45 protein-coding genes, 3 tRNA genes and 1 pseudogene (1 of these 49 running past the window's edge) are annotated in these 45,683 nt (G+C 47.1%); 9 read left to right on the top strand and 40 right to left on the bottom strand.

Annotated features, from left to right (window positions below; all coding sequences use genetic code 11):
• Positions 1-1,155 carry the 3' end of an insulinase family protein gene (locus H9I36_RS08155; RefSeq protein WP_187384859.1) on the top strand. The gene continues 1,710 nt to the left of window position 1, outside the view, so the window shows 1,155 of its 2,865 coding nt (coding positions 1,711-2,865); the start codon falls outside the window, past its left edge; its stop codon occupies positions 1,153-1,155.
• A 383-nt stretch (positions 1,156-1,538) separates the two neighbouring features.
• Complete coding sequence (locus tag H9I36_RS08160) at positions 1,539-2,798, top strand: OmpP1/FadL family transporter (protein ID WP_187384860.1); 1,260 nt, start codon at positions 1,539-1,541, stop codon at positions 2,796-2,798.
• A 249-nt stretch (positions 2,799-3,047) separates the two neighbouring features.
• On the opposite strand, the gene H9I36_RS08165 is transcribed toward H9I36_RS08160, so the two are convergent.
• From H9I36_RS08165 to H9I36_RS08190, 6 genes are all read right to left on the bottom strand, one after another.
• The gene (locus tag H9I36_RS08165; RefSeq protein WP_187384861.1) at positions 3,048-4,277 is read right to left on the bottom strand and encodes a M20 family metallo-hydrolase; all 1,230 of its coding nucleotides are present in this window, start codon (positions 4,275-4,277) and stop codon (positions 3,048-3,050) included.
• A 23-nt stretch (positions 4,278-4,300) separates the two neighbouring features.
• Positions 4,301-5,278, bottom strand: coding sequence for a UDP-glucose 4-epimerase GalE (gene galE, locus H9I36_RS08170; RefSeq protein WP_187384862.1), 978 nt, complete (start codon positions 5,276-5,278; stop codon positions 4,301-4,303).
• A gap of 137 nt (positions 5,279-5,415) precedes the next feature.
• Complete coding sequence (gene fabZ / locus H9I36_RS08175) at positions 5,416-5,853, bottom strand: 3-hydroxyacyl-ACP dehydratase FabZ (RefSeq protein WP_187384863.1); 438 nt, start codon at positions 5,851-5,853, stop codon at positions 5,416-5,418.
• A gap of 122 nt (positions 5,854-5,975) precedes the next feature.
• The gene (gene fabF, locus H9I36_RS08180) at positions 5,976-7,226 is read right to left on the bottom strand and encodes a beta-ketoacyl-ACP synthase II (protein WP_187384864.1); all 1,251 of its coding nucleotides are present in this window, start codon (positions 7,224-7,226) and stop codon (positions 5,976-5,978) included.
• A 54-nt stretch (positions 7,227-7,280) separates the two neighbouring features.
• Complete coding sequence (fabG, locus tag H9I36_RS08185) at positions 7,281-8,024, bottom strand: 3-oxoacyl-[acyl-carrier-protein] reductase (protein ID WP_187384865.1); 744 nt, start codon at positions 8,022-8,024, stop codon at positions 7,281-7,283.
• Entirely contained in the window at positions 8,024-8,980 is a 957-nt protein-coding gene (locus H9I36_RS08190; protein ID WP_187384866.1) for an ACP S-malonyltransferase, read from the bottom strand. The genes fabG and H9I36_RS08190 overlap by 1 nt, the downstream gene beginning before the upstream one ends.
• A gap of 212 nt (positions 8,981-9,192) precedes the next feature.
• On the opposite strand from H9I36_RS08190, the gene H9I36_RS08195 reads away from it, so the two are divergent.
• A complete protein-coding gene (locus tag H9I36_RS08195; RefSeq protein ID WP_187384867.1) occupies positions 9,193-10,086 on the top strand; it encodes a DMT family transporter in 894 nt (297 codons plus the stop codon).
• Here H9I36_RS08195 and H9I36_RS08200 read toward each other — a convergent pair.
• On the bottom strand, positions 10,083-10,982 hold the full coding sequence (locus H9I36_RS08200) for a DUF6675 family protein (RefSeq protein WP_187384868.1): 900 nt from the start codon (positions 10,980-10,982) through the stop codon (positions 10,083-10,085). The two genes, H9I36_RS08195 and H9I36_RS08200, sit on opposite strands and share 4 nt — an antisense overlap.
• Before the next feature lie 9 nt (positions 10,983-10,991).
• Complete coding sequence (locus H9I36_RS08205) at positions 10,992-12,260, bottom strand: argininosuccinate synthase (protein ID WP_187384869.1); 1,269 nt, start codon at positions 12,258-12,260, stop codon at positions 10,992-10,994.
• 191 nt (positions 12,261-12,451) lie between these two features.
• On the opposite strand from H9I36_RS08205, the gene murE reads away from it, so the two are divergent.
• Positions 12,452-14,206 carry a UDP-N-acetylmuramyl-tripeptide synthetase gene (gene murE, locus H9I36_RS08210; RefSeq protein WP_187384870.1) on the top strand — a complete coding sequence of 585 codons (1,755 nt, stop codon included), beginning with the start codon at positions 12,452-12,454 and terminating at the stop codon, positions 14,204-14,206.
• Positions 14,207-14,269: 63 nt separating this feature from the next.
• Here murE and H9I36_RS08215 read toward each other — a convergent pair whose 3' ends face one another.
• Together H9I36_RS08215 and H9I36_RS08220 are read right to left on the bottom strand one after the other, a co-directional pair.
• Positions 14,270-16,003, bottom strand: a complete 1,734-nt coding sequence (locus H9I36_RS08215) for an ABC transporter ATP-binding protein (RefSeq protein ID WP_187384871.1) — start codon at positions 16,001-16,003, stop codon at positions 14,270-14,272.
• 12 nt (positions 16,004-16,015) lie between these two features.
• Positions 16,016-17,773, bottom strand: coding sequence for an ABC transporter ATP-binding protein (locus H9I36_RS08220; protein WP_187384872.1), 1,758 nt, complete (start codon positions 17,771-17,773; stop codon positions 16,016-16,018).
• Positions 17,774-18,045: 272 nt separating this feature from the next.
• Here H9I36_RS08220 and H9I36_RS08225 point away from each other — a divergent pair, with 272 nt between their 5' ends.
• Positions 18,046-19,341, top strand: coding sequence for a formylglycine-generating enzyme family protein (locus H9I36_RS08225; RefSeq protein ID WP_187384873.1), 1,296 nt, complete (start codon positions 18,046-18,048; stop codon positions 19,339-19,341).
• A 54-nt stretch (positions 19,342-19,395) separates the two neighbouring features.
• Positions 19,396-20,511 carry a D-alanine--D-alanine ligase family protein gene (locus H9I36_RS08230; protein WP_187384874.1) on the top strand — a complete coding sequence of 372 codons (1,116 nt, stop codon included), beginning with the start codon at positions 19,396-19,398 and terminating at the stop codon, positions 20,509-20,511.
• Positions 20,512-20,520: 9 nt separating this feature from the next.
• Here H9I36_RS08230 and H9I36_RS08235 read toward each other — a convergent pair whose 3' ends face one another.
• The 18 genes and pseudogenes from H9I36_RS08235 to rpsP form a co-directional block, all read right to left on the bottom strand.
• Positions 20,521-21,582 (bottom strand): Gfo/Idh/MocA family protein, encoded by a 1,062-nt coding sequence (locus H9I36_RS08235; RefSeq protein WP_255422707.1) that lies wholly within the window; start codon positions 21,580-21,582, stop codon positions 20,521-20,523.
• On the bottom strand, positions 21,572-22,432 hold the full coding sequence (ispH, locus tag H9I36_RS08240) for a 4-hydroxy-3-methylbut-2-enyl diphosphate reductase (protein WP_187384876.1): 861 nt from the start codon (positions 22,430-22,432) through the stop codon (positions 21,572-21,574). The genes H9I36_RS08235 and ispH overlap by 11 nt, the downstream gene beginning before the upstream one ends.
• A 201-nt stretch (positions 22,433-22,633) precedes the next feature.
• Positions 22,634-23,878: a protein translocase subunit SecF gene (gene secF, locus H9I36_RS08245; protein ID WP_187384877.1), complete on the bottom strand. Its 1,245-nt coding sequence runs from the start codon at positions 23,876-23,878 to the stop codon at positions 22,634-22,636.
• A complete protein-coding gene (gene secD, locus H9I36_RS08250; RefSeq protein ID WP_187384878.1) occupies positions 23,878-25,620 on the bottom strand; it encodes a protein translocase subunit SecD in 1,743 nt (580 codons plus the stop codon). The genes secF and secD overlap by 1 nt, the downstream gene beginning before the upstream one ends.
• 15 nt (positions 25,621-25,635) lie before the next feature.
• Positions 25,636-26,043: a preprotein translocase subunit YajC gene (yajC, locus tag H9I36_RS08255; protein WP_187384879.1), complete on the bottom strand. Its 408-nt coding sequence runs from the start codon at positions 26,041-26,043 to the stop codon at positions 25,636-25,638.
• A 126-nt stretch (positions 26,044-26,169) separates the two neighbouring features.
• A complete protein-coding gene (locus H9I36_RS08260; RefSeq protein ID WP_370586961.1) occupies positions 26,170-27,075 on the bottom strand; it encodes a TatD family hydrolase in 906 nt (301 codons plus the stop codon).
• Positions 27,044-27,129, bottom strand: a tRNA-Leu gene (locus H9I36_RS08265). The genes H9I36_RS08260 and H9I36_RS08265 overlap by 32 nt, the downstream gene beginning before the upstream one ends.
• A 120-nt stretch (positions 27,130-27,249) precedes the next feature.
• The gene (locus H9I36_RS08270; protein ID WP_187384881.1) at positions 27,250-27,741 is read right to left on the bottom strand and encodes a hypothetical protein; all 492 of its coding nucleotides are present in this window, start codon (positions 27,739-27,741) and stop codon (positions 27,250-27,252) included.
• Positions 27,742-27,752: 11 nt separating this feature from the next.
• A complete protein-coding gene (locus tag H9I36_RS08275) occupies positions 27,753-27,944 on the bottom strand; it encodes a hypothetical protein (RefSeq protein WP_187384882.1) in 192 nt (63 codons plus the stop codon).
• Positions 27,941-28,309 carry a YraN family protein gene (locus H9I36_RS08280; RefSeq protein ID WP_187384883.1) on the bottom strand — a complete coding sequence of 123 codons (369 nt, stop codon included), beginning with the start codon at positions 28,307-28,309 and terminating at the stop codon, positions 27,941-27,943. The genes H9I36_RS08275 and H9I36_RS08280 overlap by 4 nt, the downstream gene beginning before the upstream one ends.
• Positions 28,310-28,355: 46 nt before the next feature.
• On the bottom strand, positions 28,356-28,631 hold the full coding sequence (locus tag H9I36_RS08285; protein ID WP_187384884.1) for a phosphohydrolase: 276 nt from the start codon (positions 28,629-28,631) through the stop codon (positions 28,356-28,358).
• Between the two features lie 102 nt (positions 28,632-28,733).
• A complete protein-coding gene (locus H9I36_RS08290) occupies positions 28,734-28,997 on the bottom strand; it encodes an EscU/YscU/HrcU family type III secretion system export apparatus switch protein (protein ID WP_187384885.1) in 264 nt (87 codons plus the stop codon).
• Positions 28,994-30,226 carry a hypothetical protein gene (locus tag H9I36_RS08295; RefSeq protein WP_187384886.1) on the bottom strand — a complete coding sequence of 411 codons (1,233 nt, stop codon included), beginning with the start codon at positions 30,224-30,226 and terminating at the stop codon, positions 28,994-28,996. Before H9I36_RS08295 ends, H9I36_RS08290 begins: the two co-directional genes overlap by 4 nt.
• 237 nt (positions 30,227-30,463) lie before the next feature.
• A pseudogene (rplS, locus tag H9I36_RS08300) lies at positions 30,464-30,802 on the bottom strand (50S ribosomal protein L19); the annotation flags it as partial.
• A 1-nt stretch (position 30,803) separates the two neighbouring features.
• Positions 30,804-31,595, bottom strand: a complete 792-nt coding sequence (gene trmD / locus H9I36_RS08305) for a tRNA (guanosine(37)-N1)-methyltransferase TrmD (protein WP_016521602.1) — start codon at positions 31,593-31,595, stop codon at positions 30,804-30,806.
• 4 nt (positions 31,596-31,599) lie between these two features.
• Positions 31,600-32,184, bottom strand: a complete 585-nt coding sequence (rimM, locus tag H9I36_RS08310) for a ribosome maturation factor RimM (protein ID WP_187384888.1) — start codon at positions 32,182-32,184, stop codon at positions 31,600-31,602.
• Positions 32,185-32,191: 7 nt separating this feature from the next.
• Positions 32,192-32,425 carry a KH domain-containing protein gene (locus H9I36_RS08315; protein WP_016521604.1) on the bottom strand — a complete coding sequence of 78 codons (234 nt, stop codon included), beginning with the start codon at positions 32,423-32,425 and terminating at the stop codon, positions 32,192-32,194.
• An 18-nt stretch (positions 32,426-32,443) separates the two neighbouring features.
• On the bottom strand, positions 32,444-32,692 hold the full coding sequence (gene rpsP, locus H9I36_RS08320) for a 30S ribosomal protein S16 (protein WP_187384889.1): 249 nt from the start codon (positions 32,690-32,692) through the stop codon (positions 32,444-32,446).
• A 461-nt stretch (positions 32,693-33,153) separates the two neighbouring features.
• On the opposite strand from rpsP, the gene H9I36_RS08325 reads away from it, so the two are divergent.
• The 3 genes from H9I36_RS08325 (at position 33,154) to H9I36_RS08335 (ending at position 34,944) form a co-directional block, all read left to right on the top strand.
• Positions 33,154-34,467 carry a solute carrier family 23 protein gene (locus H9I36_RS08325; protein WP_187384890.1) on the top strand — a complete coding sequence of 438 codons (1,314 nt, stop codon included), beginning with the start codon at positions 33,154-33,156 and terminating at the stop codon, positions 34,465-34,467.
• Positions 34,468-34,743: 276 nt separating this feature from the next.
• Positions 34,744-34,817: transfer RNA gene (locus tag H9I36_RS08330), tRNA-Asp, on the top strand.
• 54 nt (positions 34,818-34,871) lie between these two features.
• Positions 34,872-34,944 (top strand) — tRNA-Pro (locus H9I36_RS08335).
• A 157-nt stretch (positions 34,945-35,101) separates the two neighbouring features.
• Here the strand turns inward: H9I36_RS08335 and H9I36_RS08340 are convergent.
• From H9I36_RS08340 to H9I36_RS08395, 12 genes are all read right to left on the bottom strand, one after another.
• Positions 35,102-36,079, bottom strand: a complete 978-nt coding sequence (locus H9I36_RS08340; RefSeq protein WP_187384891.1) for a GDP-L-fucose synthase family protein — start codon at positions 36,077-36,079, stop codon at positions 35,102-35,104.
• A 4-nt stretch (positions 36,080-36,083) separates the two neighbouring features.
• Positions 36,084-36,326, bottom strand: coding sequence for an acyltransferase (locus H9I36_RS08345; protein ID WP_187384892.1), 243 nt, complete (start codon positions 36,324-36,326; stop codon positions 36,084-36,086).
• A 439-nt stretch (positions 36,327-36,765) separates the two neighbouring features.
• A complete protein-coding gene (gene gmd / locus H9I36_RS08350) occupies positions 36,766-37,845 on the bottom strand; it encodes a GDP-mannose 4,6-dehydratase (protein WP_187384893.1) in 1,080 nt (359 codons plus the stop codon).
• Between the two features lie 27 nt (positions 37,846-37,872).
• Entirely contained in the window at positions 37,873-38,646 is a 774-nt protein-coding gene (locus H9I36_RS08355; RefSeq protein ID WP_255422708.1) for a glycosyltransferase, read from the bottom strand.
• A gap of 60 nt (positions 38,647-38,706) precedes the next feature.
• Positions 38,707-39,798, bottom strand: coding sequence for a glycosyltransferase family 4 protein (locus H9I36_RS08360; protein ID WP_187384895.1), 1,092 nt, complete (start codon positions 39,796-39,798; stop codon positions 38,707-38,709).
• A complete protein-coding gene (locus H9I36_RS08365) occupies positions 39,791-40,867 on the bottom strand; it encodes a glycosyltransferase (protein ID WP_187384896.1) in 1,077 nt (358 codons plus the stop codon). The genes H9I36_RS08360 and H9I36_RS08365 overlap by 8 nt, the downstream gene beginning before the upstream one ends.
• A gap of 14 nt (positions 40,868-40,881) precedes the next feature.
• Positions 40,882-42,015 (bottom strand): EpsG family protein, encoded by a 1,134-nt coding sequence (locus H9I36_RS08370; RefSeq protein ID WP_222864669.1) that lies wholly within the window; start codon positions 42,013-42,015, stop codon positions 40,882-40,884.
• A complete protein-coding gene (locus H9I36_RS08375) occupies positions 42,016-43,326 on the bottom strand; it encodes a glycosyltransferase (RefSeq protein ID WP_187384898.1) in 1,311 nt (436 codons plus the stop codon).
• Positions 43,326-43,952, bottom strand: coding sequence for an Nmad2 family putative nucleotide modification protein (locus tag H9I36_RS08380; RefSeq protein ID WP_187384899.1), 627 nt, complete (start codon positions 43,950-43,952; stop codon positions 43,326-43,328). Before H9I36_RS08380 ends, H9I36_RS08375 begins: the two co-directional genes overlap by 1 nt.
• 1 nt (position 43,953) lies before the next feature.
• Entirely contained in the window at positions 43,954-44,424 is a 471-nt protein-coding gene (locus H9I36_RS08385; RefSeq protein ID WP_187384900.1) for a TIR domain-containing protein, read from the bottom strand.
• A 13-nt stretch (positions 44,425-44,437) separates the two neighbouring features.
• Positions 44,438-45,400: a nucleotide kinase domain-containing protein gene (locus tag H9I36_RS08390; protein ID WP_187384901.1), complete on the bottom strand. Its 963-nt coding sequence runs from the start codon at positions 45,398-45,400 to the stop codon at positions 44,438-44,440.
• On the bottom strand, positions 45,393-45,683 hold a 291-nt coding region (locus H9I36_RS08395), incomplete at its 5' end, for a hypothetical protein (protein ID WP_187384902.1). The genes H9I36_RS08390 and H9I36_RS08395, both read right to left, overlap by 8 nt.

Consider the following 45,683-nt stretch of genomic DNA (forward strand, 5'->3'; position numbering starts at 1 on the left):
AAAGAAATCGATACGCAAAGAGCGCTCGGCACGATCGACGGCACGCCTTCCGTCCGAGCGGAAATCGGTTTAACGAGCGGAACGATTTCGGTCGAAAGCTTCGCCGACGATATGAGCGTCATCATGCCGTGCATATCGCGCGCGCTCATTTACGGCGACATACGGCCCGCCCAAGCGGACGGACTTGTGTACAACGCGCGCTCGCAAAAGCGCCTGCGCGACGGAAATACCGCTCATCAATTATACAGCCGCGCCGTCGCCGAACTCTTTCCCGGTACACCGTACGCCGCGGTATTCGACAACAACAGCGACATCCTCGAACGCACGCAGTATGCCGATGTACTCGCCTCTTATCCGTCGCTCCTCGACGCAAGCCGCTACACGATCATCATTGCAGGCCGCTTCGACCCCCTCATCATACGCGATGCGCTCTCATCTTCTCTCGGTATGCTCGCCCCGCAGACGCCGCGCGAAAAAGCGAAGACTGCAGTCTCCACCCCCGTCTTTCCGAGCGACGAAAAAGGGAAGCGGATTTCCGTAGCACTTCGCCATCTTTTTTTGACCGACACGCCGGCAAAAGATGCGGGTCCCCGCCCCGAAACGCTCGTTCCGACAAAGGATTTTTCCGATCCCGTGCAGTATTGGCTTCCGTCTCCGACCGACGCGAGAGAGCGCACCGTATTCAATGCACTCCTTTCGGCGCTTCGAAACCGCCTTCGAAAAAGCGCCGCCTCTCTCTCAGCGGATATCGCCGTGCATACGGACGGAGCGACACATGCGATGCAGGCGGCCGTCATCACTTTTACCCATGCCGGGCGTACCGATGCAATCGATAAATGCTACGCCGAAACAATCGCAGCGTTCGACAGGGAACTCGAAGACGATGCGACCTTTACGCGCGTTAAAGCGGAGATGCAAAACATCCGGGTGCTGGAAGAGCTTTCGCCTACGCAGACAAACCGCGGAACGGCGCTTCTCATGCATGAAGGACTCGAAGCGGCGGAATGCGGAGACGCGCTCACCGACGCGCAAACCTATCTCGCCTCCTACGAAATCATCGACGATCTTTCGCGCGAAGAAGCCTGCGCCGTTTTCAAAGCGTACTTTCCGGCACCCGCGCCGCTCAGGCTTTATTCGAAAGATTCGAAGCGGTAAGCCGATGACTGCGCGTGATTGACACGGCATTTGATTTTGAATACAGTAAATTTATCAATGTTATCTGCTATGGATATCGTACGACAGAACAACGTAAAACCTCATTGTACTATCCCCAAAATTACACTTTTTCCGTCTTTAATATTCTTCACACAACAAGGAGGTACGATAAAAAGCGCCGTCTGAAATATCGCCGTCGCTTTTTATCTCGAGTTTGCTTGGATGTTTGCAGAAGACGTGTATACGTGGCGTTTCGATAAGAATCGCATGAATACGATACGCTTTATTTTGCAAACTCGACTATTGAACGTGTGCGCTCACGCGCACGGCTAAAACTTTTTCGGAAATTGATATTTCCTGCAAAAGTTTTTATGGGAGTTAACATGAAGAGATCGATCATCGTCGCAGCGCTCGTCGCTGCAGTCGTCGGAACCGCGGCTTTTGCCAACGGTGTTGAAAACAAAACGAATATGAATCCCGGATACTTGCGAAATCCGAGCCGCAATGCGGAAACGAAGCGCCCCGAAGCGGTGTTTTACAATATCGCGGGTACGGGCTTTTTGGAAGACGGCCTGTACTTCGATGCAGGCAATCAATTCGTATTTAAAAAATACACGAACTCGTTTCCGAAAAACGCACTTCCTCCTGCTATCGTGGACGAAAAGGATTTCAGTGATACGACGACCGTGTGGCTCTACCCGAACGCCGACATCGTATACAAGCGCGGCCCCTTTGCCGTGTTCGGAAATTTCGGCATCTACGCCGGCGGCGGAAAACTTTCGTACAAAGACGGTACGACCGTAACAGCCGGTGCACTTGCAAGAAATCCCCCTCTTATCGCCGCCGCACAAAATCATTCGGTAGAGCTTTCGTCCATGACCTACGGAGAGCAGGTCGGATTTACGTACTGCCTGAAAAATTTTATCTCTTTTTCCGGCGCGCTGCGCCTGCTCCAGGCGACGCAATCGATGGAGTTAAAGAGCGATAATGCGGTTTTTGTCGGTGTTAACGGCGGAAACAAAGTGAGCTACGATGCAAGCGCGTTCGGCGTCGGCGGCGTGTTCGGCATCGACGTGCGCCCCTTCCCCGCCCTCACGCTTTCGACGCAGTTTCAGCTTCATTCCGATATGAAATATGAAGTAAAGAACGCCAAGGGAAATATAGGAGCCGGACTCGGTATCGCGGACGGTGAAACGTTCCACACCGATTTGCCTGCGGTGCTGAACATGGGAGCGGGCTATCAAGTGCTGAAACCGCTGTACGTATCCGCAAGCTTCAACTACTACTTCAACTCGTTCGCACAGCTCAATTCCGTACTCAGCAAAAAATTCGGCAAATCCGACTACAGCGATTCGTGGGAATTGGCGGCGGGAGCGGACTACGACATCAACGATAAAGTGACGGCGAGTTTGGGATTGTCCTACGGCAACCAGGGGACAAAGAAAACGGTAAACAACGCATTCAGCCCCGTTTTGGACAACATCGCGATCGGTACCGGCGTCGAATATCGGCCTATCGATAACCTCACGCTCACGCTCGGCCTCTTGTACATACAGTATTTTAAGCAGGATTATGGAGCCAGTGAACTCAACAAGCAGATCTTTATGACGAGCATCGGTGCAACCTACCGGCTCCCCATATAAGTTTTTTAATCATCGGTACGCAAAACCGTTGCAAAAGGGGCTGTCCCGAAAGTAATTCGTGCGGAGGGTTTAATACCCCGACGCTTGCGTCGTAACAAAGGGTATTAAAGCCGACTGCAACCACCTTATGAGAACATACAGTGCGAAACGTTGAGCACTGTACCCGACGCTTGCGTCGGGGTTGTTGATTGAAAACTTCACAAAGGACAGCCCCTTATTTTTTATTCACGGATCGCATCTTCGCGCCGTTTAGGCGCCGAACAAAAATGCGAGCGTCTGTGCGTCGGAAACGATATTGTCGAGGATGCAGTATTCGTCGGGTTGATGAGCCATGTCGTCTAGCGTGCTCCATACGGCGGCGTTGTAGCCGAGCTCCCGGAGCGGAGCCGCGACGGTGCCTCCTCCGATGCCGATCGTCCGAGCGGTTTTTCCGTGCACCGCTTTGAGCGCTTCGGAAAGCTTTTGCACGACGGGAGCGTCGACGGGAGTTGCCGGCGATTCGCCTGCCTGCGGCATCGTATATTCGATTTTTACACCGTATTTTTTTTCTATCGCTTTGCAACGCTTATCGACTTCAGCGTACACTTCTTTGAGCGTATAGCACGGGATGATCCTGCAGTCCATGCAGAACACGTCTTCTCCCGGAATGATATTGATGCCGGCTACGTTTTGCATCCTCATCGTCGGCTCGAACGTCGAACAGTCGGGCGTAAAAAGCGGATCGCGCTTGTCGAACACGTCTTTCATATCGTGGAGCGAAAGCGCGAGGGCATCGGAGGCAAGGCAGGCGTTGCATCCGGTGTCGGGACGCGAACCGTGCGTCTGTTTTCCCGTTACGCGGAAGCGGAGCCATAAAATATTTTTTTCGGCAACTTCGATCGTTTCGCCCTTTGCGTCTCCGCCGTCGGGAATGACGATGATGTCTTCTTTACGGAAAAGTTTATGCGCTTTTAATAAATATTTTATGCCGTATTCGCTGCCCACTTCTTCGTCGGCCATAAATAAAAGTTTGACCGTGTGTTCGGGGACAATGCCGCACTTCATATACGCGAGGGCTGCAAAGACGCCGGACGTGAGTCCCTGCTGATTGTCTTCGACGCCGCGCCCGTAGAGCTTGCCGTCTTTTTCGACGACTTTCCACGGATCGGAATGCCACAGCGATTTTTCGCCGACGGGCACGACATCCAAGTGCGCCATAACCCACACCGAAAAATCGTCCGATTTGCCGGGAAGGGTCACGACGGCGTTCGGACGTATGCCGCTTGCAACGCGCGGATCGCTCGCGTCGTAGCGTTCGATATTCGTAAAACCCTGTTCGCGGAGCCACGCGATAAGCGCTTCGCATTTTTCGATTTCACCCTGCCCGCCGTTTTCCGGAGCGAGGGCGGGATGGCTCGTCAAAAGCGTTTCGAGCGCGACGATATCGCGTTTCGAAGATGCGATATAATCGAAGAGTTTTTGTTTCGTATCTTTATCCATTTTTTTCACCTCACAGCGCAATACTATTGTGCATTGTATTTTTGATACGCGTTCCACGTCGTGCGGACGAGCGTATCCGTATCGGAATACTCCGCTTTCCAGCCGAGCTTTTCGTACGCATATTTGCTCGTCGCAACGAGGGACGCGGGATCTCCTGCGCGGCGCGCGACATAGTCGGCGGGGATCGGGCGTCCTGTGATACGCCGCGCGGCGTCGACCATTTCCGTCACCGTCGTGCCTTTTTCGCTTCCGAGATTTACCGAAATGCTTTCGTCGTGCTCTGCTATGTATTCGAGCGCTTTTACGTGTGCGGCGGCCAAATCGCTTACGTGCACGTAATCGCGGATACAGGTTCCGTCGCGCGTATCGTAATCGCTGCCGAATATTTTGAGCTTTTCGCGCATACCGCAGGCGACTTCCATGATCACCGGCAAAAGGTTTGCGGGATTTTGTTCGAGGCCCGAGAGTTCTCCGTCGACGTCGTAGCCTGCGGCGTTAAAATAGCGGAGCGCTGCAAAACGCAAGCCTCGCAGTTTTTCGTACCATGCCATAAACTCTTCGATCGAAAGCTTCGTATAGCCGTAATAATTTTCGGGATGCTTCGGATGGCTTTCGTCAATCGGAAGATACTGCGGCTCTCCGAATACGGCTGCGGACGACGAAAACACCATGCGCTTGCATCCGTGAGAAACGGCGGCGTTCAAGATATTGAGCGTACCGTTGATATTGTTAATAGAATATTTTTCGGGAGCGATCATCGATTCGCCTGCCGCTTTGAAAGCCGCCAAGTGTATAAAGGCGTCAAAGCCTTTTGCAAAGGCCGCGTCCAAATCACCCGGGATCAAAATCGTCCCGTATATGAATCCGTTTTCTTTAAAAAGATTTTGCCGCAGTCCGCTCGAAAGATTGTCGAAAACGGTCACGCGATGATTTTTCTTCATCAATTCTTTAACGACGTGGCTGCCGATATACCCTGCGCCGCCGATTACCAACACGTTCATGTATGCCTCCGCTACGGCGGTAAGTATAGCGCATTTTCAGCGCAGCTGCCATAGTCCATCCGCACGCTGATTGTTCGGCTCGGCGATATGCGATCGATTTATCTGCTTTTTTTATATATCGATAAAAGTTGCTGTAGTTATTGCACGGAGCTTTCGCTTCCGACGAGGCACATCCATTCGGCTTCCGCAGCCAAAACGTCGCCGACATAGGCCTTGCCCGACTGCTTTACCATGTGCGGTGAAACGCGCAGATTCGTGATTTCCATGCGCACCGTATCGCCGGGACGCACTTGATTTCGAAACTTTACTTTATCGACCGTAGCGAGAAAAAACAAACTGCTTTCCTGAAATTTCTTTTGAAAGCTGAGCGCCGCTCCTCCCGCCTGCGCCATCGTTTCAACGAGGATAACGCCGGGCACGACGGGATACTGCGGAAAATGTCCTTTAAAAAAGAAATCGTCGTCGGTAAATTTTCGCGTGCTTACGCTGCCGTTTTCATCGCACGAAAGTATTTCGTCGACAAATAAAAACGGCTTTCGGTGCGGTAAAAGAGAAGCGATATCGTTCGTAACCATAAGTCCCCCCTAATGCGTTTGCAGGCTGAATATCGAGTTTGAAAACATTAATTTTAACGCCGTGCTTTCGGCGTTATTGTTCGTTTTCAAACCCTCCATTCAGTTTTACAAAAAGGAAAATATTAAATTCTTTTCAGTACGATAACGCCGTTGTGTCCGCCGAAACCGAAGGTCGAACTCATGGCGCAGTCGACTTTGCATTCGATGCCTTTGTTCGGCGTATAATTCAAATCGCAGCCGCCTTCGACATCCTGTTCGTCGAGATTGATCGTCGGAGGGATAAAACCTTCTTCGATCGCTTTGATCGCAAACATCGCTTCGATTGCACCTGTAGCTCCGAGGCAGTGTCCGGTCATGCTCTTCGTCGACGATATGTGCAGCTTTTTCGCGTTTTCTTCGCCGAACGCGATCTTCAGCATCTGCGTTTCACAAGGGTCGTTCTTTTTCGTCGCCGTTCCGTGCGCGTTGTAATACTGCACTTCTTCCGGCTTTACGCCCGCGTCTTTAAGCGCTTCCGTCATAGCGGCCGCACCCCAAACGCCGTCGGGGTTCGGAGCGGTCAAGTGATAACCGTCGCTCGTTCCGCCGTAGCCTGCGAGTTCGGCGTATATCTTCGCTCCGCGTTTTTTCGCATGTTCGTATTCTTCGAGCACGAATACCGCGCTGCCTTCACCCATGACAAAGCCTTCGCGCTTTTTGTCGAAGGGGCGGCTCGCCGCTGCGGGATTGTCCGCAAAGGAAGTCGAAAGCGCGTGGAGCACTTCAAAACCCGCGATGCCGAATCCGTTGATCGTACTCTCGGCTCCGCCGGCCAGACAAATATCGCGCCTGCCGCCTCTGATAAAATCGAGTGCATCGCCGAGCGCGTCCGAACCGCTCGCGCATGCGGTCGTCACCGTGTGTGCCGGCCCGTGAATGCCGAAGGCCATGGAAATATTGCCGCATGCTTCGTTCGGAATCAGTTCGGGAATCGTCATAGGCGGCAGACGGTGCTGCGGACTCTGCGAATATTTGATACAGCAATCTTCGTTCACTTCGAAGCCGCCGATACCGACGCCCATAAAGATCGCAGCGTCTTTGATAACATCGCTGTTCGCTTCGATAGACGCATCGTCGAGCGCCATCTTTGCCGCGGCAACCGCATACTGCGAAAAGCGCGCCATCTTGCGCGCCGCTTCGGGATTCATATACTTGGTCGCGTCGAAGTTTTTCACTTCGCCCGCATAGCGCGCTTTAAATGTACTCGCATCGAAATGCGTGATGAGAGCAACTCCGCTTTTACCCGCTTTTGCCGCAGCCCACGTTTCCGCAACCGAATTTCCGATCGGGGTAACAGCTCCCATACCCGTTATAACAACACGCCTCTTTTCCATAACCGCAAACTCCTGTTTATTCCGTTATAAAATTAATAATTAATAATATGAGCTTTATGCGCCCATGCCGCCGTCTACGCCGAGCACTTGGGCCGTAACGTATGCCGACAGATCGCTTGCCAAAAACAGCACCGCGTTCGCAACGTCTTCGGTTTGCCCCGCGCGTTTGAGCGGAATCTGAGCGACCCACGCTTCGCGCGCTTTTTCATTCACCGCCTTTGTCATGTCCGTTTCGATATAGCCGGGCGCTACGGCGTTTACGCGTACGCCGCGGGAACCGACTTCTTTTGCAAGGCTTTTCGTATAGCCGATGAGACCCGCTTTGCTCGCGCTGTAGTTGACCTGCCCCGCCCCGCCGTGTATGCCGACGATACTCGACATATTGATTATCGAACCGGATTTTTTGTGAATCATATCGTTTGAAACGATCTGCGTTGCAACGAATACTGCAGTGAGATTGACGTCGAGAACTTTTTGCCAATCTTCGATTTTCATGCGGAACGAAAGACCGTCCTTCGTGATGCCCGCGTTATTGACGAGCACGTCAAATCCCCCTGAAGCCGAAAGCGCTTCTTTAACGACTTCCGAAAGGCGGGCGGCATCTCCCGCATCGGCAGAGATTTCGTGAAAAGCCGTACCCTGCGATGAGGCGAACCGTTCCAGCTCCGATTTCGCTTCCGACGGATGCGAGCAGAGACCCCACACTTCCGCGCCTTCGCGCAAAAAAGTTTCTACGATCTTTCGACCGATGCCGCGGCTCGATCCGGTGACGAGCGCCTTTTTACCTGTAAGCAGCATCACTCGACTCCGCCGATCGATTCGAACGAATTGACGGGAGTGCTCGGCCGCTTTTCGCCGAAAGGAGAATCGCGCCAAAGCCCGCTCAGCACTTTGCCGACGCCCGGCTCAAGCACGCGCCATTCGTTCGCGGAATCCGCATCCATGACATCGGCGAGCACTTTTTCTTCCAAAGTCCACCGTACCGGATTCGTCAAGTGCAGCACCGCATTTTTTTTCGCATCGCTTCCTTTGACGACTTTTTCTCCGGTTACGTTGCTGAACAAATCGATTTTAGGATCGGCAAAGTTCACATCAGCGATAGCCTTTTCAAATTCGTCGGCGGCTTTTTGCATAAGCGGACAATGGAAGGGACCGGCGACCGAAAGCCTGATCGCACGCCGCGCGCCCGCTTCGGTACACGCTTTTTCGGCTGCGGCAAGACCGTCGGCCGTACCGCTGATAACCGTCTGTTTGACGCTGTTTAAATTTGCAGCGTACACGTCTTTAAGACCTGAACAGATCTCCTGCACCTTTTCAGGCGGCAAACCGATGATCGCGCTCATGCCCGGAGCATGGCCCGCATTTGCGGAAGCGATCTCTTCACACACGCGCTGCATTATATCGCCGCGCTTTTGCACGACACGGATGAGGTCTTCAAACGAAAGAACTCCGGAAATGCCGAGCGCCGGAAATTCGCCGAGGCTGAATCCCATAGCAGCGGACGGCACGATACCCTTCGATTTCAACGCTTCGGAAACCATGAGAGACGCGGACGTGATCGCGAGTTGACTGTTGTCGCTGCGGCTCAATTCCGCCTGATCCGTTTCCCACAAAAGCTTTGCCATATCCCTCCCTGTAATCGATGAAATCGAGTCGAGCAGCGTCCTCGCTTCGGGAAAAGATTCGCACACGTCTTTCATCATGCCGGGTTCCTGTGCGCCCTGACCCGGAAACAAAAAAGCATATTTTTTCATTGGTACCTCATCAAAATCAAAATGACAAAACACGATATTTTGTCATACTCAATACAATTATATAATAGTGAAATTACGGATTTTGTCAAGACGAGGATTGACAAGGCGAAGATTGATATGCACGGACACTGTCGAGGACAGATATCGCCGGGTTTTCAAACTTTACGTGATCAAGCTTTACGAATATCGTCGTTTCGGACTATAATCGATATATGTCCCAAAAATACAGCAAATCTCGCACCGCGCGAGGCGTCTTCTATATCATCTGTTCATCTTTTTGCTTTGCGCTTATGGGAATGCTTGCGCACCTTGCAGGCGACATACCCTTTATGCAAAAAGCGTTTTTCCGCAATGTCATCGCCTTTTCGATCGCATTCGCCGTATTGGCAAAAGAACAGCGTGAAGGAAAACATCCTTTCGCATTGCCGAAAGGAAGCGCTTTGTTTCTCCTCTTGCGCTGCATCGGAGGAACGATCGGCATATTCGGAAACTTCTATGCCCTCGATAAAATCAATATCGCAGACGCATCGATTCTCAACAAGATGTCGCCTTTTTTTACCGTCATCTTCAGCTTTTTCATACTCGGCGAAAAGATCATGCCCGTTCCGCTTGCAGCAATCTGTATTTCAATTGCAGGTGCGGCTCTTGTCATAAAGCCTTCGTTCGACATTGCGGCGATGCTTCCCGCCCTTGCAGGCTTTTTGGGCGGCGTCGGCGCGGGATTTGCATATACGTGCGTGCGCCGTCTAAGAATGATAAACGTAAACGGTAAACTCATCGTCGCAGCTTTTTCGCTTTTTTCATTACTCGCAGCTCTTCCGTTTTTGATCTTTCATTTTTCGCCGATGACTCCCCGTCAGCTCCTTATCATGCTCGGAGCGGGCATCGCGGCGGCAGGCGGACAGTTTTTTATAACGGCGGCTTACGGCGCAGCACCTGCCGCAAAGATCAGCATATTCGATTATTCGCAGATCGTTTTTTCATCGCTTATGGGATTTTTCGCATTCGGCCAAATACCCGACGCTTTAAGCTTTGCTGGTTACACCGTCATCATCGCAATGGCGATCGTCGTGTTCGTGTATAACAGGCGGCACAGCGATTATTAATTATTGATTTGACTGAGAAACCACGCGTAGAGCGCATCGGTGCGGCGTTTAAATGAATCGGCCAAATCCACTTTTATAAAGAGAACGGTTACCGTCTGCTTTTGCCCCGTAACGATTGCAGCGGAAGAAAAGAAAATGCCTTCTTCGAGAGGGTAAAGCGAAATGCACATTTCCATTTCCCGCTCTTTTAAGCACGTCACACCGTGATACTTCATCGGCGTCAAGTTCGTGATTTCGACGAATATTTCGGATGCGGAATCAGTGTACGTGTGGAGATACGTATTTTCGCCGAACGACGTATCTTCCTGAAACACGTAGCGCCGGTCGGAAGGGGGCACTTCGCTTGCTGCGGGATCGGCGAGCGCATTTTCCGTATGCTCGGTATCTGCAATGTAGTACGAGCGCGTAAAAAGCGTTTTCGGCTTATAGCCCGCGCGGCGCGAAATATACGTAATGCCCTTTTGCGCGGAAACGCGCCCGATCGCATTGTAGAGTGCAAGCAGCTTTTCGTCCGCGCTCATATTTTTCCACGCAGCGGGATACGGGATGAGAGCACAGGATACGACAGCAAAGCCCTGTTTGCCTTGCGGAGCCGCCGCCAATTTTTTCGCGACGGCGCTCGCAGAGGGCACGTACTTTGTCAAATCTTCCCCGCTTCCGTTGCCGAAAGAAATCACCTTTCCTCCGACAAGATCGGCCGCCGCTTTTTCGTCGAGGTTCGGAAGGACCGCCGAAAGAGTCTCAATTTTTTTCACAGCGAATTTGTGCTCCGCATCCCCGTATGTCGGGAAAATCACGGTAGACGGATCGGACATCGCTTCATCGCCTGCGTAAGCGGAAATCATGCAGAGCGATGCCGCAGCGGCGAAGATAATTTTTTTGACAATGTGTTTCATTTATATTAATTATTCCGTCGGTCGCTTTTTCAAAGAACGGCTTTTTACGACAGCCTGTCCTTTGCCCGCTTTTTGTTCCATCATCGCGCGCACGGTAAGCGGCAAACCGAAGAGCGTGATAAAGCCGTCCGCGTCGCGGTGATCGTAGAGATCGCCTGTCGTAAAGCTTGCGATGCTTTCGTTGTACAAGCTGTACGGCGAGAACGACCCCGCACCCTGCATCGTGCCCTTGTACAATTTGAGGCGCACCCAGCCGCTCACGGTCTCTTCGACTTTGTCGTTGAACGCCATGATACCGCTCATGAGAGAGGTGAACCACAAACCGTTGTAGATGAGTTCCGCCTGCTTGAGCGCGATCTGCTGCTTGTAGTGATAAGTATCGCGGTCGAGGCATAAGTGTTCAAGCTGTTCATGCGCGTAATACAAAATCGTCCCGCCCGGCGTTTCGTATACGCCCCGGCTTTTCATGCCGACGCAGCGGTTTTCGACGAGGTCGATTAGTCCGATACCGTTTTTCCCGCCGATTTTGTTGAGCGTTTCCATGAGTGAAAGCGCATCCGTCTTTTTTCCGTTGACCGCGACGGGAATACCTTTTTCGAATTCGATCTTTACGTATTCGGCTTTGTCGGGAGCCGCTTCCGGCAGCTTTGTGATTTTGAGCATGTTTTTCCAGTCGGGTTCGTTTTCCGTCTTTTCAAGTTCGAGACCCTCGTGGCTGATATGCCAAATATTTTCGTCGCAGCTGTAGGACGACGATTTTTTTACCGGAACGGGAATGCCTCTTTTTTCAAGGTATTCGATTTCGTCTTCGCGGCTTTGGAGATCCCACTTCGGATCGCGCCACGCGGCGATGACGCGGAGATCCGGCGCAAACGCTTTGATCGCAAGTTCGAAGCGGACTTGGTCATTGCCCTTTCCCGTCGCGCCGTGACAGATTGCACAGGCTTTTTCCTGCCGAGCGTATTCGACGAGAATTTTTCCGATAAGCGGACGCGCCGTCGACGTGCCGAGCAGATATCGGTCTTCGTAGAGCGCACCGCCTTTCAGCGCAGGCCAAATATATTCTTCGATATATTCTTTTCGCGCATCGACGACATAGCACGCCGAAGCGCCCGTTTTGATCGCGCGCGCTTTTACCGCTTTCCAATCATCGCCCTGTCCCAAATCGATGCAGACGGCGATAACGTCGTAATCGTAATTTTCTTTTAACCACGGAATGATGACTGTCGTATCGAGCCCGCCCGAATACGCGAGAATCACTTTGCTTTTTTTAGCCATGCGAACGCCTCTTTTCGATAAACAAATTTCTGAGGAGGATTGTACCAGCAATCGCGCACTATGGCAATCGCACGAATTCCCGATTATCGAGGACACGTGATATTTTCGCACGAATTCCCGATACCGTACGCATTCGAACAAAGTATGCGGCAATTGAAAAAGCGCATATTTATCGCTACAATCGCTGTATTATGGAAAAGCTCCTGTCACAGTTGCTGCCTTCTTTTGCGCACAAAGCGCTTGCAGCCGACGGAATCAGCCCCGTCGAAACCGTCGATATCATGAATATTCCGATCACGAATCTCGCATTCGATTCGCGCGACGTAAAAGAAGGCTCGCTTTTTTTTGCGCTTCCCGGAACGCATCGGAACGGAAACGATTTTATATCCCAAGCGCTTGAAGCGGGCGCGAATGCAGTCGTCTATCAGGGAGATATTCCTCACGAAGTTCGGCGCGAATGTGCAAACGTCATCGCACGCCGCGCTATCGAAAGCGCCGTCGGAAAAACGAAACAATATCTTCCGGCCTTTTTGCGCGTAAACGATGCGCGTTTTGCCATGGCGCCCGTTTCCGACGCTTTTTACGATTCCCCGTCAAAGCGCCTCATCGTCATAGGAGTGACGGGTACGGAAGGGAAAAGCAGTACGGTTTCGTTTATCTGGCAGCTCTTGCGCTTGTGCGGAGAAAAAGCGGGCTTTATTTCGACAGTCGAATATTCACTCGGAGGCGATGCCCTCCCCAACCCCGAACATCAGACGACGCCGGAAGCGCCGATCATCCAACATCACCTCAACGCGATGCTTGAAAACGGCTGCACTTATGCGGTTATCGAATCCTCTTCTCATGGGCTTTCCGTTTTGACGAACAGACTCGGCAATGTCCAATTCGACTGCGCGGTTTTTATGAACGTCACGCTCGAACACCTCGAATTTCACAAAACTTTCGAGCAGTACCGAAGCGATAAAGCGAATCTTTTCCGCGCACTCGACAAGTGCGACCACGTAAAAACGATCGCCGGCACTCCGATGAAAATTCCATCCATCGGAGTCGTGAACGCCGAAGATCCGTCGGCGGTCTATTGTATCAATTCGACAAAGCATCCCGTCTATGCGTTTACGACCGAAGGACAAGCGGGAAAAGCCGCAGCGGAAACGGGAGCCGACGCGGTCGCTCTTCCGCCCGTACCCGAAGGAGTCCGCTGCATGACGGCTCGGAACATCGCATCGGCGCGATTCGGCATTTCGTTTACGATCGACGCGGACGGGGAAGACGCCGTATTCCGAGCGAGCGACGATCCCGCTTTTCCGAGAAAACGTCCCGTCATCCACGTCACCGCTCCGCTTCCCGGTGCGTTCAACGCATACAATCTCATGGCGTCCCTCATCGCGGTGAGCAGCGTTACGCAAAAATCCTTTGAAGAGGTCGCGCATCACTTTCCGTCACTCACTCCCGTCAAAGGGCGCATGACGGTCATCGACAGGGGACAGCCCTTTGAACTCATCGTCGATTACGCGCACACGCCTTCGTCATTCGAAACGATATTCCCTCCGATCAGAAAAAGATGTACGGGAAGGCTTTTCGCCCTCTTCGGTTCGGGAGGAGAGCGCGATTTGACAAAGCGGCCGCTGCAGGGAGAGATTGCCGCAAAATTCTGCGACGTCATCGTGCTCGCCGATGAAGATCCGCGAGGCGAAGATCCCGTAGCGCTGCTCGAAATGATCGCAGAAGGTGCCGAAAAGCGCGGCAAAAAAAAAGGCATCGATCTCTTTATCATTCACGACAGACCGAAAGCGATCCGCGAAACTTTTAAAATGGCGGCAAGCGGAGACATCGTGCTGCTCCTCGGAAAGTCGCACGAAAATTCGATCATCTACAAGGACAAAACCCTGCCCTACGATGAAATACGCGAAGCGCTCGCCGCCCTGTCCGAACTTGGCTACGCGTAAACCACGCGCTCCGCGTTTATTAATTTTAAGAAGCAATCTTATTAATTAGTAAAATCGTCTTTGCTAAATCTTCCAGCTTACGGCGAGCTTTCGCGCATCGACGAATCGACGGTATATGCCGTTTTTTCTCATAAGCGATGCATGAGTTCCCCGTTCGGCGATTTTTCCCTTATCGACGACGACGATCTGATCCGCATCGCGCACCGTCTTCAAGCGATGCGCTATCATCAAAATCGTTTTCTTTTTCGTCAGCGCGTCGATCGCTTCCATAAGTTCTTTTTCATTTTCGGGATCGACGTTCGCGGTCGCTTCGTCGAGTACGATTATCGGAGCGTCTTTCATAATCGCACGCGCGATGGAAATACGCTGTTTTTCTCCGCCCGAAAGACTCGCCCCTCCCTCTCCGATGACCGTATCGTAGCCGTCCGGAAGAGCTGAGATAAATTCGTGGCAACACGCTTTTTTTGCCGCGGCGATAACTTTCGACATGGGCGCGTCGCTCTGCCCGAAGCGTATATTGTTCGCTATCGTATCGTGAAAGAGGTAGACGTTTTGGAACACGAAACTGAAATTTTTCATAAGGCTGTCCATGCTGTACGCTTTCACGTCTTTGCCGTCCAAAAGCACGCGCCCTTCCTGCACGTCCCAAAAGCGCGAGATAAGGCTGCACAGCGTCGTCTTTCCGCCGCCCGAAGGCCCGACAAAAGCCGTCGTCGTTTTTTCGGGAATATGCAGCGACACGCCGTCGATGATCTTTCGAGTATCGTACGAAAAGCCGATATCTTCGATATCGATATCGCATTTTTTCGGCGCAATGTCTTCACCGCTCGTATCCATCGGCTGCAAATCGAGGATGGCTTTCGCTTTATCGATACTCGCGTCGATAACGCGAAGCAGCGCGGAATAATTCCCCGCCGCATCGAGGTGCGCGTAAATCATAAACGAGCTTATGATCATAACGACAGCGACGAGCAGCTCCATAGAACCCGCGATATACAATGCTATCGAAAGCGCGCTCATCGCAACTCCGAGCGCCTTTGTGATGAAATTCTGTGCAGTCATGTAACCGATAAATTTCATCTCCATCCGAATGTTGATATCGGCGTTGCCGTCGATCGCTTTGACAAGTTTTTTCGCGGCCGCTCCGGTCAGATTGTAGGCTTTTACTTCCGCAATACCTTGAATATATTCGAGGATGCTCTCGACGAGGTCCGTATCGGCTTTCATCTTTTGCGGAGCAAGGTGCGCCGCCTGACGCTGCATAGCCCGGTTTACGAGCGAATAGAGCGCGAGGCCCAGAACGACGACGATGCCGATTCTCCGGTCGTAAAACAAAATCATCGCCGCAACAAGCACCGTATTTAAAATACCCTGCGTCGTCATCATCACCACCCGCGCGGCGATATCTCCGAGGCTTTCCATCGTATTCGTCGTCACGGATGTGATGGAGCCGAGACTGTTATTGTTAAAATAGCCCATCGGAAGATAGCGCAAGTGCTCTGCGATTTCGATCCGCTTGTCCGCACATGCCGTATAGCCCGCTTCCGTTTGCAGCATCGTCGACGTATAGCGTACGAAAAAATTGACGACCATACTGCCGAGCATGATGGCGGTAGAGGTAAAGATCGTCCGGGTCGTAAGCGAGTTTGAAACGATCGCTGAAATCATAACGGCGATCGCGGGAATTTTCATCGCGTCGCACATAGCAATGACGATACCGAGCACGACGGCTATATGGAATTTCTTTTTATTGATGCCGCCCGCAAAATCAAAAAACTTAAACAATATTTTAAACATCTGTCGTATCTCCTAGTCTTTCACTGCGCTCAAGCCGTCTTTAACCGATATGTGCGCTTCCCACATCTTCGCATACAGACCTCCGCGCGAAAGGAGTTCGCGGTGCGTCCCTTCATCGTCGAGTGTTCCGTCTTTGATAACGAAGATTTTGTCCGAGTCTTTGATCGTCGAAAGGCGGTGCGCGATGACGAGCAGCGTTTTCCCTTTTACGAGCTTTGCGACCGACGACTGGATGACCGCTTCGTTTTCGGGGTCGGTGTACGACGTCGCTTCGTCGAGGATGACGACGGGCGCGTCTTTGAGCATGGCGCGCGCGATCGCGATGCGCTGCCGCTCGCCGCCTGAAAGGTGTCCGCCTGAGTCTCCGACGATCGTATCGTAGCCGTGTTCGAGGCTTTCGATGAATTCGTGGCAGCCGCTTTTTTTCGCAGCTTCTTCGACTTCTTTATCGCTCGCGCCTTCTTTTCCGATGCGGATATTTTCGCGCACGCTTTCATTGAAAAGGTAATTATCCTGCGACACGAAGGCGATGCGTCTGTTGTACGCTTCGAGCGGAATCTTTCGGATATCGACGCCGCCTAAAGTGATGACACCCTCGCCTGCGTCCCACAAAGACGCGATGAGCTTTGCGATCGTCGATTTGCCGCTTCCCGAAGGCCCCACCAAAGCGCACACCGAACCGTCGGGGATTTCAAGACTTATGCCGTGCAGCACTTCTTTTTCGCGGTATGCGAAGCGCACGCCGTCGAGGCGGATCGCATTTCCCTCAGGTTCTTCGGTCATTTTGTCGGGACGCGAAAGTTCTTTCCGTTCGAGGATATCCGAAACTTCTCCGATAACGACGCTCACTTTTGCCATATCGTCGGTATACGACATTGCAGTGATGAGCGGCGATATCAATCCGACGCTCAAAATGATTATTTGAATAAAATCGCTCGCGGCAAGTGATCCGTTTTTAACAAAAAATCCGCCTGCGGGCAGAACAAACAAAAGCGTCGCGGGCGTGATCACCATCGTAAGCGTAAAAAATATATTGGCTCTCCTCATCCAGTCGATAAAACAGGAGGCGCCTTCTTTCGCCGCAACGACAAAGCGGTCATACGAACTTTTCACTTTGCCGAACACTTTGATAACTTCAATGCCGTTGATGTATTCGACCGCGGTATCGTTGAGCGCTTTCGTTTTGTCGATAACCCGCTTCCACGACGCTTCATAGCCTATCCACATGCATGAGCCGAAAATAATACCGATCGGAAGCGAGATGAGCGATATGAGAGCCATGCGCCAATCGATAAAAAAGAGATAGATGAGTACGCAAAGCGGTCCGAAGAGGTTTCCCGTAAACTCGGGCACGACATGCGCGAGCGTCGTTTCGATGCTGTCGATTCTTTCGACGAGCGTATTTTTGAGAGAACCAGACGGAATATCGAGCACGCTGCCGAGCGGCAATCGAGCAAGTTTATCGCAGCATCTCTTCCTGATTTCGGCGAGCACGCGGAATGTCGCTTTGTGCGAAAGAGAAGTCGACACGGCATGCAGGACGACGCGAAGTGCCCAAAACAACATTATTAAAATAAGATCCGCGGCAAAAGCGCCGAAAACGCGTGTGCACGACAAAAGTTTTTTTATGATATCGGCGATAAAAAAATACGGAGCGATACCGCATAAAACGCCGAGAGCTGCCGTAAGCACGCTCAGCGCGTAGTACATTTTCCGATCTTCCGCAAATTCCGTGATCCAAGAAACTGCGGAACGTTTTTTCTTTTCCATCAGTTACACCCTTCCTCCGCATATCGGTCTTGCGCCGGTACGCGCTCTGCAACGCCGCTTTAATTAGCTTAGGCTAACGTAAAAATTGTAGCGCATCTCGATAAAATCCGCAAGTAAGCGCTTCAAGGCGTCATAACAATATCCCGATACATAACAATATCCCGATACATAACAATATCCCGATACATAACAATATCCCGATACATAACAATATCCCGATACATAACAATATCCCGCTTGTTAATTTTTATTATATACTGTATACTGAAGCCATGAGAGAGCATATAATTCACAATATAAAGGCATATACCTTTAAGAGAGGGGCGGCGCTCATCACGGCTGCACTTATTGCAACGACACTGCTGTTTACCGCCTGCACGGACAGCTCGGACGCAAGCGGCGGAACGCCTTCAACGCCTTCAACGCCTTCAACGCCTTCAACGCCTTCAACGCCTTCAACGCCTTCAACGCCTTCAACGCCTTCAACGCCTTCAACGCCTTCAACGCCTTCAACGCCTTCAACACCTTCAACACCTTCAACGCCCTTAACACCTGCGGATGTAGGATCTTTTGAAGATGCAGGCACCTTTGTAAAAATAATACCTCCGACAACCGGCACCGAAGGCGTTACCCCTGACTACACCTTACCCGAATCAGGAAAAGCGTTTTGGAAAGGCGTATTTATTGCAGGACGAAAGGTAAAATTAAGCCCCTATGTGCTCGATAAAACTGAGGTAACGTACGAATTATGGCACAAGGTACTGACATGGGCAAAAAGTAACGGCTACACCTTTGCAAAGAAGGGAAGAGAAGGCAGTAAAGGAATCGAAGGAGCGGCTCCCACAGAAACAGGAAAAAATGAACCTGTAACAACTATAAGCTGGCGGGACTGTATTGTGTGGTGTAATGCGTATACGGAAAAAGAAAAAGGAATAGAGCACTGCGTATACCGCAAAAGCAAAACCGATACTGCGGTATTAAAAGACGCAACGAATACATCTGATTGCGATGCCGCCTATGCCGATATGAGTAAAAAAGGCTTTAGGCTGCCGACTGAAGCCGAATGGGAATATGCGGCCCGCTGGCAGGGAAATGATAGCACAAATGCGGTACAATACGGCGATGTATGGCTTACCAAACTTGACAGTGCAAGCGGAGCAAAAAAGCCGATAGGCTTTAAAGAACTGCCCTCTTTACCCGATGGAGAAACTTGGATAAGTTTACGGGATGAGCTTACGAGGGTAGCCGTATATGGCAAATGGTGGGACGGAACCGGATGGGTGTCCCAAGACACTAAGACGACTGTAGTAAAAAGCAAAGCGCCGAATGCACTTGGTTTATATGACATGTCGGGAAATGTCTTGGAATGGTGTTTTGATTGGTACAAAGAGGCGATAACAACCGGAGCGGTTACCGATCCTCAAGGTCCCGCGGAGGGCACTCGCCGTGTTGTACGCGGCGGTAGTTGGAGGCTCTACGCGTATAACTGCTCTGTAGGCATACGGAACAGCGGCGAACCTAAAGCCAGGGGCGATGCTCTCGGCTTCCGCTTGGCGTGGCGGCCGTAATTCGGTAAGCGCCAAGCCATTCCCGCGCTGCACCGAAAGTGTTATACTCACTCTATGACGATAGCACTTATTTACGGCGGAAAAAGCGGCGAACACGAAGTATCGCTCATGTCGGGTGCGGCGGTCGCGCGGCACATCGACAAAAAGCATAAAATCATTCTCATCGGCATCACAAAAGACGGACGATGGTTTTTACAGGACGATGCCGAACTCGACCGCGTGAGAGCCGACGCAAAGGCGGCGCTTAAGGTAACGGAAAAAGAAGGCGCTGAAATAAGGGTCGCACCCGGAATGAAAAATGCGGCCTTTTCGGCAGGCGGCAAATCATTCAACATCGACGTCGCGTTCGCAGTCCTTCACGGTACGAACGGCGAAGACGGCACCGTTCAGGGACTCTTCGAAACGGCGGACATCCCCTATGTCGGCTGCTCCGTCGCATCGAGCGCGCTCACGATGGATAAAGAAAAAACAAAGGTCGTCCTTCAGGCGGCGGGCATTCCCGTCGTCCCCTACGTTACGATTCGAAGAGCGGATGTCCTCGATTCGCGCGCGTACGATGCGCTCGTAGAAAAAGCCGTCAGTACGCTCGGCTTTCCGCTTTTTGTAAAGCCATCCGCGGCGGGCTCTTCGAACGGAGCGGCGAAAGCGGAAAACGCAAAGGCGCTTTCACTCGCACTCGCGGACGCTTTTTTGTGGGACGATAAAGTGCTCATCGAAAAGGCGATAAACGCCCGAGAACTCGAATGCGCCGTCACCGGCAATACGACGGCAGCGGAAGGCGTGCGCGAAAGCGTTAGCGTATACGGACCGGGTGAAATCGTTTTGACGCACGAGTTTTACGATTACAACGCAAAATACAAAGACAGCGACGGCGTTCGCATACCGGCGGACATAAGCGAAAGCCTCCGCGAAAAAATCAGAAACACCGCACTGAACGCATACAAAATCGTCGACGCATCGGGTTTGAGCCGTATCGATTTTTTTCTCGACAAAGACTCGGGCGAAATCTATCTCAACGAAATCAATTCGATGCCGGGCTTTACGGCTATCAGCATGTTTCCGAAAGCCTGCGAAAGCGAAGGCTTGAGTTTTACCTGCCTCACCGAATTGCTGATCGAAGAAGCGATCCTCCGCCGGAAAGAGCGAAGCGTTTTGAAAACATCGCGCTGAGCATACATCTCATGTGCCGAGTTCCGCACGGATCCGCTCGAGGATGTCGAGAGTCTGCAATCCGTCTTCAAGCGTCGATTTGAGCGGAGCCATTCCGTCGAGGAAATCGACGCAGCTTTTCACCATATTCGAAAAGCAGCGTGTCTTTTTCGGCGCGGAAACTTTTTTATCTTCGGCAAGCGAATAAAATCCCGTGTACAGCTTCGCCTTTTCGCGCCGGTAAAATTTCGCGTAACCGTTTCCGATCGCGACGGCCCCTTCGGTTCCGAGTATGTCGACACCGAACGAAAAAAAACGCGAGCGCCCGCTCATCGTAAGCGTGATGTCGGAACAGACATCGGATGCAAAATGCGCGGAGAGATTTTGCACGACCGAAGGATCGCTTTCATCGCGATGTATTCCCGTAATCGACATATTGTACAGTATGCTCCGCCTCCTCTCCGTATCCGCGACGTTCGGATCGCCTGCCAGCAAATACTGCACGATATCGACGAGGTGCGTGCCGTCGTGAAAGAGACTGTATTCGCCGGAGGCTTCGTATTTTTTTCCGTAGACGCGAAGACCGGAGCAGAGTTCGGCACGCACGCGCTGGAGAGCGCCGATTTTTTTTATGTAGGATTTTGCTGCCGCATAATCGTCGGCAAAACGCCGCTCGTGATTTACGAGTACGGGTACGCCGTATTTTTTCGCTTCGTCCGCGATCGCAAGTCCGTCTTTCACGGAGAGCGCGACGGGCTTTTCCAAAATTATTAATTTCGGCTTAGTCCGTATCGCTTCGAGCGCTACTTCCAAATGCGCGCTTTCGTTGACCGCAACGACGACGATATCGGGACTGCATGCGGCAAAGAGATAGCTTGTCGTATGATAAGACGCCGCCCCCTTGCAGTACCGTTTCCACGCCGCAAGTTTTTCGGCATCGGTGTCGCAGCCCGCGATGATGCGTATGCGGGGATTTTTGAGGAGAGATGCCGTGTGGCTTGCCGGCTGTTCGCGCTTTTTATCGAAACCGAGCGTAAAACCGATCCTCCCCGTGCCGATTATAGCCGCAGTATATTTTTTTTTACTGCGCATCTTTGCACCCCGTAAGAGAAGCTTCGACTTCATCGATTATGTAATCGGGCGTACTCGCTCCGGCGGTAATGCCGACCCTTTTCATTTTAAAATAATCGCTCGGAATCTCATCCGCCGTTTCAATCAAATCGGCGCGGCACGATTGTGCTCTTGCGGCAAGCAAAAGCCGCTTCGTATTCGCGCTGTTTTTTCCGCCGACAACGAGTACGCCGTCCACGTTCGGACAGAGCTTTAAAAGCGCATCCTGCCTTGCTTTCGTCGCAGGGCAAATCGTATTTATGACGGTGAGCGAGGGACACTTTCGTTTTAACAATTCCGCAATTTTTTCGAATTCCGTTTTGCTGAACGTCGTCTGAGAAAGGAGCACCGCTTTTTCATTTTCCGAAAGCGGGAGAATCTCGGCTTCTTCCGCGCTTTGCACGAGCACGAAACGCTCTTTCGCATAGCCCGCAATGCCTGCCACTTCGCCGTGTTTTTCATCGCCCGCAAACACTACCGTGCAGCCTTTTTGCGCGGAAGAGGCGGCAAGTTTTTGGCTTTCGGTAACGCGGGTACAGGTCGCATCGACGACCGTACAGTTCCGCCTTTGAAGCGTTTCGATCGTTTCAGGCGGCACGCCGTGCGCGCGGATGATGACGACGCTGCCGCATTCGGCTTTTTCGGCATCGTTTTCGCCGAGCACCGAAAGCCCCTGCTTTTCAAGCGCTTCGAGGGCGAGACGATTGTGGATGAGCGGACCGAGCGTATATACTTTTTTTCCGGGATTGTCCGAAAGCGCCTTTTGCGCCGCATCGAGGGCATGGCGCACACCGAAACAACAGCCGAGGACATCGGAGCGGATGACAGTCATAGAGGCAGTATAGCTTGAACGGCGAATTTAGTACACCGCACGCACAAAAACAAATGACGCGATAAGGAAATTTCGACTGCAGGTTTTTAGCGTCGCGCGAGATACACAGTATAAATAACCGTCTCACGCATCCAATCGTCATAAAAAAAATACCGCGCATTCCCGCGCGGTATTTTTCAAAACTGTATCAATAAAATGCGCTTACACGCTTACTCCGACGTCGAACACGCCTTTTTGGAGTTTCAGCGAATGGTGAATGCCGTATTCGGGCTTCCAACTTTTTCGCGTCGCGGCAATAAATCCGCTCGAAATAAATATGGACGAATAACAGCCGCTGACAAGTCCTACAAGAAGTGCGAGCGCAAAGTTTTTGATATCGCCCTGCGTAAACACGTAGAGGGATGCCGCAGCAAACATCGTCGTCACCGTCGTGATGATAGAACGGCTCAGCGTATCGGTGAGCGCCTGATCGATAATGTCGGTAAATTTTTTCGTGTCCCGCATGATCGGCAAAAGCGCGCGTTCACGGTCGAGGATAACGATCGTCGCGTTGATCGAATAACCGACAATCGTCAAAATCGCCGCTACCGTCATCGTCGAAAATTCCATCTGCGACCACACGATAAACGTTATCATGATAAGCGAGTCGTGGATGAGCGCGAGCACGGAGCCGAGCGCGAAATCCCAGTGAAAGCGGATCGTCGCATACAGCCATATAAGCACGATAGCAAAGGCAAGCACGATGATCGACTGCACTGCAATCGCGCGCGAAAAATTCGAACCGATAAAATCGGTACGGACGACGACTACGTTGTCATTTCCGAATTTGTTTTTCAGATTCGTCAAAACCGTATTTTGCAGATCGGCGCTCGATTTTCCGTCGCCCTTATCGGCCATGCGGATTTGAAAACTCGCCGCTTCTCCCGCACCGAGCTGCTGAATCGAAATGCCTTCGACCGACGAAAGCGCTTCGCGCACTTGCGAAACGGCGACATCGATTTTTCCGGCGGAATACAAACGGTACGGAGTCGACGAAAGCTTGTTCGACGCGTTCGTATCGACGAACAAATCCGCCGTCGAAGAAGATGCGTTCGAATTGACTTGCGCGCGGATTCCGTCGATCGCATTGAGGTGAGATGCGAGATCGGAAACCGTTCGGTTTGCGGCAAACGAAAGCTTTTCTGTTTTGTTTTCCGAACCCGTTCCGCTTATGACGACATCGATCCCCTCACCGCTCATGTCGAGGCTGACGTTCGCGCTGCCGGAATAACTCACGTCCAAAACGGCGGGCGCAATGCGCACTTCTTCGAGCAAACCGGGACGATAGTCGAGACCGAAATTGATGCCGCGTATAAAAAATCCCGCAATGCCCGAAACGATGATCGCCGCGCTGATGACCGCACACGGAAGGAAACCTTTGCTGAAATGTATCGTCTTTCGCGTCATTATTTTACCCTCCAGCTGATGCTCACGGTATTTTTGCGGAACACGTCGGTATTGAAATCGAACATGAGGTGCGATACGAACAAGGCGGTAAATACCGAAGAGACGACACCGATCGCCAAGCTGACCGCAAAGCCCTGAATCGCGCCGCTGCCGAGCTGAGACAGGAACATCGCCGCGATAAAGGTCGTAATATTCGAGTCCATGATCGCCCAAAACGCATTGCGGAAACCTGCGGCGATCGCAGCCGTACGTCCTTTGCCGTCGGAAAGCTCTTCTTTGATGCGCTCGAAAATGATAACGTTCGCATCGACCGCCATACCGATGGTCAAAATCATACCGGCGATGCTCGAAAGGGTAATCGTCATATTGAACGCCGAGAGCACCGAAAACATGATGTAGAGGTTGAGAATCTGCGCGACGCACGCGTTCACGCCCGCACCTTTATAGTAGACGAGCATAAAAAACATGATTGCGCCGAGACCGACCAACACTGCGATGATGCCCATCCGCTTCGCCTTCTGCCCGAGAGAGGCGCCGATGACTTGCTGGCTTTCGACCGAAAGCGGCACGGAAAGCCACGCCGTCTGCAGCACTTTTTGCAGCGTCTGAGCTTCTTCGAGATTGAAACCCGTTATCGCAACGCGGCCGCCGGTGATCGCGTCGTTGATTGTCGCCGCCGAGCGGATTCTGTTGTCGTTTACGATGGCAAGCCGCTCGCCGACGTGAGCCGATGTAAACTCGCCGAAAATCACGGCACCGTCGCCGTCAAGCACGAAATCGACTTCGGGGCGGTTCGTTAAATTGCTCGAACCGACTTCCGCCGATTTGATATGCCGACCGTCGAGCGCGATTTCTTTTTTTACTGCAAGCCAGCCGATCCGGTCTTCAAGACCGTAGTCGTCGTTTTGATAAAGACCGAGCACTTCACAGTCGGCGGGCACGACGGAAGCGTCAAGCAGCGTACCGTCTGAAGCGAAGACGTTTCCGGGATTTTGCAGATAATAATTATTAAACGCCTGAGTTGCCGCATCGTCGACGAGACGGAAATTCAAAATGCCCTTTCCCATGATGATCGTATTGATCGCATCCGCTTCAGCCGCTCCCGGTATTTCGATATAGATGCGGTCTTCACCCTGCTGACGGATCACCGGAGACGTAAGACCGAAGCGGTCGATCCTGCTCGAAAGCGAGTCGATCGCCTGCTGCATCGCGTTCGCTTTGAGCGTCGCGCTCGATTCGGCCGTATCGGCACCTTCCTGATTTTTTACGGCGGCGTTCAAATCGGCTTTGACGATGATGTTCATACCGCCGGACAGATCGAGTCCGAGCTTTACCGAATTTTGATATTGCTTTTTCGCTTTTAAAATGGCGTCGCGGTAGCGGGCCTGCACCGCCTCTCGAAATTCCTGTTCGCTCGAAAATGCGTTGAGCACCGCGCTTTTCGTCAAAGGTGACGGCACTTTCGCACCCATATTTTTATAGTTCCGCGCGACGATCTTTTTTATCCAGCCGTAGGATTCGTCGAGCTGAGCGTTCGGATCTTTTCGCGCCGCATCCGTAAAGGCCTTTACGTCGTCGGACGCTTTTACGGTCGCGTAATCTTTAATGCTCTGCAGCGAACCGAGTGCGAGCGCTTTCATCTCTTTCGGCGTGCCGTAGTACCAGCTGATCGACGGCCACAAAAAAGCGAAACAAACGGCAAGCACCGCAAGCAGGATTACAAAACGAGTACGTTTATTCATGCTGACAGCTCCGTTTTATTTCTTTTCCTCTGAAGGTTTTTCCGAAGATTTTTCCGCATCGGCGTCGGAAGATTTTTTCGCGTCTTTTGCAGGAGCTTCGGGATTTTCTATTGCGGCGATAGCGCTCCGCGTAAATTTGATCTTTGTCGCATCGTCCACTTTCACGATGACGTTTTTTTCATCAACCGAAGAAACGACGCCGTGAATGCCGCCTATCGTAACGACTTTATCGCCTTTTTTCAGCGCGTCGAGCATTTTCTGCGTTTCTTTTTGTTTTTTGCTCTGCGGGCGGATAAGGAAAAAATAGAAAATAACGACGAGCAGCACCATCATCACGATCGATGACATAAAACCGCCGGTTGTCGACGCACCGCCGGCCGCTCCGCCTTCGGCTGCGCCCATTAAAAAAGGAATAAACGACATTGTATAGCCCCTTCATTTTATTAAAATTTGACAAAAATGCCAGTTTTATGAGCATATCACGAGAGAAGTCGGCGCGTCAAGAGCGATGAAATGCGACAAATACGCTGTGCGCGATGCCGTCCCGCGCTATCGTTCGAACGCAAAGAGGCGGCGGCAGTTTTCATCGACGGTTTCGCTCAGCGTTTCGGGACTTACATTTCGCGCTTTTGCGATATAACGGTAAACGTGTTCGACAAAGAGCGGCGTATTCGTTTTGCCGCGGTACGGAACGGGAGCGAGGTACGGGGAATCGGTTTCGCAGAGGATCCTGTCCGAGGGAATGTAGTTCAAAAGCTTTTGCATTTCGTCCGCGTTGCCGCGCTTTGCGTACGTAACCGAACCGCTGAAACTGATGTGCCAGCCGCAGTCGAGAAAGGCGCGCGCTTCTTCGATGCCGTACGAAAAACAGTGGATGATCCCTCTGTCGTATTTCGAATTTTTTATGCATCGATACGTATCTTCAAAACCGTCGCGGCTGTGTACGACGACCGGCACATTGAGTTTTTTTGCAAGGGCGATCTGCATTTCAAAAAGCTCGCACTCCCCTTCCCTCATCGCCCGATCGGAATCGCTTTCACATTTTCCGTCGGCGGCCGGATTCCAATGCCGGTCGATGCCGCACTCTCCGACAGCCGCTATTTTTTCAGGAAAGGAAGCGATATCTTTTTCAAGCGCTTCGACAAATTCTTTTCGATGAACAATCGCATCGGGAGAGGGCCACAAGCCCGCAGTGTAATGCAGCATGCGCCGGACATTTTTTTGCAGTTCTCCGCTTACGAGCGAAAGCGCTTTTTCCAATGCGGCTTTGCGCGCAGACAAATCGCCGCTTTCCGTGCCGATATCGAGCGCAAAAAAACAATTGCGCTTTGCCATTTCGGAAAGGATTTCCGCGCCGTCGCCGCCTGTGCGTTCGCACATCTTGAAAAAATGAAAATGAGTATCCGAAAACATAAAGATTTTTTGCCAGGAACCGGAATCGAACCGGCACGGCATTTAACTGCCGAGGGATTTTAAGTCCCTTGTGTCTACCAATTCCACCATCCTGGCGACACATACATTACACTATAACTTGTATGTCGGTTTTTGTAAATAACTCGATGCGGCGTTTTGATACGACGATATCGAGGACAGGTGATATTTTGTAACTCGGTGCGGCGCTTGTACGCGCTAGACTTGGCTGTAGAGGCTGCTCAGTTCGCTTCGCCACGGAAGTTTTGCGTCGCGTCCTTCCCACTCTATCGTTTTAATAATTTTAAATGATTTTACGTCGCGCGGATCTTCGTAGCGCAAAAGCGCAAAGCGTCCCTGACCGATATATGCGATCCTTTCGTTTTCACCGAGCGTTTCCGTTTTATTCAGCTGCTCCAAAATGCAATCGAAGTGCGCCGGATTTCCCGACGCTTTATCGATGACGGCGCTTGCCATATCTTCGATATCTTTTCCGCATACGGGACACACGACGCGGCGCTGCTTGAGTTCACGGATCGCTTCGTCTTTTTTCTTTTGATCGGCTATATTGTCATAGAGATGGCGCTGAATAGCAGCCTCTCGAATTTTCACATTTTTATCATCGGCCTGTTTGCCGCCGGTGCGCGCGTTTTGCGTATTTTGATTTTTCCAATCCCGCCTGCCGCGTCCCCGCTTTGCATTCTTTCCCATGGTGTCTCCCGTTATTCCATGAACAGCGGATCGTCTTCAGGATTTTCAATCAATTTTTTGCTGATAACCTGAGCGATCCTCTGTACGGCCGTATCGATATACTCCGCGTCCCGAATCATTTCCCGCAGCGCGAGCAGGCGGGGCGGTATATCCGCTTTTTGTTTTTCGAGAACGAGAGTAGTTGTTTTCAGACCGGAAATCATACAAGCTCCGAAAAAGCGTTTTCAATGTGATATACGGCCGGCAAAGACGGCATATCCACAACAATCACATCGTATCTGATATAGTACTTACTATATTGTCGATTGTTTGAGAGAAAACGTTTAGACGTTTCTATAATTTTTTTTTGTTTCCGGCCGTCGAGTACGTGCGAAAGCATATCGGCGTTTCCGTTCGGAAGCGTCTTCACTTCGGCAAAAACGAGCACGTCGTTCGACAAAGCTATTATATCGATTTCGCCGCTTTTTGTCTGCCAATTCCGCGCCACGATCGAATAACCTTTTTCGGTCAAATAACGCGCAGCTTTTTCTTCTCCGGCTTTTCCGATCGATTTTTTTGAATCGCTCACAGGAAGATCGAACCCGCTTCGAACGACTGACGATTTTCGCTTTGCGTCACGCGTTTACCGGTGTATCGTCGTCAATGGGTTCGAGTTCGTCCACATCTTCGAGGTTCGCGTTCGTTTGCGCATCGATTTCGGCCTGCGAAAGGACGTGCCCGACGGTGAGCAAAAACGGGATGTTCCATGTTTTGAGCGCCGCAAGATGATACGGCTTTGCCGGCTTTCCCGCGGCGAGAAACATATTTTTTCCGTCGTCGAAAAATATCGGCGCGGAAAAGCGCATACCTTCTTTGATATCGTTTTGCGTAAGTTTTAAAAAACCTGCCATACAACCCCCTCGTATTTTTTAGGCTGAACCTCGAGTTTTGAAAGCATCACTCGAAATCGAACCTTCAATAAGTTTCGTCCCTTAAAAATCCGATCGATTTTTTTAAGATGTCCTTTTATCGTTTTTAGCCTGTGCGTGCAGCACAAAGGCGAATATCCCCGCAAGCACGCCCCAGGTCTCTTCCGGCACATACGAGCCGATTTCTCCGAGCGTCAAAACATCGGCGAGGTTCGCATTTTCGACGACGGCGATGCCCTGCTCTTTTGCGATTGCGGCAAGCCTTTCCGCAGCTTCGCCGCGAGCCGATGCCGTTATAAAAGGCGAAGGCGCTCCTTCGGGATATTTCAGCGCAACCGCTTTTTTCATACGCTGCCTCTGACAACGGAAATACGGCTTTTTTCGTAAAACCCTGAAAGCGCGCTGCCGTCCGAGCGTTCGACACTGAACGATTTTCCGCCGAACGCCGCTTCGAGCGCTTTTTCGAGCGCCGCGCTTTCATCTGCAGAGTCCGTGCCCTGTACAGCGTAAAGCACGCGCCCTTTCTGTAAGTATATCACAAAATAATAAAATTGCCCACCGAAATCGAGCGTCACCGTACATTTTTCCGCTTTTTTTTGTCGCACATCCGTAAAAAAACGGAGAACGCCGCTTCCCGTCTTTGCCCCGCCGTCGAACGAAATCTCGAAAGGGATCTGAATCCAGCCCGCGCCGGAAGAAAACCCGCGGTGATTGAAAAGAGTGAGGACACCAGATTCGCGTTGTTCAAGCGCGCGCTCCGCTCTTACATCGTATGCCGCATCGGACGCCTCAGTGTCGATCGTTGCGGTTTTGCCCTGCACCGCGCCGTTTGCAGCTCTCTTTCCCGACAGCATGCCGCAAAAAAATCGCCGAACTTCCGCTTCGACTTCGGAAACGAGCGCTTTCAGCGGCCGATCCGTATCGATCCCTCTCTTTCCGTCCGCCTCTCCTTTCTCTGCCCGAGCGCCGCTTTGCGATGCGGCGTCTCCTTCGGAGTCCTTATCGCTCTTTTCGTTTTCACCGACGATAGCGGCGACGGCATCTTTTCCCATGGGGATGCCTTTTTGCTCCAAAAGCAGAGCCGCTTCCGCGGCTTCTTTTTCACGCCGGGGAAAAGCCAGCGCGATGCGGCGCGCATCGTTAAAAATTCTCTCGTCGAATTTCATGCCGAGCGACTGCATCGCGGCAAAAAGAGCTGCTGTGACAGAATCGGGTGGAAGATTGAGCGAAGTGAAATAGCGGACGAGTTCCGCATCGGAGAGCGTTCCGTCGGGGTTGAGCGCCGTCGAAAACGTCGTTACGAGATGTTCGTTTGAAAAGGGGGCATCGTCCATAAGCGGTGAAAGGACGAGCGTTCCGTCTTTGAGAGAAACGGAAGCTGAAAAAAGGGCACCCTGCACAAACGGTCTTTCCGACGTAACGGAAAACCTGCCGCCTGCAAAAGAAGCGATATACGAGTTCTGTCCCGTCTGCGAAAGGATGCGCACGGAAACGACATCCCCTTCGCGAAGCTCGTGCCGGTTCGGCATACCGGAAAGGGAAGCCGTCTGAACATATACGCGAGAAATCGTATCCATGCGCCGGAAAAATTATCGAGGAGCTGTCGAAAAAGTAAGCGACTTTTGAGACAGCCCTATCCGCTTCTAAAAACCGCTTGAGTTTTCAGAAGCGACACATTATTTCTTTTTCGCTTTTTCAGCCGCTTCCGCTGCATGTTCTTCTTTTTGCTCTTCTTTTATTGCGGCTTCCTGAGCTGCAGCGGCCGCATCGGCTCGCGCGTTGCGTTCGGCAAGAGCCGCGGCGATGTTTCCGCCGACGCGCGTTTTAATGCGCTTCGCTTTACCGACTGCATCGCGGAGGTAATAGAGTTTTGCACGGCGGACTTTGCCCGGACGCACGATTTCGACTTTTGTAATACGCGGCGAGTGCATCGGGAATACGCGCTCGACTCCGACGCCGTACGACTCTTTGCGAACAGTGAACGTTTCCCGCGTACCGCCGCCGTTTTTCGCGATGACGACACCTTCGTACACTTGAATGCGTTCCGTTTTGCCTTCGACGATTTTAAAGAAAACTTTTACCGTATCGCCGACATTAAATCCCATGGCGCTCGCGCGCTTTTGTTTTTCTTCAATACCCTTAATGATATCCATCTCAGTCTCCAGCTTCCCGAGTCCGTTTCGCCCGCTTCTTTTTTCCGGCGGTTTTAAGCGAAACCTGCTCCGTAATTTCCTTAATAATTTTCTCGGCTTCCGATGAAAGCGTACCCGCGCTACGCGCAGACGCGATCAAATCCGGCCGATTGGCAAGCGTTTTCGCAACGCTCTTCCGCAGCCGCCACGCGCGTATCGCTTCGTGGTTTCCCGACCGCAGCACTTCGGGTACTTCTTCTCCCCGATAATTTTGCGGCCGCGTATACTGCGGATATTCAAGCAACCCGCCCGAATAACTTTCTTCGTCGAGCGATTCCGCCGAAATGACGCCGTCGATCAGGCGGTACACCGTGTCGATGACGACTTCCGCTGCAACCTCTCCGCTCGACATAACGTAATCCCCGATCGAAATCTCTTCGTCGACATATCGATCGATTATCCGCTGGTCGATCCCTTCGTACCGTCCGCAGATAATGACGATTTCGCTTTCGCGGCTCAACTCAAGCGCTTTCGCCTGCGTAAAAGGCTTTCCTCCGGGCGTCACATAGATGACGCGCTTTTTGTACGCCTCTACGCTGTCGAGCGCTTCTCCGAGCGGCTCCGCAAGCATAAGCTGCCCCGCGCCGCCGCCGTACGGACCGTCGTCACAGGAACGGTGTTTATCGCGGGCAAAATCCCTGATATCCGTCAAGACGCAGGAAATAATTCCCTTTTCAACCGCTTTCGCCATAATCGAATTTTCGAAGTACGCGCGCAGGATATCCGGGAATAAGGTCAGCACGGTAAATTGCATGGAATCACTCCAGAATCCAGAGGTGCATCAGCTCCACCGTTTTGCCTTCGATATCGACCGCGCCGATATGCTCCTCCGTAAAAGGAACATAGACCGTTTTCGGCTTTCCCGAAACGGTGCGTTTGACATCGTCCGCAAGAACGCTGCAAGCCTCGGAGATGCGCACTTCCAAGAGCTGCGCCGCTCCGCCTTCCAATACGTCCGTGATCTTGCCTATCGTTTCGACAGGCGCGGCCGAAGCCGCCGATCCGTTTTTCCTCTCATATACGAGAGAACAATCTTTCAAATCATCGATGTACCATTCTCCCTTTTTCAAAGGATAGGCACACTCGCGCGGTACGACCACTTCCCATCCGTTGTACTTTCGTACCGCATCGGGAGAATCGATCCCCGCCAATTTCATAAACACGCAGGTACCGCCCCAGTCCGCAGATTCGACTCTGCGCCGTTCGGTTTCCTCACCGTGCCGTAAAGTGACATCCTTGAGCGAAACGATATGATCGTACGCGCCGGAAGCACTCTCCACTTTACATTCACCCGTAATCCCGTGCGGACCGCGGATAAAGCCGACTGCAAGCTGATCTTTCATCTGCCTTTCAGTCTAAGATGTCGAGACTGTAATGATTTCCGTCCCTTGCCGCCGATGCGCTCAACACCGTGCGCATCGCTTTTGCGATACGGCCGTATTTGCCGATCACTTTACCGATATCGCTTTCAGCCACTTTCAGCTGCAAAACGGGTCCGCGTTCACCCTCCGCTTCGGTCACCGAAACCGCGGAAGGATCATCGACAAGCGACTTTGCAATATATTCGATTAAATCCTTTTCCATTCAACCGCCTCGATGCAATCACTTTGCGGAACGGATCTGTTTGTTGAGCAGCTTACCGACGATGTCCGTCGGCTGTGCACCGACTCCGAGCCAATACTTTGCGCGTTCGACATTGATGTTGATCTGCTTTTCCGCAGCTTCAATCGGCATATAGGTACCGATTTCTTCGATCGCCCGGCCGTCGCGCGGAGAACGCTCATCCATGACAACGACGCGATAGTAGGGACGTTTTTGCGTACCGAACTTTTTCAGTCTGATTTTGACCACTGTAATCCTCCGTAGAACTCGAACCGAACGGGGCCAAGTCCTAAAATAGCACACCTATCGGTGCGAATATTCATTATAGCGGAAGCGGGGGGAGAGCGTCAATCGGAAGGAAATCTTATTATCAAGGGAGATCTTATCGTTAAAATCGATGTGAAAGTTAAATGCAAAAATTAAATGCAAAAATTCTTTTCAAAAAAAAAGGCTTATGCTATACTGTGCCGATTTGTATCACACAGGAGACATGGTAAAAAGCGCCGTCTAAACTATCGCCGTCGCTTTTTACCTCGAGTTTGCGCGGATGTTTGCAGAAGATGTGTATGCGTATTGTTTGATGATAGACGTATGAATATGATACACTTTATTTTGCAAACTCGATTATCTGACGTGTGCGCTCGCGCGCACGACTAAAAACTTTTTCGAAAGTTGCAACTTTCTGCAAAAGTTTTTATGGGAGTTTCTTTATGGATTCATCGAAAATTTTAGGACCTCACGACAAACCGCCGCTCGCGCAGTGGATTCCGCTGAGCTTTCAGCACGTGTTCGCCATGTTCGGCGCGACGATCCTCGTGCCGCTTTTGACGGGTTTGAGTCCGTCGACCGCGCTTTTTACCGCGGGTACAGGAACGCTCATCTACATCCTCATTACGGGAGCGAAAGTGCCGGCATTTTTAGGTTCGTCATTTGCCTTCATCCCCGCGCTTATCGGAATCGGCGAGCAATACGGCGCCGCCTATGCGATGGGAGGGGCGATTTGCGCAGGTTTGTTCTACTGCGTCGTCGCACTCATTATTAAATTTACAGGCAAAGGCTGGATCGACAAAGCGCTTCCTCCGGTAGTCATCGGCTCGGTCATCGTAGTCATCGGTATGAACCTTGCGCCGACCGCGATCAAAGAAGCGATGTATGTCGGATCAAGCGGTGCGATGCAGGATTATTCGCTCGCATACGTGAGCATCGCAGTCGTAACGCTCGGCATCGCCATAGTCGCGACAATTTTTTTGAAAGGGTTTTTCAACACGATTTCGATATTGATCGGACTTGTCGGCGGTTATATCTTCGCACTCGTCATGGGCGCCTTTTTCCCCGCATACCGCGTCATCGATTTTTCAGTCGTGCGCGAAGCGAAGTGGTTTGCGCTCCCGTTTTTGCAAACCGATGCGACCGGTAAGTATTTTTGGCTCGCACCGAAATTCAATTTCGTCGCCTCACTCACCTTCGTCATCGTCTCGCTCGCTACGATCTGCGAACACTTGGGCGATACGCTTACGACATCCCGTGTCGTCGGGAAGGATTTTTTGAAAGACCCCGGCTTGCACCGAACGCTCGTCGGCGACGGCCTTGCGACGGCGTGGGCTGCAGTGTGGGGCGGTCCGCCGAACACGACATACGGAGAAAACATCGGCGTTATGGCGATTACGAAAGTGTACAGCGTGTGGGTTATCGGAGGGGCTGCGGTCATCGCATTCGTGCTGTCATTTTGCCAAAAATTCGGTGCCGTCATTCAAACGATCCCCGGCCCCGTGCTCGGCGGCGTTTCGATGCTCCTGTACGGACTCATCGCATCCAGCGGTTTGCGCACCCTCGTCGAAGAAGGCGTCGATTATAAAGACAAACGCAACCTGACGATTTCGTCGGTCGTCATGGTCATCGGAATCGGCGGCGGTATTTTACAGTTTACCGTCGGAAGCGATTTCGTGTTCAGCTTGGGCGGAGTCGCGCTTTCGACCGTCGTCGGCATCATATTGAATTTAATAATTCCGAAAACGATGGAATAAGCGAGACGTAACAAAACCTCGCGCATCGCATCTTCGACGGAAGGCATTCGGACGACACCGTTTTGCGATCCCGCCCTCCGCAATTCCGCAGCCGCTCCAGCCGCCTCGCATCCGCTCCGGCGGCCGCTCCGCGTTGCTCCGGTCGGGCGTAGGCGCATCGTGCATACGGGCGCCTTTATGCACCCAAAAAACGTTGTACCGATTCTCCGATTCAATTCAAAGGCGTTCGACGTACTTGACATAAAAAATTAAATTATGCTATAGTATGGAAATCACGGGGGCGTAGCGAAGCTGGTTATCGCGCTGGCCTGTCACGCCGGAGACCACGGGTTCGAGCCCCGTCGCTCCCGTAACCACCCATTCCGCGGAATGGGTATTTTTTTCACGCCGGAAAAACCGACGAACGGGCAATAGCGCAGTTGGTAGCGCGCTTGGTTCGGGACCAAGAGGTCGGCGGTTCAAATCCGCCTTGCCCGACTGCTAATTCCTTGCTATATATAGACTTATCGAACACGGGGCTTTTTGCGACTTTTTAAAAAGTCAATTCGAGGTTTGTATATGGACGCGATTAGACCAATATTTACTCATTAGACACTAGAACTTCATAATCCTTGAAGAGAATCTAGAAAATCAATCATTTTCTTACATCTCCATGCAAAAAGTCATCATAACTAATTTCCACACCTTCTTTCACATCTACCTTAGCTTTCCAACCAAGTGCATTCAATCGTGTTACGTCACACAGCTTACGCGGTGTACCATTAGGTTTTGATGAATCCCATTCCATCTTACAGGTGCGACCGCTGGAAGCTACATCAGCATATACCACATCGCGAACAGTTTCTGCAAGTTGTGCTATCGTGCATTCTTTCCCTGTCCCCACATTTACAAAATCACCTGTAGGAGTTCGTAAATCACTAGCATTCTTGTTTTCCATAAGATATACAACCGCATCTGCAAGGTCTCCCGCATACAAAAACTCACGGAGCGGAGAGCCGTCCCCCCATAGGTGTACCACATCTTTCCCAGTTTCTTTAGCCTCATGGAATTTTCGAATCATTGCTGGAAAAACGTGGCTTCCCTGTAATTCATAGTTATCACCAAGACCATAAAGATTTGTAGGCATAACGCTTAAATAGTTAGTACCGAACTGTTTGTTATATGCCGTACAAAGTTTTATTACGCTTATTTTTGCCAACGCATAGGCATCATTTGTCGGCTCAAGAGAGCCTGTCAATAAAGCTTCTTCTTTTATTGGTTGTTCGGCCATCTTTGGATAAATACAAGTCGAACCAAGATTCATAAGTTTTTTTACACCGTTTAGTCGAGCAGATTCAACTACATTGAAGCCTATAACCATATTCTTATAAAGAAAATCAGCTGGATAGATTGAATTTGCACCGATACCTCCTACATGAGCAGCTGCAAGAAAAACATAGTCAGGTTTTTCAGAAGCAAAAAAATCGAATACAGCTTTTTGGTTTAATAAATCAAGTTCCTTATGTGTACGAGTAATAATATTTGTATAGCCTCTGTCGTTAAGAGCTCTAACAATTGCTCCTCCTACCAATCCTCTGTGTCCTGCTACATAGATTTTTTCATTTTTTAACATACTATTAACCTTCCCATTCTACGTTTTCTTTTAACAAGCGAACTGGTGTGCCACCATAAATACAATTACTTTTTTTTAATTTCTTAGCAACTGTAGAGTTGGCGGCAATAATAACATCCTTTGGAATATATGACCCCTTCAATATAGTATTTCTACAGCCAATCCAAACATGGGAGCCTATATAAACAGGCTTATCGTCATTGACTACATTACCATTCTCCATAATTTTATGAAAATCAGTATCCATTATAAGACAATCCCAACTGATAATTGTATCACTACCAATCTCTATGCCACAGCAACAAATAAGTGAAGTATTTCCTGTAACGGTTACATTATTTTCAATAATAACTTTAGATTCAGCTCCAACTACAATCCTTGTTCCAGAACACAGTCTTACCCCCCCCCCCCCGAAATATCAATTTACCAGTTCTAGAAAATTGTAAAATACTTCTCTGATACCGACTATCAATAATTCCTGCATTATCATAGCCTATTTGAACCATTCCAGTCTTTACAATATTTGAATCAATCTCGATATTACCTTTATGAATCCTCAAAATTTTAAGATTCTTAGAAAAAAGAATTGGTAATTTATAAGCTTGATGGAATGGTAACAAATAAAAGTTCAGATAGATTGACTTTATATTTATCATTCGAAAAAATTTGAGTAGCCGATTCATTTTCTATCTCTGATGCAAAACTCTTTCAGCTTTTACATACTCCATATCATATCCCATCATTAATTTTACGAGCTCAGGGAATGACGTTTTTGTTGGATTCCAGCCAAGAATTTCTTTCGCTTTTGTTGGATCGCCAAGTAAGGTTTCAACTTCAGCAGGACGGAAATATCTAGGGTCAACTTCTATAAGAACATCTCCATTTGCTTTATTATAGCCTTTTTCATTTAAACCATCACCTTTAAACTCAAGCTCAATACCTGCTTCTCTAAAAGCATATTGACAAAATTCACGTACTGAATGCTGTTCCCCAGTAGCAACCACAAAGTCATCAGCTTTATCTTGCTGCAAAATTAACCACATACATTCTACATAATCTTTTGCATATCCCCAGTCTCGAAGTGCATTCAAATTTCCAAGATAGAGTTTTTTCTGTAATCCTTGAGCGATACGACTTGCTGCAAGTGTAATCTTGCGAGTTACGAAAGTTTCTCCGCGACGTTCCGACTCATGATTAAATAAAATACCATTAGCACAGAACATATTATAACTTTCCCGATAATTTTTCATAATCCAAAAACCGTACATCTTAGCAACAGCATACGGAGAGCGAGGATAAAAAGGAGTTGTTTCTTTTTGCGGAACTTCTTGAACTTTACCAAATAACTCTGATGTAGATGCTTGATAAATACGGCAAGTTTTTTCCATACCTAAAAAGTGAACCGCCTCTAAAATACGCAAAACACCGGTTGCATCACAGTCGGCAGTGTATTCAGGAACTTCAAAAGAAACTTGAACATGGCTTTGTGCACCAAGGTTATAGATTTCAGTTGGTTTTATTTCCCGAATTAAGCGGATAAGACTTTCAGAATCTGTAAGATCCCCATAGTGAAGATAAACTTTGCGGTTTTTGTGCATGTCCTCAATAACATCATCAAGATAAAGATGTTCAATGCGTCCTGTATTGAATGATGACGAGCGTCGGATGATTCCGTGTACTTCATAGCCCTTCTCAAGCAGAAATTCCGCAAGAAAAGAGCCGTCCTGACCTGTTATTCCTGTAATGAGGGCGATTTTGTTTGACATTGTAATAATCTCCTGTAATTTGCAAATCTATTTTTCTTGTAATTCTATAAGTATTGCTTTATTCATTGCTTTTCGTTCATTATCAAATACCCAACCGAATTTGTTAAAATACCTTATAGCACTTTTTATATGCATCATAAGATTTTTTTTATTTTTATAGCTTTCTTTTGCATGATTATGAACGATGGTTACGCAAGGAAAGTAAATGGTTTTTGCTACTCGGTGTATTCTTCTAATTAAATCAAAGTCTTCACAATACATAAAGTATCTTTCATCAAAAAAAAGATTATTTTTTTTGAGAGTAGAAAGACGCATAAACATAAAACATCCACTTAAACACGGTGGGTTTATAATTTTATAATAGCCAGAATTGCGAAGCTCATATCGATTATTAAGGCTGGTAATCCATTTTATCTTTGGCATAAATCTACGAAAAATCAAATCAAATGGTGTCGGCAGTAATTTACAAAGATATTGCAATTCTCCATTTGGATATGTCACACGAGGAAGGATATATCCGACGTCCAGATTTAAATTCATATAACTAAGTAGTTCAGGCAGAACATTTGCTTCAAAATAAATATCTGGGTTCAATACCAAATGATAATCGCCACCTGCTTCGATTGCTTCCTGCAGTGCGATATTATGGCTTGCACCATAGCCAAGATTAATATTATGAATATAACGAATTTCTATCCCACATCCAACATATTCTTTTTCTAAAATCCGCCATTTATCATTTGGTGAATTATCAATTATATATAAAATATGAACGCACAAAGAATCAATAAGTGATTTCATTACTGTATTAATCTGAATGCGAGGCGTATTAAAAAGAACAATACTTACTGTTAACATTGTTTACCTTATAATAATACCTATCAGCTGTTTTGCTGAGTTTTGCCAAGAAAAAGCAAACGAATCTTTTTCAGCTTGATTTGAAAGCGATTTTTGCAAATCAGGATTTTCAATCAATTTTATTAAACAAGCAATACATTGATTCACTTTTTTAGGTTCAAAACACAAACAATTCTTCTTATCAAAAGCATATTCTCTGCATCCCTTGCTGTCGCTTGTAATCACAGCGCAACCACAACTCATGGCTTCAAGACCAGGAAGTCCGAAACCTTCCCACCATGAAGTTGAGACAAAAATATTTGATTTATTATAATATTCTGCAATTTCAGTATCGGATTTGGGCTTAATAATTTGTACCTGTTTTGGAAACTGAAATTCAGACAAATCATCATTACTTATCACATAGATATTGGTTATTGAACTTAAAATATCTTCCGGCATTTGTTCTAATGCAAATTGAAAGGTTTTTAGACCTTTCCATTTGTGTCGTCTACCAACGACACAAATGGAATTTCCGCTTTCGCGAATGGGATTATTCTGATTACAAAAAATTTCGTGATTTACAGCTGGATAAACAAGTTTATAAGGAATATCCGTTCTTCTTGAAATTTCCAGATATGCATCATAAGTAAATTTTGAGTTAAAAATATAATTAATTTTTTCTTTATATGATTTTTTGCACATTAATTTATAAATCTTTTTAAGTACAAAGTTATTAAAAATATGATTATGATCAAAAATAGAGTAATCATCAGCTTGTATGAACCTATAGATATTTTGTTTATCCTTAAATTCTTTGATAAAAAGACAAAAAATAGGATCTGAAACAATTATAGGAATATCTTTATAATTCTGATTCACAAATGCAATTGTCTTTTTTATATTTCGTATTTTCTGTAGTTTTGAATTTGATTTTATTCCAATCGTTTTGATTTGAATTTTAAACTCTACATTGAAAGTGTTTCCTTCATCACTATTGTTTGGATAAATAATATCAATTTCATATTGAGCCGATAAACAATTTGCTAGTTCAAAAAAAACCCTATTCCCACCACCGGTTTTCAAAGATGGAACTACAAAAACAATCTTACGCATTCTCTATTTCCTTTATTAGGTTTTTATAATTTTCAGTTCTTGCATTAAGAGAATAATACTCTTCAAATATTTTTCGTAGATTCTCACAAAAAGAAGGAAGTTCGGTATTTTTCAATGCAACTAGTGTATTTATAAACTCTTCAGAAGTATCACATCTATAAACATATTTCAATTCATTAATATATCCTACAAGCCCCTCTGAAGTTGATATTAAAGGCTTTCCATACATTAAACATTCTGCTGTCTTTGTTTTCATTCCGGAGCCTTCAAAAACAGGCTGAACAACAATATCAGCACGTTCATATTCTTTATCTAAACTATCGACATAGCCCATTATATTAATTTTTGACTTATCATTCAATTGTTTCAGGAATTCTTCTTTTTCAAACCCTCTTCCAATTATGGTCAACCTATAATCAACATACGGAAGTACTTTATTTATAAACCAGACAAGACCATGAATATTAGGGAAAAAATATGAACCGACAAATAACAACTCTTTTGGTTTTTTTATTATATTTTTTTTATTAAAAATATAATAATTTTCTAATGCGATAGGAGATAAAAAAGAGTTTGGGATAAAACCATACCTTTTTATGCAATCTTTATTATCTCGTTCGGTAAGAAAAACACATCTTGCAGAATATTTCAAAGAAAAATATTCATTTATATAAACAGAATGCAACAAAGGAATTGAAACTATTTTTCTTTTTATTGATTGTTTATATATCTCATACTCACAATTATGGAAAAATGTAACAACTTTTGCAGTTGTTCTTTTATTAATTCCTTTTGAAAGTTTTCCGTATAAAGAAGTATCGATAAAAACAATATCGATTTTTTCTTTATTAATTTTTCTTATTATTGTATTTATATGCATTTTAGTAAGACCACATTTATATCCACGCAAAGTATCATAAATTTTGGATAACTTACTTTTTCTTAAAGTAATATAATATTCTGAAAACTGTAATGTATTATTTTTTAGAGCCAGCCGATTAATTTTGCGACAAATAATCCCACCGGTAGCGAATAATTCATTAGCAATAGAAATGTATAAAAGATTCATAATATTGTAAAACTCTATTTAAAGGTTTCATTGTATGCTTGCCGCTCTTTATAAGAGGAAGCCCCAAAAAGCCAATTTTCATATCTTTGTACAGGTTGATGATATAAACTTATTTTTAAAAGGCAATATGAAAGTATACATATTGAATATATAAGCTGATTTTTCTTTGTTTGTTTTCTTATGAGCAAAGGAATTATTATCCAATAACAAAAAACAAAAATTAGTGAAACCCGATTTGAAACCTCATTGAATCCAAAAAATAAAAAATATAGCGAAAAATAAATTAGAAATAATTTCATAGCTATTATTCCAATCTTTTCTTTTGTAAATTTCTCAAAATTAATATATACAAGGGAAAATGTAATAATTTTTTCCAAAACTCCAAAAGTGAGCATCCTAGCTGCGGAAAAATTATTTTGCTCGAGCATATAAGATGTAATTGCCTTTTGTATTATTGGAGGTAGTATAGAGCCAAATAAAGTATTAACTATAAAAAAAAGAGGTCGTGATATAAAGGCTACCAATACACTTAATATACCTGTATATAAAAATGATTTCCTTGACATGTTAATACAAAAAAAAGGGTAACATATCAAATAAATTACTGCCGATTTATGAAAAGATATTGCTATTAAACATAAAAAATAATATTTGATAACTTTTTTTTCGTTTATATATCTTAGTGCATTAAAAAACAATAATATTGCTTTTATATTTCTAAAAAGATCTATAAATGCAATCATTCCTGACATTGCAAGAAAAATCACAATATTAAGTGCTCTTTCAGAATCAAAATATTCCAAAGCTTTATGTAACAAAAACAAATCTATAGTTGCATCGATTATCTGGAAAGTGAGAAAATCATTCGTAAACAACTTTAAGAATCCACAATAGTAAACATATCCAGGCTCCCACCATGTATATTTTAAATAATCACTATTAATAATCTCCCAAATATTCGGTACATGGTCAAAGAAAAAAGCATAATTAAAGCAATCAGTAAAGATATATCCTCTAAATGCAAAGAAGATCCACAAAATAAAGTATATAAACAATTTTTCAGATTTTTGATATACCAATGCAGAATTTGAGGCATAATGTCTGAGAAAAAAAACAAGAACTAGAGTTATATACGGAAGAGCTATCATTTATAAAAATAAATCCTTAGGGGAACATTTATAATCTAAATTTGTTATACGTTGATTAATTATTTTCGCAGGAACGCCAGCTACAATCCCATAATCAGGAACATCTTTTGTAACAACGGCTCCGGCACATACCACAGCTCCTTTCCCGATCCTTACACCTTGCAAAATTGTAGTTCCAAAACCTATCCAGGCAAAATCTTTAATAACGATTGGAGCAAGTTTTACAGGAAACTTACTATTTTGCATGTTATGGCTTCCTGTTATTATTGCTGATTTATATGAAATGGAAACATTATTTCCTATGGCAATTCCTCCTCTACCATCCAGAAAACAATATCTGTTTATATGACAATTCTTTCCAATCCGTATTTTTGAAGGAGATATAAAATGTTGAAACATATTTATAACAGAACCTCTCCCCAATGACATTCTGCTAAGAGAATAAAATAGTTTTCTGATAATCCAGATGGGTACTACGTTTATAATACCGTTAAGAATCATATTCTGATAAAATAAAGAAAATACAGTATAAACTTTGTGTAAAATTATTATCTGCTGTAAAAACGCCTTAAATAGCTGCACATAATATTTTAAATTTGAAGAACCTGAAATTAAATGATTATATTTTATTTGCAGATATCGATTACCTGAGGCTCCGTCAAATTCCCAAACTAAGATATTTTCAGGAATATATTCAAAAACACAACCGTCAATATATGCTGAATGAATAAACAAAAAATCCAATGCGAACCCACAATCTTTTCTTTCCAAATTAAACAAGTGTTCTTTATGGTAAATCGATTTCACAAACGATGCACCGTGTCTATACAATGGAGAAAAAAGTAATGTTTTAATTGAGCTATCTGCAAAAACTGTAACTGCTGTTCCATCAGGTTTTATATATGTCGAATCCCCATAAATAATTGAAACTTCATCAGGATAATCTTTTTCAAATACTTGTTTTAAAACATATTTACTATAAAACACATCTCCTGCATTCATAAAGTTTATCCAGTCTCCCTTCGCAAGACTAATCCCTTTATTCATCGCATCATAAATACCTTTGTCCGGTTCACTCTGCCAATAATCAATTTTATCCTCATACTTTTTAATAATATCAATGGTTCCGTCTTTACTGCCTCCATCTATCACTATGTATTCGACATTTTCGTAAGTCTGGCTAAGAACACTTTGGATTGTATTTTCTAATGTAGATTCATCGTTATAAACAACCGTTACAACAGTAATGAGAGGTTTTCCATCTGTTGATGTTTTTGTTATTCCGCGAGTACGGAGTCCACCACAAAGCATTATTTTTCACCTCCATATCTTTTGAATTCATCAGAAAACTCTTTAGGAAAACCATAAATGCCACAATCACCTTGACTTTTAATCCATTCTACAAATTTTCCTACTCTAATATCATTTGTAGAATCAAAAACTCGGTGACTTCTACATTCAGGCGCAAAACGTCTATATTTTACATCACATAAGATTGCATCTTTTCCCCAATACCAAAAGGTATGACCATATACCACATATTCACAACTTAAATCTCGTTTCTTATTGTATATATTTTCATTTCCGTCTTTATAACTATGATGCGAATTTTCTTGTACATATTTTCCATTAATCTTATGGTAAATATTATCTCCATAACATTGTTTTAAGCTGCCCTGCAAGTATGGATGCTTTTGAAGAAATTGTTCAGAATTCCAATATTCATCAAATGTCATTTTTCCTTCTACTTGCATCGCAAATATAATTCTATTTTTTAATTTACTATCTTGTGCAAAACTTCCAAAGCCGACAATCCAATCTCCTATTATGGCAGCTTTTCGTATTCTAGGTTTACAAGTCGCTAATGTACAACAGCCATAAAATGGGTTGGGGGCAAAACCAAAATCACGTGTAATCACATAGGTATATAATTTCATTTTAACATTCCCCATGATTCATTGCTGTTCCAAGTGCAATAGAAGTTCCATGTGCATCTTTGTATATAATATTACCATCCAGGGCCTTTTTTATATCATTCCCATTCCATGGGACAATGGAATCCGCAAAGTCTTTCAGACCTTCTGGAATTTCATAATTATAATCTTTTGAAACATGAACTCCGATAACTTGTTTCCCAAGTTTTATAGCTTCCTCAATTTCCCAGTTTACCCAATCGGACTTTGAAGTTTCTTTTCCTATAAGAACAACAACAGTTCCTGCCCATTCCATTTTGGGTTTTATGATTGAATATTTTATATAATTTTCATCATGAGCATTATTTGGCCTTTCAGAAGTTAATGATGAATCTTTAAAGGAAAAGCCTTCTTTTTCCATCATTGATTTAAAATCTGAAATCAATTCTTCATGCTCACCACAATGTGCTACAAAAATATTCTTTTTGTTTGCCAACGTTTTTCTCTCTCTATTTTTCTATAATACAATGCCATTTAGGAGGAAAGTTATAATCAATTCTTTTTTTTTCAATGTATTCATATTTTTGCTTTATTCGCGAATGACCAATATTAAACTCTGGATTGGATACTCGTGTATATTTATCTAACTCACAAAAAATATTCTGACAATCTATAAGTTGTAAAGGTCTGTTTCCGATTCTCTTGAAATCTAATCCCCGCTTTTTAAACTCTTCATCTTGATGTTCTGCTGCATAATGAATTATCTCTTCATCAGATAAACATATTCTAGGAAAACATTTTTTTATTCCGTGTTTTGCTCCCGGCCCAGCCACAACAAAAGACATTTCATCAAAATTACAAATCTCGCTGTAATTAAGATCGATAGCATATTGAAATGCAAGGAACTTTCCTATTGTCGGATAAGAAAGCAACAGCAAATATAAGTCTTCTAAAGTTTTACAATTAGATATTTTCTTTACAATTCCATCCTTGAACATATATTTTATAAATGCCAAATGATTCTTGTGCTTTCTTGGACTTCCAAATGAAGTCGTTCCAGATGGCATTATATATGCAGCTGAATATATTTTTTCTCCGGCTTCTTGTAAAACGTCCAAAAAAGCTCCATATTTTTCTTCATCAAAAGAACCATAATCAATCTTATTAAAGTGACTTTCAATTTTTTGCCACGTCTCTATTTTATTAAATATTTTAAATAAAAGGATTCTGAAAACAGTATCCTCATCGGAATAGTTTTCACCATTATAAATTACATTGTTGATTAAATACTGTGAGACTCTATCGGTTGCCCTATATACATTGGTGAATTTATATGTTTGCAAAATCTGATCGTCGGACCAAGGAGTAGACTTTTTATTAATACGATTAAAAAAGATCTCTTGTCTTTTTACAGCAAATTGCCAATATAAATCATATATTGAAGAATTTTGAATTTCTTGCTTCTTATTCATTTTCTGTCTTTTCTTCTGGCTTATAATTTACTTCTTCAAGTAAATTATTATCTTCTAAGTATCTCATTAACTCTTTTCTGATAGTTTCCTTTTCATTATATTTTGTACAATCAATTGTGAATTTATTTTTTTCTTTTGAATTTAATTCATAGTTAATCTCAACAAGATTCTCTGAAGTACCATTGGTTTTATATTCAAATTTTATTGATTTATGAAAATCAAACTCCCTTTCTTCGGTATATTGTCCATCCCTGAAAATAATTTTATAAACAAAATATTGTCT

Origin of the sequence: Treponema sp. Marseille-Q4130, from assembly GCF_014334325.1 — a bacterium.
GTDB lineage: Bacteria > Spirochaetota > Spirochaetia > Treponematales > Treponemataceae > Treponema_D.

What these genes read in the sequence shown, in the direction of transcription:
- H9I36_RS08160 (WP_187384860.1), top strand. Translation starts at nt 1,539, where the DNA reads ATGAAGAGATCGATCATCGTCGCAGCGCTCGTCGCTGCAGTCGTCGGA.
- H9I36_RS08165 (WP_187384861.1), bottom strand. Translation starts at nt 4,277, where the DNA reads ATGGATAAAGATACGAAACAAAAACTCTTCGATTATATCGCATCTTCG.
- galE (WP_187384862.1), bottom strand. Translation starts at nt 5,278, where the DNA reads ATGAACGTGTTGGTAATCGGCGGCGCAGGGTATATCGGCAGCCACGTC.
- fabZ (WP_187384863.1), bottom strand. Translation starts at nt 5,853, where the DNA reads ATGGTTACGAACGATATCGCTTCTCTTTTACCGCACCGAAAGCCGTTT.
- fabF (WP_187384864.1), bottom strand. Translation starts at nt 7,226, where the DNA reads ATGGAAAAGAGGCGTGTTGTTATAACGGGTATGGGAGCTGTTACCCCG.
- fabG (WP_187384865.1), bottom strand. Translation starts at nt 8,024, where the DNA reads ATGCTGCTTACAGGTAAAAAGGCGCTCGTCACCGGATCGAGCCGCGGC.
- H9I36_RS08190 (WP_187384866.1), bottom strand. Translation starts at nt 8,980, where the DNA reads ATGAAAAAATATGCTTTTTTGTTTCCGGGTCAGGGCGCACAGGAACCC.
- H9I36_RS08195 (WP_187384867.1), top strand. Translation starts at nt 9,193, where the DNA reads ATGTCCCAAAAATACAGCAAATCTCGCACCGCGCGAGGCGTCTTCTAT.
- H9I36_RS08200 (WP_187384868.1), bottom strand. Translation starts at nt 10,982, where the DNA reads ATGAAACACATTGTCAAAAAAATTATCTTCGCCGCTGCGGCATCGCTC.
- H9I36_RS08205 (WP_187384869.1), bottom strand. Translation starts at nt 12,260, where the DNA reads ATGGCTAAAAAAAGCAAAGTGATTCTCGCGTATTCGGGCGGGCTCGAT.
- murE (WP_187384870.1), top strand. Translation starts at nt 12,452, where the DNA reads ATGGAAAAGCTCCTGTCACAGTTGCTGCCTTCTTTTGCGCACAAAGCG.
- H9I36_RS08215 (WP_187384871.1), bottom strand. Translation starts at nt 16,003, where the DNA reads ATGTTTAAAATATTGTTTAAGTTTTTTGATTTTGCGGGCGGCATCAAT.
- H9I36_RS08220 (WP_187384872.1), bottom strand. Translation starts at nt 17,773, where the DNA reads ATGGAAAAGAAAAAACGTTCCGCAGTTTCTTGGATCACGGAATTTGCG.
- H9I36_RS08225 (WP_187384873.1), top strand. Translation starts at nt 18,046, where the DNA reads ATGAGAGAGCATATAATTCACAATATAAAGGCATATACCTTTAAGAGA.
- H9I36_RS08230 (WP_187384874.1), top strand. Translation starts at nt 19,396, where the DNA reads ATGACGATAGCACTTATTTACGGCGGAAAAAGCGGCGAACACGAAGTA.
- H9I36_RS08235 (WP_255422707.1), bottom strand. Translation starts at nt 21,582, where the DNA reads ATGCGCAGTAAAAAAAAATATACTGCGGCTATAATCGGCACGGGGAGG.
- ispH (WP_187384876.1), bottom strand. Translation starts at nt 22,432, where the DNA reads ATGACTGTCATCCGCTCCGATGTCCTCGGCTGTTGTTTCGGTGTGCGC.
- secF (WP_187384877.1), bottom strand. Translation starts at nt 23,878, where the DNA reads ATGACGCGAAAGACGATACATTTCAGCAAAGGTTTCCTTCCGTGTGCG.
- secD (WP_187384878.1), bottom strand. Translation starts at nt 25,620, where the DNA reads ATGAATAAACGTACTCGTTTTGTAATCCTGCTTGCGGTGCTTGCCGTT.
- yajC (WP_187384879.1), bottom strand. Translation starts at nt 26,043, where the DNA reads ATGTCGTTTATTCCTTTTTTAATGGGCGCAGCCGAAGGCGGAGCGGCC.
- H9I36_RS08260 (WP_370586961.1), bottom strand. Translation starts at nt 27,075, where the DNA reads ATGCCGTGCCGGTTCGATTCCGGTTCCTGGCAAAAAATCTTTATGTTT.
- H9I36_RS08270 (WP_187384881.1), bottom strand. Translation starts at nt 27,741, where the DNA reads ATGGGAAAGAATGCAAAGCGGGGACGCGGCAGGCGGGATTGGAAAAAT.
- H9I36_RS08275 (WP_187384882.1), bottom strand. Translation starts at nt 27,944, where the DNA reads ATGATTTCCGGTCTGAAAACAACTACTCTCGTTCTCGAAAAACAAAAA.
- H9I36_RS08285 (WP_187384884.1), bottom strand. Translation starts at nt 28,631, where the DNA reads ATGGCAGGTTTTTTAAAACTTACGCAAAACGATATCAAAGAAGGTATG.
- H9I36_RS08290 (WP_187384885.1), bottom strand. Translation starts at nt 28,997, where the DNA reads ATGAAAAAAGCGGTTGCGCTGAAATATCCCGAAGGAGCGCCTTCGCCT.
- H9I36_RS08295 (WP_187384886.1), bottom strand. Translation starts at nt 30,226, where the DNA reads ATGGATACGATTTCTCGCGTATATGTTCAGACGGCTTCCCTTTCCGGT.
- trmD (WP_016521602.1), bottom strand. Translation starts at nt 31,595, where the DNA reads ATGCAATTTACCGTGCTGACCTTATTCCCGGATATCCTGCGCGCGTAC.
- rimM (WP_187384888.1), bottom strand. Translation starts at nt 32,184, where the DNA reads ATGAAAGATCAGCTTGCAGTCGGCTTTATCCGCGGTCCGCACGGGATT.
- H9I36_RS08315 (WP_016521604.1), bottom strand. Translation starts at nt 32,425, where the DNA reads ATGGAAAAGGATTTAATCGAATATATTGCAAAGTCGCTTGTCGATGAT.
- H9I36_RS08325 (WP_187384890.1), top strand. Translation starts at nt 33,154, where the DNA reads ATGGATTCATCGAAAATTTTAGGACCTCACGACAAACCGCCGCTCGCG.
- H9I36_RS08340 (WP_187384891.1), bottom strand. Translation starts at nt 36,079, where the DNA reads ATGTTAAAAAATGAAAAAATCTATGTAGCAGGACACAGAGGATTGGTA.
- H9I36_RS08345 (WP_187384892.1), bottom strand. Translation starts at nt 36,326, where the DNA reads ATGGATACTGATTTTCATAAAATTATGGAGAATGGTAATGTAGTCAAT.
- gmd (WP_187384893.1), bottom strand. Translation starts at nt 37,845, where the DNA reads ATGTCAAACAAAATCGCCCTCATTACAGGAATAACAGGTCAGGACGGC.
- H9I36_RS08355 (WP_255422708.1), bottom strand. Translation starts at nt 38,646, where the DNA reads ATGAAATCACTTATTGATTCTTTGTGCGTTCATATTTTATATATAATT.
- H9I36_RS08360 (WP_187384895.1), bottom strand. Translation starts at nt 39,798, where the DNA reads ATGCGTAAGATTGTTTTTGTAGTTCCATCTTTGAAAACCGGTGGTGGG.
- H9I36_RS08365 (WP_187384896.1), bottom strand. Translation starts at nt 40,867, where the DNA reads ATGAATCTTTTATACATTTCTATTGCTAATGAATTATTCGCTACCGGT.
- H9I36_RS08370 (WP_222864669.1), bottom strand. Translation starts at nt 42,015, where the DNA reads ATGATAGCTCTTCCGTATATAACTCTAGTTCTTGTTTTTTTTCTCAGA.
- H9I36_RS08375 (WP_187384898.1), bottom strand. Translation starts at nt 43,326, where the DNA reads ATGCTTTGTGGTGGACTCCGTACTCGCGGAATAACAAAAACATCAACA.
- H9I36_RS08380 (WP_187384899.1), bottom strand. Translation starts at nt 43,952, where the DNA reads ATGAAATTATATACCTATGTGATTACACGTGATTTTGGTTTTGCCCCC.
- H9I36_RS08390 (WP_187384901.1), bottom strand. Translation starts at nt 45,400, where the DNA reads ATGAATAAGAAGCAAGAAATTCAAAATTCTTCAATATATGATTTATAT.